The organism is Pseudomonas rossensis (assembly GCF_039888995.1).
Taxonomy (GTDB): domain Bacteria; phylum Pseudomonadota; class Gammaproteobacteria; order Pseudomonadales; family Pseudomonadaceae; genus Aquipseudomonas; species Aquipseudomonas rossensis.
In genome coordinates, this window is sequence record NZ_JBBWCB010000033.1 from 1 (window position 1) to 51,090 (window position 51,090).

The window sequence follows — 51,090 nt, forward strand, 5'->3', positions numbered from 1 at the left end:
CACCAGTACCGTGTCTTTATCCAGGGTATCGATGAAGTGCTGCAAACCCTGCAGCAGGATTTCATCGCGGCATTCGCTATTGGCGCACAGTACCGGGTCTTTCAGGTTACTGACGTCGTCGAGGGTGACCCGATCGCAAGTGCCTTTGCAGCCCGATTGGTTATCGCGCCAGATCACGTCGAGCCCCGCGCGCTTGAGCACATCCAGCAGGCCTTCCTGGTTTTTTGCCTTGCTGGCGTTATAGTTCTTGCGGCCCATGTCGGAGAACATGCACGGCACCGACACCGCTGTTTCCGTCCCGCAGGAATGCACGTCGGTGAACGCGATCAGGCCAGCCTCTTTATCCAGTTTGGGGGTGGTGTCGCGGTTATACCCCAGGATGCCGAAGTTCTCGGCCCGGGCACTTTCGCCCACCACCAGCACGGTCAGGGATTTGCGGCCATGGGTTTGCCAGGCGGGATTTCGCTGGGCATCTTCACCCAGCGTGACGAAGGGTTGCCGCGCAGACGCGACCTGCTCACGCAGATAGCCGGCCGAGGCGCCAATGTAGTTGCTCGGCACCACCATCAGGCGCAATTCATGGTGATTGCGAAACAATGAAGACAAGCCTTGATAGTTAACCAGTGCAACGCCTCCGATCACGGCAACCGACGCGACACTCACGAGAACTTTACTTAATAGCTCACGGTGCCAGCGACGGTAACTAACCGGAATCCTCCACAACAACAACGACGGCAAGACACCCAGCAGAAGGATATAAACAAGCAACTTCAACGACAGCAAGTCACGCACTTCCGTCGCATTCGTTTGCGCAAAGTTACGCAACATGCCGGTGTCAATCAGCACGCCATATTGACTCATGAAGTACGCCACGCCGGCACTGACCATGAAGATCAGGATCAAGACCGGTTTGAGCACAGGCCGGAACGCCAGCAGGGTCAGCACAATATTGAAGGCGGCCAGGATCATCATCCCGAATGCCACGCGCATGACGATGCCCTTACCGTCAGATGCCGTGATTTCAAACAGGTGTTGCCAGAGAACAAGATTGAAGCCCGTTAAGAGAAAGGCGCTGGCAATCAGTGTCACCCACTCGGGGCGCACGGCTTTAATCTTCAACATGATGATCGGCTGTTCCTGAAAAGAAGTGCCTTCGGTAAATGTGAAAATTTCATTTACCGCGACAGCACTAACTTTAGGCAGCCAATCATCAATTTTTTGTGAAAAAGAAGCCAACGATTAGTTGGCTCATGGCACTAGGCCAAAACTTTTAACTTATTTGAGAATGGTTCAGGTTCTGTTCAGGCTTGATTCAAATACCAACGCCAGTCCTGCTCGCCCACTTCGCCCATGAACTGTCGATACTCGGCACGTTTAACCGCCAGGTACACGCCGAGGAACTCACCGCCGAACGATTCCCGTGCCCAGCTTGAACCTTCCAGCGCTCGCAACGTGGTCAGCCAGTCAGTCGGCAACAGTTCCGTGGCCTGGGCGTACCCATTGCCCTCCACCGGCGCGCCAGGATCGAGTTGTTCACGTATACCGCGATGGATCCCGGCCAGAATCGCCGCGGCCGCCAGATATGGGTTGGCGTCGGCACCACAGATGCGGTGTTCGATATGCCGGGAAAACGCCGGCCCGCCGGGCACGCGCAAACTCACGGTGCGATTGTCCACGCCCCACGTGGGTGCCAGCGGCGCATAGCTGTTGGTCTGAAAGCGACGGTAAGAGTTAGCGTTCGGACAAAACAGCAGCAATGAATCGAGCAACGTACTGAGCATCCCGCCGACCGCCTGTTTGAGCAACGGCGTACCTTCCGGGGCTTCGCTGGCGAACAGGTTGTTGCCCTCCTTGTCCGCCAGGCTGACGTGCATGTGCATGCCAGTGCCCGCCAGGTCATCGAACGGTTTGGCCATGAAGCAGGCCGTCATCCCGTGCTTGTGCGCCACGCCCTTGACCAGTCGTTTGTAGCGCACCGCTTCGTCCATCGCCTGCAACGCGTCGGTGCGGTGTTCGAGGGTGATTTCCACTTGCCCCGGCGCGTATTCGGAAATCGCCGTGCGCGCCGGAATGCCCTGGAGTTTGCAGGCGCTATAGAGATCGGCCAGAAACGGCTCGATCTGTTCCAGTTCACGCAACCCGTAGACCTGAGTCCCTCGCGGCCGCCCGCCATCGACATCCCGCGCCGGTTGCGGCCGACCATTGCTGTCGCGCTGCTGATCCAGCAGGTAGAACTCCAGCTCCGCCGCCATCACCGGGTAATAACCGTCGGCCTGCAAACCTTCGATGACTTTCGCCAGCAGATGCCGTGGATCGGCAATCGTCGCGGGCATGCCCTCCTTCGGGTGCATGCTGACCTGCACCGCCGCCGTAGGCATCAGCCGCCACGGCATGCGCGTCAAACTGCCGCTGATCGGGTACGCCCGGCAGTCGATATCCCCAACGTCCCAGACCAGGCCGGAGTTTTCCACGTCATCGCCGTTGATGGTCAGGCCAAGAATGGTGCTCGGCAATGGCCGCCCGCTTTCGTACACCGCCAGCAGTTCATCGCGATGCAACAACTTGCCCCGCGGTACACCGTTGTTATCGAGGATGAACAACTCGAACATCTCGATATCCGGGTTCTGTTCCAGAAAGGTCAGGGCTTCTTGCTTGGAGGCGAAAGATGTCGTGGCAACACTCATGGGAATTCTCTTATTTCCGCGTCAGGCAAACGCACAGGCGCCGCCGTTTTGATCCCGACGCATAGCGCGGGACCTGTAAGAACAATCAACGGGAAATGCGGGAATCCGGTGGGCGCGCGTGACGGCAGTGCCACAGCGCCCAAAAGGCTAATTCGGAGGGAAGTGCGACGGGACAACCGTCCATAGAAAAAACCAAAGGAAACAGATGAGCCGCAGCGTCACACGGGTAGATAAGTCGTTAAATCAGGATTTGAAGAACCTTGGTTGCGGGTTGGCTAAACATTCACACTGGGTCTCGCGTCGCAGCAGAACTATTTAATTTCTAAATACTGCTCCAGACTTTCTGATTTGCGGCCCGCAGGCCTCGCGCGCCTAATCGGCTCCTTGTCATTCAAGGTCCGATAGATGGAAAACGTTCGCGCAACCTCCCGCCCCGCCCTCTGGCTAATGTTCAGCATCATTCTTGTCGCCCTGAACCTGCGGCCTTCCATGGCCGCCGTTGGTCCTTTGCTGTCGGCGATTCGCGGCGACATTGCACTGAGTTTCAGCCTGGCCTCGCTGTTGACCATGCTGCCAGTGATGGCAATGGGGCTGGCGATGTTCTTTGGGCTGGGCGTCAGCCAACGAATCGGCGAACAACGCACCGTGGTGCTCTCGCTGCTGATCATCGGCGTGGCCACGGTGTCGCGGTTATTCCTCGATTCGGCGGCCGAACTGATCCTCAGCGCCGTGCTGGCGGGTATCGGTATCGCGCTGATCCAGGCATTGATGCCGGCGCTGATCAAATCTCGCTTTAGCGATAACGTTTCCGTGTGCATGGGGCTCTACGTCACGTCGATCATGGGTGGCGCAGCGATTGCGGCGTCGTTTGCGCCGCTGGTGATGATCCGCACTGGCAGCTGGCGCGTAGGCCTGGCGATCTGGGCGGCGCTGGCGCTGGTAGCGTTGCTGTTTTGGTGCGTGCAACGTGAAAGGATCTCGGCGCAGCCTACCCAGGCGCAGCGCAATGGCTCCTTCTTCGGCAATTCCCGCGCCTGGCTGCTCGCAATCTTCTTCGGCCTGGGCACGGCGTCCTACACCTGTGTGCTGGCCTGGCTGGCGCCGTACTACGTGGAAAAGGGTTGGAGCGAACAAAACGCCGGGTTGCTGCTGGGTTTCCTGACCGCCATGGAAGTGTTGTCCGGCCTGCTGACACCGGCCATCGCCAACCGCAGCCGTGACCGGCGCGTGGTGCTGGTGGTGTTGCTGGCGCTGACCATGGCCGGTTTCTGCGGGCTTATTCTCAGCCCGCAGTACCTGAGTCTGTTGTGGCCCTGTCTATTGGGGCTCGGCATCGGCGGACTGTTCCCGATGAGTCTCATCGTGTCCCTGGATCATCTGGACACTCCCCAGCGTGCCGGCGGCCTGACCGCGTTCGTGCAAGGCATCGGCTACCTGATCGCCGGTCTCTCGCCGCTGATTGCCGGGATGATCCGCGATCAGCTCGGCAGCTTCGAATGGGCCTGGTGGTCACTGACCGGCGTTATGGCACTGATGATTCTGATGGTCTTGCGCTTCGATCCGCGGCATTACGCCCAACACATTCACTGACCCAGGAACCCACATCATGAAACACACCGGTTTCGCCGCCGCTCACGTCGGCATGCTGCTCTGGGCACTGTTGATCGCTGCATCGTTTTCTGCGGCAGCACAGGTCAGCCAGGCCATCGACCCGATCCTGCTGACCGGTTTGCGCCTGCTGTTCTGCGCCCTGGTGTTTTTGCCGCTGCTGCTGATCAAGGGCGATACCGCCATGACCGCCCGCGGACTGTTCGGCCATGCAGTGCTCGGCTTACTGCTGGCAGTGTATTTCGGCTCGCTGTTCGAGGCACTGCGCTACACCTCGGCCGTCAATACCGGAACGATGTTCACCTTGGTGCCACTGCTGACATTGCTGTTCGAAGCCGTTTTGATGCCCGACAGCAACCTGAAACAGCGGGTGCTGCCGATGCTGATTGCCGCTGCCGGGGCCGTGTTGCTGGTTTTGAAAGGCGCAGGCCCTGGTGAGCTGCCTTCGCTGTATGCAGTGTCGGTGTATGGCATCGGTTGCCTGGCGATGGCGCTCTACTCGCCCCTGAGTCAACGGCTCAAGGCCAGCAGCCTAAAGGGGCGCGGCCCGGTGGGCATGACTTTCTGGAACATGCTGTTCGGCGCGCTGTTTCTGCTGGCATTCTGTGGGTTCAGCGGCGGCTGGCGATCGGCGTCATTGCTGACCGTGAGCGATTTCTGGTGGCTGATTTACCTGGCGGTGTTCGCCACGCTGGCGACCTTCTGGCTGCTGCATCGGGCCATCGGCGTTATCGCCCCTTCCTCGGTCATTTCCTACATTTACCTGAGCACGCTGTTCCTCACATTGTTTCACTGGTTCTGGTTACGTCAGTCGCCACTGCCGCTGGAAATCATCGGCGCGCTGCTGGTGGGAGTCGGTATGTGGGCACTGCTGATGTCCAGCCGCCGCGGGGTACCTGCAGCCGTTCAGGGCTGAAGTCCTCTGGAACTGCCCCACAACTTTCCATGAAAACTCCTACAAGGCATTCTCCTGGCACCATCGTTCCGTTAGGATCGCTCGCACAAGTTTGCGCACAGTCAGCGCAAGGAGCACAGCGAGACGAAACGGATGTTGAACAGTAACTTGCTTAGAAAGCTCGATATGCAGGACCTCATGGTATTTATCGCCGTGTATGAGCAAAGCAGCGTCAGCGGTGTATCCGAGGCGCTCTGCGTCAGCCAGTCCACCGTGAGTTACTGCCTGAAAAAGCTGCGCACCAGTTTCGAAGACGAACTGTTCATCAATACCCGCGCGGGCATGCGCCCTACCTACAAAGCCAGCACCATGTACGCCCACGTGCTGAAGATCCTGGAAAGCATCAACCTGTGTCACGCCGGTGCGCCAGCATTCGACCCCACCCTGCAACCAGTCACCTTCAATATCTGTGCACCGGAATACTTCGAGCAGTTGATCCTGCCACGTCTATTGAAAAGCTTCGATTTCGCTGACCTGCCGGTGATGGTCAACATGCACAAGTTCGAAACCGACATTCCGGCCGAAGAACTGCGCGACGGCAGCCTCGACCTGGTGATTTGCTTCGGCCCGAACTTTCATCGCAGTCACGGCGACTTCAAATCCCGGATGCTGCTGGAGGACGACCTGGTCTGTGTCTTCGATAAACGTGCCACACCGCCGGAGCCGCGTTTAAGCCTGCAAGCCTTTGTTGAACGCCGGCACGTGTTCCCGACACCCTGGACATCCACCACCAACATGGTCGACGGCTGGCTGGCGCAGCAGGCGCAAAAACGGCAGATCGTCGCGCGTTCCAACAGCTACAGCGCGGCACTGAAGATGATCACCGGCACCGACTTCATCCTGACTCTGCCTCGGCGTATCCAGCAATTGCTGGCCAACGAGGCGATCTTCAATCATTGCGAAGCGCCCAACGGCTTGCCGGGTTTCAGCCTCGACATGCAGTGGAGCCAGAATGTCGATCAGGACAGCGCCAACACCTGGTTGCGTGAGCAAGTGGTCAAGGCCTGCGCCGAGCAGAAAATGGCCTGAAACTCAGTGGCTGATGGCGACCTTGGTGTAGGACTCTCGATCAATGTCGAGGATTTCCACGGCCAGCTGGACTTCAATATCCGCTGGCCATTCACACAGATCCTGCACCACGGCCAGCAAACTTTCGGATAGCTGCTTCTTGATCTGCGGTGAGCGACCGCTCAACAGTGCCAGTTTCACATGCACGAAGGCCCGTTCACCTAACGCCGTGCCAACCTTGAACGTCTCAACCTTCACCGCTCGGCTCTTGATGTCGTATTCGGCAGCAAACTGACCGGAAGCCACCAACGCATTGTTGAGCCGGATCAACGCCACGTCGGCATTGAGCTCGGGCAGGTTGGCGGTGTATTCCATGTGCAGGTGAGGCATGACTGAGCTCCTGAAAGTGGGCAGAAAAGGTCGTACATATAACACAGCACTGTCCTCACTCGGGCAGCGGTAACTCCGCGCGTTCACTCATGAACGCCTCCAGCCTTGACCTCAACCAGCGCTCGGCGGGGTCGGAATCGACATGACTGAGCCAGACCATGGACAGATCCAGGGTCGGCGTCTTGAACGGGAACGGCTCCTTGAACAGCTGGCCGGACGCGGCCATCGCTTCGGCGGCGTAATCCGGCAGACTGGCGATCAGATCAGTCCCGGCGAGCAAGGCCGGCAACGAGCTGTATTGCGGCACGGAAAGGACGACGTGGCGCGTACGACCAATCTCCGCCAGCCACTCATCGGCGTAACCGCTGACGTTGGCGGTGTGGGAAACCAGCACGTGCGGTCGCGCGCAATACTCATCGAGCGTCAGCGGTGTGTCCGATGCGTCGGCGCGCAAAATGTTGGCCAGGATGTGTCGCAATAACTTGCGCTTGGCGTTGGCCGGCAGCCCGCGAGTCTGGCTGATACCAACGGTGATATCGCCGGACGCCAGCAAATCCGGAATCCGCCAGTAATCGACATGCTGCACCACGAACACCACCTTCGGGGCTTCCTGGCGCAAGGCTCGCAGCAACGGCGGCAGCAGGCCAAACTCGACATCGTCCGACAGCCCGATACGAAAGGTCATGGTGCTGCTGGCGGGGTCGAAATCATGGGTCAGGCTCAACGCCACCGACAACGAATCCAGCGCCGGCGACAGGTGCAGAATGATCTCCTCGGCCCGCGCCGTTGGCTCCATACGATGCCCGACACGTATGAACAGCGGGTCGTTGAACATCGTGCGCAAGCGATTGAGCGCCGAACTGATGGTCGGCTGGCCGAGAAACAATTTCTCCGCCACCCGGGTGACGTTGCGTTCGAGCATCAACGTTTCAAACACCACCATCAGGTTGATGTCGGCCTTGCGTAGTTCGTTACGATTCATCCACTGACCCCGCTCCCAAAACTGATGACCGTCTAGGTAGGTGTCGCAATCGGCGTCTAGGCGACTCAAGCACATTACGTTTAACGCAAATGCAGACACCTGACCAATCCTACATCCCGTTCCTGATTTCGTTGTTCGTATGGCGGGACTCGCTTGCGCCTCTAAGCTCAGCAACGTTTGGGGCAAAACGGCCCAGGCCATCGAAAACCAATTGAACTCAAAGGAGCCGACCAATGGCTAGAGATAAAGCAAAAGACGACAAACACTTCAACTGCACCCAGGACCATGAAGCCGACTACGTCGCCGGCCTTTACCCTCACGCCAAAGAAGAGGTTAAAACGTTCCTCAGGTCGGCCTGCAAGGATAAATCCCTGCACAACTCCACCCACAAGGATGTCTACGACCTGATCAAACGGAAACTGGGCCATTCACAACCATAAGGAAAGCCACCCGATTAAAACGAAGCTGCTCTGACTGAGCAGCTTCACCACCTGAAGCCTAGATTTCCTTGACCGGCGTCTGATCGTGGGTCCCTTTGATCAAACTGATGGCATGCACACAATCAGACTTGTTGACGTAAGCCTCCCCGCTGGCAATCGTTTCATGGTTTCCCGCCCTCAAACGCCACCGCCATTGACCTTTGCCGGTCTGTGCGATGCCACGGGTTTGCCTGTAAATCTCAAAATACATTGCTCGCTCCTTGCGATTGCTGATGACGGCAGATCAGTGACCTGCGAAACGAGAGTAGATGAGGATTTTTTGCAGCAGGGTCTTTCAGTGTCAGGGGATGTTTCGCAGATACAGCCTTGATTGGCGGGACGACCAACAGATTCGGGGGGCGGTAAATTGGGTGACTGCGCTGAGTAACTTTTCCCTAGAAGAGGCATATTTTTCTTACGCTGCGATGCTGTCTGGTCCGACGCAAAAACTCTGATTCGAGCCGCCTTACAGACTGTTCACTGTTTTTTCTGCTGAGTTGAATCGTCAGCTAACAGGGCCAAAGGCTGTTCTTCCATCAACACGGCATCTTCCTCAAGTTCTGTTTGAGGTTGAGCCGGGTCAGGATGGGGCAGTAAACCCCGCACAACCCTTTCAATCAGTGAAAGGATTCCATAGGTGATGAAGCCGAAGATCAGTCCAGCAACCAAAATGCTCAAAGGGTGAATTTGCACTGCATCGGGGCTTTCCAACATGTAGCTAAACGCCTGAACAGCAACGGTCAGGCATGCCGCAAATGCTGCCATCAGCTTCACAAACACCCAAATTCGTCGCCATCTGTTCATGCATTCCCCCGTCATCCGGTGATTTGCTCTGTATTGCATGATAGCTAATGACCAGGGTTACACCGGAAGCCAGAAAAAGCTGATGTGGGATCGCTGGCAGAAGGCGACTCTTTTCAGCAGATTGCGCAATCTGTTTGATCGAAATCACTCATCGATACAGCGTATCTTGGCGGCGGTAGCGGCAACGCGGCTGCAGGGGTGCGAGGCGCTATTAGCTGCCTATGCCAAACAGGCTTTCGAGGCTCATGATGAAAACCACTGACAAGTCAGGTGACACTTCGATTACTGCGCCAATCAAGAAGGCGTCAACCGGCAACGTCTGGCGCAGCATGCCTGGCGGCATCTGGGCGCTGGGCTTCGTCTCCATGCTGATGGACATCTCCTCAGAGATGATCCATGCATTGTTGCCGCTCTATATGGTCACCGTACTGGGTACCTCCGTTCTGGCCGTGGGTCTCATCGAAGGCATAGCCGAGGCTACGGCCTCGATCACCAAGGTATTCTCCGGGGCACTCAGTGATCGATTGGGCAAACGCAAACTGCTCGCAGCGCTGGGCTACGGGCTGGGGGCGCTGTCCAAACCGATCTTTCCTTTGGCGGGCTCGCTGGACTGGCTGACCGGGGCTCGCTTTATCGACCGCATTGGCAAAGGGATTCGCGGCGCCCCGCGCGATGCGTTGGTGGCCGACATCACGCCGCCCGCGATACGGGGGGCAGCTTTCGGCCTGCGGCAAACTCTGGATACCGTTGGTGCATTCCTGGGACCGTTGCTGGCGATCGGATTGATGTGGCTGACCGCGAACCACTTCCAGACGGTGTTCTGGGTGGCCGTCATCCCGGCCTTCCTTGCCGTCGCGGTGCTGCTGGTGTTCGTTCATGAGCCCAAACAAGTGGAAGGGACGCGCCGGGTGCGTGCGCCTTTGAGCCGACGGGAATTGGCTCGACTGGGCGCTGGCTACTGGTGGGTGGTGGGTGTCGCTGCGGTGTTCTCCCTGGCGCGTTTCAGCGAAGCCTTTCTGATTCTGCGCGGTCAGGCCGTCGGGTTGGCGCCGATGTGGGCGCCAGCGGTGCTTGTCCTGATGGGGGTGGCGTACTCACTGTCAGCCTATCCCGCCGGGGCCTTGTCTGATCGTGTCAGCCGCGTGGCGGTACTCGGCGCAGGTCTGATATTGCTGATTGCTGCCGACCTGACTCTGGCGTTCGCGCCGGGTATCGATGGCCTGGTCGTCGGCGTCGTTCTATGGGGGCTGCACATGGGGTTTACCCAAGGGATATTCGCCGCCCTGATCGCCGATTACGCGCCGGCTGAACTGCGCGGGACGGCATTTGGCATGTTCAATCTGTTGACTGGGTTGACCTTGCTGCTGGCCAGCGTCATCGCTGGGGCGTTGTGGGACACGGTAGGCTTCCAAGGCACTTTCTTGATGGGTGGGGGTTTTGCTGTTCTGACTTTGCTGGGATTGTGGGTGATCCGGGCGAGAGCTCAGGTTCGATAGCAAAGAGCGCTACCGCCTGTGTTTCGCGAGAAAGTCGTACCGTTCGCCGGGAAAACAGGCGGCCAATTTGCCCTGAAACGAAACGCCAGAAACGAAAAAGCCCCTGAAATCTTTAACAATTTCAGGGGCTTAGTCTTATTCAATAATGGCGGAGAGATAGGGATTCGAACCCTAGGTACCGGTGAAGGTACAACGGATTTCGAATCCGTCCCATTCGGCCACTCTGGCATCTCTCCAACGGCGCGCATCATAACAACACTTTTGCCGGAAGCGAACCCCCTAAGCGAAATTTTTCCGTGCTATCAGATGCTTGCGTCGATTAAAGCGGTACGCCCAGACGATTGGCGACTTCTTCGTAGGCTTCGATGACGTCACCGAGGCCCTGACGGAAGCGGTCCTTGTCCATTTTCTTGCCGGTGGCCTTGTCCCACAGACGGCAGCCGTCCGGGCTGAATTCGTCGCCCAGGACGATGGAGCCGTCGGAGAACACGCCGAATTCCAGTTTGAAGTCGACCAGCAGCAGACCGGCGTCGTCGAACAGTTTGCTCAGTACTTCGTTGACCTTGAGCGACAGTTCTTTCATGCGAACCAGTTGCTCGGCAGTGCCCCAACCGAAAGCCACGACGTGGGATTCGTTGATGAACGGGTCACCCTTGGCGTCGTCCTTCAGGAACAGTTCGAAGGTGTAAGGGTTGAGCTTCATGCCCTCTTCAACGCCCAGGCGCTTGACCAGGCTGCCGGCGGCGTAGTTACGCACGACGCACTCGACCGGGATCATGTCGAGCTTTTTCACCAGGCATTCATTGTCGCCCAGCAGTTTGTCGAATTGGGTCGGCACGCCGGCTGCTTCGAGTTTCTGCATGATGAAGGCGTTGAACTTGTTGTTCACCATGCCTTTGCGGTCGAGCTGCTCGATGCGCTTGCCGTCGAACGCCGAAGTGTCGTTGCGAAACAGCAGGATCAAGCGGTCAGCGTCGTCGGTCTTGAAAACCGATTTGGCTTTGCCGCGGTAGAGTTCTTCACGTTTTTCCATGATGGGCTCCGCTTGCTAAGTAGGTGGGCTAGGCGATGTGTCGCCAGTCGAGCCCTGAATCTTGATCGGCCAGTTGCAGCCAGTCCGGGTCGCACCCGAGGGTGTCGACAAAACATTGCCGGGCCAGCTGCGGCAGGTTGTTCTTGCTGCTCAGATGGGCCAGGACCAGGTGTTGCAGGCCTTGCCAGCCCAACTCGGACACCAGGAATGCCGCCTGATGGTTGTTCAAATGCCCCAGTTCACCGCCTACCCGTTGCTTGAGAAAGTACGGGTAGTGACCGCGAGCCAGCATGTCACGGCAATGATTGGACTCGATCATCAACGCATCGAGATCTCGATAGCCGTCCAGCACCTTGTTGCAATACGAGCCCAGGTCGGTCAACAGGCCGAAACGCCGCTCACCGTCACTGAAGACGTATTGCGTCGGCTCCTGTGCATCATGAGCCACGGCAATGACGCCGATGCTCAGTGCGCCGATCTGCAGTTGCTCGCCGCCGGCCAGAAGGCCAGCCGGTTCAATTGGTTTGCGCATCCCGCGCAGGGTGCCGCGACTGAGGTAGACAGGCAGATTGTAGCGCCGAGACAGTAAACCCACGCCATGCACGTGGTCGGCATGTTCGTGGGTCACGAGTATCGCGCTCAGCTGCGCAGGGCTCACACCCAGGCGCAGCAGGCGTTTTTCGGTTTCCCGCAGGGAGAAACCACAATCCACCAGCACATACGTGTCAGCGCTGGCTATCAGCGTGCCGTTCCCTTGGCTACCGCTGCCGAGAACGGCAAAACGCATGTGATCAGCCCAGGTTGTCCTGAATCACGCTCAACACTTTGCGCGCCACGTCTGCTGGCGCCACGGTGTTGATGTTTTTCTCGACGGTGACCTGGACGTTGTCGCCAACCTTGCTCAGGCGAACCTGATAACGCTCGGCACGGGCTTCAACTTCTTCCTTGTCCGGCTTGCTGCCGAACAGACCACTGAAGAAACCTGGCTTCTCGTCCTTCTTCTCGGCTTTTTCGGCCAGGTTGATGTAGTACAGACCCAGGCTGCGGTTGATGTCTTCAACGCGCCATTCGCCCTGTTCCAACGCACGACCGACGCTCGACCAGGCACGATCCAGGTCGGTGCCGACGTTCAGGACCGGGTTACCGCTGCCGTCTTCGCTCAGGCTGATACGACTTGGTGTATCGGAGTCACGCGAAGCCAGCATGGAGACCGAACCGCCCTTCTCCGAGGTGCGGCTCATGCTCGCGAGCATGTCGTCGACCAGTGCCGCGTCCAGGCCAGTGTTGACCGAACGGGTGGTGAAGGCCACGTCGGAGGTGCTACCGGCAGGGCGCTCGGCGCTGACCACGTAGACTTCACTGGTGTTGCGCTGCACGCCTGGCTCGATGCGGACCCGCACGCGGGTTTCGCTGTCAGCGCCGACACCGGCTGCGCTCAGACGCTTGGCCATCGCGGCGGACAGTTCGTCGGAATGCTGCCAGGTGGTGGTGAATTCACCGGTTTGCGGACGCTGTTCGTCCAGACGGAAACCGTTATCCTGGAAGAACTGCACTGCCACTGGCCAGACTTCGGCCGGCGGGTTCTGAGCGACGATCCAACGCGAATCACCGGTCTTTTGCAGGGAGTAGGCGCTGGCGTCGGCCCCTGCCGACAACGGCTGCGGGCGAGGAACGATGTACTCGCCCTTGACGGTGTCATCGGCCACGTTGCGCGGGATCGGCAACAGCGGATCCAGACGTTTGGCGGTGCTGACATCCGACGGCAATTGCATGGGTGCAGTCTGTTGCGCTTCCAGGTAATCGCTACCGCGGTCACGGAAATAACCTTCCGGGCCCCAGACCCATCCGCAGCCACTGGTGCTGGAGATGATCAAGGCAAGTGCGGAAAGTCCGGCCAATCGCTTCATGCGTAGTACTTCCTCAATTAAACCAGGACGCCGGACTGGCGCATGGCCTGCCGCAGCGGTTCGTGACAGGCAGCACTGAGCCAGGTGAGCGGCAGACGGATACCGTCCGGCATCAAGCCCATTTCATGCAGTGCCCATTTCACGGGGATAGGGTTGGATTCGATAAACAGGGTTTTATTGAGCGGCATCAGCTTTTCGTGAATCGCGCGGGCCGTCACGGCGTCGCCTTTCAGAGCAGCGTTGCACAGGTCGCTCATGTCGCGCGGGGCGACGTTGGCGGTGACCGAGATGTTGCCTTTGCCGCCGAGCAGGATCAGTTCGACTGCGGTGGCGTCGTCACCGGACAGCACCACGAAGTCTTTGCTGACGCCGTCGATGATGGCTTTGGCACGGGTCAGGTCGCCGGTGGCTTCCTTGATCCCGATGATATTTTTCACGGTCGACAGTCGGATCACGGTTTCGGTCAGCATGTCGCAGGCCGTACGGCCCGGCACGTTGTAAAGGATCTGCGGGATGTCGACGGCTTCGGCGATGGCCTTGAAGTGCTGGTACAAGCCTTCCTGGGTCGGCTTGTTGTAGTACGGCGTGACCAGCAGGCAAGCATCGGCGCCGGCGGTCTTCGCATTGGTGGTCAGTTCGATGGCTTCGCGCGTCGAGTTGGCGCCGGTACCGGCGATCACCGGAATGCGCCCTGCAACCTGCTTCACCACGTAACGAATCACTTCGATGTGCTCGTTCACGTCAAGGGTGGCCGATTCACCTGTGGTGCCGACCGCCACGATGGCGTGGGTGCCGTTTTGCAGGTGAAAGTCCACCAGTTTGCTCAGGCTGTCCCAGTCGAGACGACCTTGTGCATCCATGGGTGTGACCAGTGCCACCATACTGCCCGCAATCATGCAACCGCTCCTGCCGGAAAAAGAGAGCGGTAATGGTACTGGCGCCAAGATGCTTGTACAAGCGAAGTACTGCGCTGCTGCCATTCCCCTTGGCGCTGCTTTTCGCTACCCTTCAGACTTTGATCGGTACTGATAAGCTCGTACGCCGGGTTCCAGCCTCCATTTTCGGCATCACAAGCCCCGATCCAGCGTTGCCACCCCTCGCTCTTGCCACTCTGGAGCACGTTGCAACCTTGCGGCTCGGGTTTTTTGAATTCGCATCCGCAGGCTCGCTCCCGGTAAAAAAAGCCCGTAGAAGTATCGACCGCTCATCGCTTTAGGAATGCTGCATGTCCACCCCCACAGTTCGCGAACAATTCCTTGTCATCAGTGCCCTCGGCGCCAACCCCATGGAGCTGACTAACGTCCTGTGCCGCGCCAGCCATGAAAACCGCTGCGCCGTGGTCACCTCTCGCCTGACGCGTCATGGCGAGTGCAGCGCGTTGATCCTCGAGATCTCCGGCAGCTGGGATGCCCTTGCGCGCCTCGAAGGCAGCCTGTCGAGCCTCGCCAAGAAGCACGCCTTTACAGTCAATGTGGTGCGCAGCGCGGCGCTGGAGAATCGTCCTCAAGCCCTGCCATACGTCGCTTATGTCAGCTCGGCTTACCGCTCGGACATCATTAACGAGCTGTGTCAGTTCTTCATGGACCACAACGTCGAACTGGAAAACCTGACCTGCGACACCTATCAGGCCCCGCAAACCGGCGGCACCATGCTCAATGCCACGTTTACCGTGACCTTGCCGGCCGGTGTGCAGATCAGCTGGCTGCGCGATCAGTTCCTGGATTTCGCCGACGCGCTGAACCTGGATGCCCTGATCGAACCGTGGCGCCCACAAAACCCAATGTAAGGAAGCTTTCATGGCCGTTGCCATCGACCAACCGGTTGCCGACTTCGAAGCACCCGCCACCAGCGGGCAGACCGTCAACCTCGCGAGCCTCAAAGGCAAGCAGGTGGTGATTTACTTCTATCCGAAGGACAGCACACCGGGTTGCACCACCCAGGGTCAGGGCTTTCGTGATCAGCTTGATGCTTTTAAAGCCGCCGACACTGAAGTCTTCGGCGTGTCCCGCGACAGCCTCAAATCCCACGAAAACTTCAAGGCCAAGCAGGCGTTCACTTTCGAGCTGATCAGCGACAAGGAAGAAGCGCTCTGCCAGCAGTTCGACGTGATCAAGCTGAAAAAGCTCTATGGCAAAGAATATATGGGCGTTGATCGCAGCACGTTCCTGATCGACAAGGACGGTGTGCTGCGTCAGGAATGGCGCGGCGTGAAGGTGCCGGGCCATGTGGATGCGGTATTGGCTGCGGCTCAGGCGCTGAACAAGGCCTGATCGTTGACGTCTGTGGGAGCCAAGCTCCCACAGACGCTTCACAACAGCGGCGCCACCACCGGCTCTTTGCGCGGCCATGCGTCCAGTACGGCCTTGAACAGGGTTGCTAGCGGAATCGCAAAGAACACGCCCCAAAACCCCCACAGCCCGCCAAACAACAACACCGCGCAGATGATCGCCACCGGATGCAGATTGACCGCTTCCGAGAACAGCAGCGGCACCAACACGTTGCCATCCAGCGTCTGGATGATCCCGTAGACCGCCATCAAATAGATGAACTGATCGCTCCAGCCCCACTGGAACAGCGCAATCAGCATGACCGGCACGGTCACCACCACTGCGCCGACGTAAGGCACCACCACCGACACACCCACCAGCAATGCCAGCAGCGCCGCGTAGTTGAGGCCCAGAACAACGAAACCGATGTAGGTCACACCACCGCAAATGAAAATCTCGATGACCTTGCCGCGAATGTAGTTGGCGATCTGCCGGTTCATCTCGTGAGCGACGCGGGTGATCAGCGCCCGCTCACGGGGCAGGTAACCACGCACCCAGTGACCAATCATCTTCCGGTCCTTGAGAAAGAAAAACACCAGGATCGGCACCAGCACCAGGTAGATCATGATGTTCACCAGCAGCGGCAGACTCGACAGCGAAAACGTCAGCGCCCACTGACCGAACTTGCCAATCTCGCCCCGCGCCACTTCGATGGCCTGCAGCACCTGCTCGTCGGATACCAGATGCGGGTAGCGCTCGGGCAGCAGCAATAACAGCGACTGCCATTTGGCGAGCATGCCGGGTAACTCGTTGAACAGCGTAATCAACTGATGCCAGAGCAACGGCACCACAACCACGATGAACACCAGCAATAGCCCCATGAACAAGGCGAAGACCAGCCCCACCGCCACCCCGCCCGGCATGCGCAGGCGTTCGAGAGTGACGACCAACCCTTGCATCAGATACGCCAGCACCATCCCGGCCAGCACCGGTGCGAGCATGCCGCCCAGGGTGAGTACGGCGGTAAATGCCAGAAACAGCAGGACCGCCAGGACAACGGCCTCTTCATCGGAGAAGTAGCGCTGAATCCAGTCGCGTAACACTTTGAACATCAATAATCCTTAGAAATGAACGCAGCAGGTTTCAGGCTTTTTTTAACCAATAGCGGTAAACGCCCGCTTCATCTTCTTCACGAAGCAGCGTATGACCGGCCAATCGGGCAAAGGTGCGAAAATCGCGTTGTGAGCCCGCATCGGTAGCGATCACCTTGAGCACCGCGCCGCTGGCCAGTCGATTGAGTTCCATCTTGGCCTTGAGCAACGGCAAGGGGCAATTCAGGCCGCTGGCGTCGAGTTCGGCGTCATGGGCTACAGCGTCGGTCATTGCATCACTCCGGGGGCAGGTGGTCGAGCGGCTAGAATATCTGGTCCCAAGCGTAGTGTCCGGCTACAGTAAGGTCTTTGTCGACTAAGGCTTTGTGCATGACTTTTTTGCGCCCTACCCTGCTGACGCTCGCTTGCCTGCTCGCCTCACCGGGCTTCGCCGACGACCTGCCGTCACTCGGCGACGCCAGTTCTGCCATCGTCTCGCCGCAACAGGAACATCAGTTGGGCCGTGCCTGGCTGGCGCTGTTGCGCAGCCAGGTTTCGCAGCTCAACGATCCACAGCTCAAGGACTACGTCGAATCCAGCGTCTACAGGCTGGTAGAGACCAGCCAGGTCAATGACCGGCGCCTGGAATTCATCCTGATCAACAGCCCGCAACTCAACGCCTTCGCCGCACCGGGCGGCATTGTCGGGGTCAACGGCGGTTTGTTCCTCAATGCCCAGACCGAAGGCGAATACGCCTCCGTACTCGCTCACGAATTGGCTCACTTGTCGCAGCGCCACTTCGCCCGTGGCGTCGAAGCTCAACAGCGCATGCAGGTGCCGATGATGGCCGCGCTGCTGGCCGGGATCGTGATTGCCGCAGCTGGCGCCGGCGATGCCGGGATCGCGGCCATTGCGGGCACGCAGGCGGCGGCCATTCAGGAACAGCGGCGTTTCTCTCGCCAGAACGAGCAGGAAGCTGACCGCATTGGCATCCTCAATCTGGAAAAGGCCGGTTACGATCCGCGCTCGATGCCGACCATGTTCGAGCGATTGGCGCGCCAATACCGCTTTGACGCCAAGCCACCGGAATTTCTGCTGACTCACCCGGTGACCGAGTCGCGGATCGCTGACACGCGCAACCGCGCCGAACAGGCAAAATCCGGCGGCATCGAAGACACGATGCGTTATCAGCTGATTCGTGCACGGGTCCAGTTGATCTACGAAGAAACCCCAGGCCTGGGCGCCAAACGCTTTCGCGCCCAGCTTGATGAAAACCCGAAAAATGATGTCGCTCGCTATGGACTGGCCATCGCCCAGATCAAGGGCGGCCAGCTGAATGAAGCACGGGAAAACCTCAAGCTGCTTCTGGCCAAGTCGCCGAACGAGATCATCTACAACCTGGCGCAGGTCGATCTGGACATCACCAACAATCGTCTGCCGGACGCCCAGTCCCGGGTTGACCGGATGTTGACGCAGTATCCCGGCAACTATCCGCTGAATTCGGTGCGTGTTGACCTGCTGCTCAAGCAGAACCGTGCGCCCGACGCGGAAAAAGCACTGGAGAATCTGCTCAAGAGCCGTCCTGACGATCCGGACGTCTGGTACATGGTGGCCGAGACTCGCGGCCTGTCAGGCAACATTATCGGCCTGCATCAGGCCCGCGCCGAGTATTTCGCCCTGGTCGGGGATTACCGTCAGGCCATTCAGCAACTGGACTTCGCCAAGCGTAAGGCAGGCACCAACTTCCCGCTGTCATCGCGAATCGACGCACGGCAACGTGAGCTGATGGAACAGGAGCGCATGATCAAGGACATGATGGGCTGACTCTTTTCAGCAGACACAAAAAAACCGCCTCTTTCGAGGCGGTTTTTTTATTCAGCCAACAACCGGTTTATTCAGCCAGTTTGAAGGTGATGAAGCTGGCGCGACCTTGACGCAGAACCCGCATCGACACCGAGCGGTTCTTCGGCAGCGCCTTGGCGATATCCGTGAACTCATTGGTGGAACCGATTGCCTGATTATTCAGGTGAGTGATCACATCGCCTGGCTGCAGGCCAATCAGAGAAGCAGGACCGTCCTGCACTTCCTTGATCACGACGCCGCCTTTGAGGTCGTAGGTTTTCTTCTGTTCATCCGTCAGCTCGACCACGGAAACACCCAGCCGGTTGCTGCTGCGCTCGGTGCTGGATTTCGGCAGCGCATCCAGCTCTTTGCCTTCTTCCGGGATAGCGCCGACAGTCAACTCGACATTCTTGCGCTTACCTTCACGAATCACTTCCAGATCAGCTTTCGAGCCAGCCTTTAGCGCGCCCACCAGGTGCGGCAGATCGGCGGACATGACGATCGGTTGGCCGTTCATGCTCAGGATCACGTCCCCTACTTGCAGGCCACCCTTGGCAGCCGGGCCGTCATCCTGGATCTGAGCCACCAGCGCGCCGGCTGGTTTATCCAGACCGAACGACTCGGCCAGGTCCTTGTTTACTTCCTGAATCACCACACCCAACCAGCCACGGCTGACTTTGCCACCGCTTTTGAGCTGATTGGAAACGTCCATCGCGACATCGATAGGGATCGCGAACGACACGCCCATGAAGCCGCCGGAACGGGTGTAGATCTGCGAGTTGATGCCAACCACTTCACCGGCCAGGTTGAACAGCGGACCACCGGAGTTACCCGGATTGATCGGCACGTCGGTCTGGATGAACGGCACATAGTTTTCGTTCGGCAGGCTGCGACCAATGGCGCTGACGATACCTTGGGTCACGGTATGGTCGAAACCGAATGGCGAGCCAATCGCCACGACCCACTGGCCGGCTTTCAGATCCTGGGATTTGCCAAGTTTCAGGACCGGCAGATCCTTGCCTTCGATTTTCAACAGCGCTACGTCGGAACGTGGATCGGTGCCAACCAGCTTGGCTTTCAACTCGCTGCGATCAGCGAGGCGGACGAGAATTTCGTCGGCATCGGCAATCACATGGTTGTTGGTCAGGATGTAGCCATCAGACGAGATGATGAAACCCGAACCCAGGGATTGGGCTTCACGCTGACGATCACCGCGAGGCGTACGCGGCTGTGGCATGCCACGCTCGAAGAACTCGCGCAGCATCGGCGGCAAGCCTTCAAGGTCAGGCATCTGCTCGCTCGAGACTTTGCGGTCCGGCAGTTTCTGCGTGGTACTGATGTTCACCACCGCAGGCGAAGCCTGCTCGACCAGCTGCGTGAAGTCTGGCAATTCGACCGCTTGAGCGGTGACCGCCTGACCGAGAACCAGCACGGTGGCAAAAATGGAGAGATAAGATTTCAAGCGTGGTATCGACATACGGCTCCCGTTACGACGAGCATGGTTAAGCGATATGGAGCAAGGAACACCGGGAACGATACGCCGGTATTTTTGTTCCGGGAACAACAAACAAGGCCAGAGCCGAGAGGCTCTGACCTATAGAAAAAATCGGGGATATTTGCAAGTTGAAATGCTCACCAAACATTTCGATTTCAGCTCACTACTTGGTTGCAGTGGCGTCGCTGCGCATGGATAGCGCAATCCGTTCAGCGGTGCCAATCGGAATCTCACCGACCACGGTCACCATCATCTCGCCTTGCGGGGTAGTCAAGCGTCGGGAAACTGCAACGGTCGGCCCCAACTGGGTGCGAGTGTCAGTAATTGTTGCGCCATTCAACGGTTCAAGGAAAACCGAGAAACGGGCCAGACCATCGTCATACATCAGACTGTTGACTTGGGTTTTGGTCTCTGGATCCTTGCGGGAGGTACTGCTGGTCAGCTCGAAACCAGGCGGTAACCAGTCCGAACGCCATACTTGCGCTGCCTTGATTGCAGAAGCCTTGTCACTGTCGAGGGCAACAGTTTTGCAATCGGCGCCAGGCTGCAAGTCGCTGTCGGACGGAACATCGGCGGTATCCAGTTGCGTGAACTGGAATCGCTCCAGCAACTGCCCTCGTTCATTCAGAAGCAATGATTTGAGAGGCAGGCCGGTTTCTTTATCCAGATGCAATTCAAAACCGTAGCGGTGTTGATCGCGAGGTGTCAGTGAAACGATTACTGCCGCACGCCCAGCCACACGCGACTTGCCAATGACGGCAAGGTCGTACCAATTCTTTAGCTTTTGTGGATCGAGTGCACGAGCAGCGGAGCTGGAGGAATCTCCAAGCCCTGCTATCAGAATGCCGCTGACGCATTGAGTACGCCCATCAATGCGCACGACTTCCTGTGCCGAGCCGTCGAGCTGGAGTAAACGCTCGCGGACCTTGCCATCCTGGACGCGGTGCCAGATCTTGTGGGTAGAGAAACTACCGTTACGCTCGTAGACGAATGTACCGTGAAAGCTTTGCTGTTGCTCGGCTTGGCCCAGACGGATCAACCAGTCCTGGGCTTCATCGGCATGGGCTGGAACAACAAACCAGCCACAGAGCAGAAGCGTAAGTAGAGGGATGGCGCGCATGATCCTCCTTAACGGTTTTCCAGACTTGCTGCACGAGCGTAAGGCAGAGCGCTCTCAGTACCTTTCAGTGCAGCCTGTTGAGCATGTTGGCGCAAGTAGCCTGGCAGACGCTGATCGTGCCAGCCTGGCTGACCTTGCAATACGCCGTTGGCCATAGGGCCAGTGGCTTCCGAACTCTCATTGTAGCCTGCTAATACAGCTGGACCCTTGACCTGAGGAACGGCCAGACCTGGCTGACTGGATTGTTGAGCCAGTTCGACCCCAGCGATCTCGTCCTGGTTATACAGACGAACACCGGCCAGTACGGCGAGGGTTACCGAAGCAGCGACCGCCAGACGACCCAGGCTGCGCCATGGACCACGGGAGGCTTTTGCAGGTACAGCTTCGTCAGCCAGCGCAGCAGAGACTGCCGCAGCGATATCCAGACGTGGAAGCAGCAAATCCTTGTGCATAACTGCCCGAGCGATCTGATAACGAGCCCAGGTATCACGGGTTTCAACATCGTCAAAGGCATTCAATACCCGACGCAATTCCAATTCGTCCGCTTCGTTATCCATCACTGCGGACAGCGATTCCTGCAGGGCTTCACGACTCATGGCGTTCCTCTCTTGGCTGTCGCCGCTGCCTCAGTTTTCCTGCAACAACGGCTGCAGGGCTTTATCGATGGCTTCCCGAGCGCGGAAAATCCGGGAGCGCACGGTACCCACCGGACATTGCATGACGGCTGCAATGTCCTCGTAACTCAGACCATCGAATTCACGTAAAGTTAAAGCCGTACGCAAATCTTCTGGCAGTTGCTGAATGGTTCGATGGACGGTGCCTTCGATCTCATCCCGCAGCAATGCACGCTCTGGCGACTCGAGATCCTTCAGGCCATGATCGCCATCGTAGAACTCTGCATCCTCAGAACTGACATCGCTATCCGGCGGCCGACGGCCGCGTGAAACCAGATAGTTTTTCGCCGTGTTGATGGCGATGCGGTAAAGCCACGTATAAAACGCGCTGTCTCCGCGAAAATTTCCAAGTGCACGGTAGGCCTTGATAAAGGCTTCCTGCGCCACATCCTGGGCTTCATGGGTGTCGTGCACGAAACGCACGATCAACCCGAGAATTTTGTGCTGGTATTTCAGCACTAGCAGATCGAAAGCTCGCTTGTCGCCGCGCTGAACGCGTTCGACCAGCTGCTGATCCTCTTCCTGGGTTAGCATGAACACTCCTCGATAAGCTCGGAGGAGGCTTGCATAACTAAACAACCAGACTTGCAAACATAGACTCGGGCTTTTCGCAAAAGTTCTCCCCCTCCAAGCAAGTTTCCTGCGGGCTCTGATTTGGCACGCACGAAAAGCGCAGCGCGGGTCAACCCGGCTGCGCGAATAATCTTGTCATCGGATTCGCCGGCAAGGATCAAATCACAGATCCCGCGTTGAAGCCGACACTGTTCCTTGAATCAGGCAACGGTCTATTGATCTTGGGCCTTTGGCAAAAGTTCCATACATTTATAGCTGCGCAAGACCGACATTGTGCAACCGTGAATAGAAAAAGACTGTTAAATCGTTGATACAGTCGTCTTGTCGCCGAACCGGCCGAAAAACCATCCGACGAAGCGTCAGGTATTTTCCGTCACAGTAGTTTCACAATGCCATGCGTGCTCGCTATTGTGCCGCTCCCCCCCTCTATATACTAGTGGGCTGTGTGGCTGTCTTGACTCGCCGATCCAGGTGTCTTGCGCCAACCCCGACCCGGGTCGCTTTGAGCGGAATCCTGAAATGAGCCAACAGTTTCAACACGATGTTCTGGTAATTGGCAGCGGTGCTGCCGGCTTGAGCCTTGCGCTGACCTTGCCCGGTCATTTGCGCATCGCCGTACTGAGCAAAGGCGACCTCGCCAATGGCTCGACTTTCTGGGCCCAGGGTGGCGTCGCTGCCGTCCTGGATGACACCGACACCGTTGAATCACATGTCGATGACACCCTCAATGCTGGCGGCGGCCTGTGCCACGAAGACGCTGTGCGCTTTACCGTCGAGCACAGTAAAGAGGCGATTCAATGGCTGATCGACCAAGGCGTGCCCTTCACCCGCGATGAACAGTCCGGCACCGAAGATGGCGGATTCGAGTTCCACCTGACCCGCGAAGGCGGTCACAGCCATCGGCGCATCATCCATGCCGCCGATGCCACGGGCGCAGCGATTTTCAGAACCTTGCTCGACAAGGCCAGGCAACGACCGAACATCGAACTGCTGGAGCAGCGGGTCGCGGTCGACCTGATCACCGAAAAGCGCCTGGGCCTTGAAGGTGATCGTTGCCTCGGCGCCTACGTCCTCAATCGCGGGACCGGTGAAGTCGACACCTACGGCGCTCGCTTCGTGATCCTCGCATCGGGTGGCGCAGCAAAGGTCTATCTCTATACCAGCAACCCCGACGGCGCCTGCGGTGATGGCATTGCCATGGCCTGGCGTTCGGGCTGCCGGGTGGCGAATCTGGAATTCAACCAGTTCCACCCCACTTGCCTGTATCACCCGCAAGCCAAGAGTTTCCTGATCACCGAAGCCCTGCGCGGCGAAGGCGCACACCTGAAGCTGCCCAACGGCGAACGCTTCATGCAACGCTTCGACCCTCGCGCCGAGCTAGCCCCGCGCGACATCGTCGCCCGGGCCATCGACCATGAAATGAAGCGCCTGGGCGTCGATTGTGTCTATCTGGACATCAGCCACAAGCCGGAAGCGTTCATCAAGACTCACTTCCCGACGGTGTACGAACGCTGCCTCGAATTCTCCATCGACATCACCAAGCAACCGATTCCAGTGGTTCCGGCAGCGCACTACACCTGCGGCGGCGTGATGGTCGATCAGCAGGGTCGCACCGACGTGCCGGGACTATATGCCATTGGCGAAACCAGCTTCACCGGCCTGCACGGCGCCAACCGCATGGCCAGCAACTCGTTACTCGAATGTTTCGTTTACGCGCGTTCCGCGGCGGCGGACATTCTTGAGCAGCTGCCGCAGGTTTCGATTCCGATCGCCCTGCCCGTCTGGGATGCGAGCCAGGTCACCGACTCCGATGAGGACGTGATCATTGCGCACAACTGGGACGAACTGCGGCGATTCATGTGGGACTACGTCGGCATTGTGCGCACCAACAAGCGCTTGCAACGGGCACAGCACCGCGTGCGTCTGTTGCTGGATGAAATCGACGAGTTCTACAGCAACTACAAGGTCAGTCGGGATTTGATCGAACTGCGCAACCTGGCCCAAGTGGCCGAGCTGATGATCCAGTCAGCCATGGAACGCAAGGAGAGTCGCGGCCTGCATTACACCCTCGACTATCCGAACATGCTGCCGGTTGCCCTGGACACTATTCTGGTGCCGCCCACCTACGTCGACTGAACGTGAGCCGAACCCGCAGGCGCCGGTGCAGATCCGCCGCCTGCGAGTCACGGGGCACACAAATCGCCCTGACCCGTCGTTCGCCCCGCAGACGAAAACGCAGCACCACGAGCAAAGGTAGCGCCAGGCTGTCCGGTCGTAGCTGCACCGATTGCCAACCCTCCTCCTGATTCCACAACTGCCAGCCATCGGCATTGCGACGCAAGCCGCGAAATGCCCCTGGGTGTGTCAGCAGAATCTGTCGCGGCAACGCCCAAGCGCCGTGAGCCAGACAGCAAAAAGCGCCGAGCAGACAGGCCCAGACCGGAATAGTGAGAAGGCACAGCGAACCCAGCGCAAACAGCTGGGCCAGAAGATACGCCGCCAGCAACTGCCGTGAGGCATGCCAGCGGCATTCGAACGCATTACTTGGGCTGGACACGATCCAGAATCATGCGAACCATGCGCTGAAGCTCCGGATCTTCCGATTCGGCGCGTTCCATGAACCAGCCGAACATGTCCTGATCTTCGCATTCGAGCAGCTTGCGGTAGCAATCGCGGTCGACATCATTGAGGTGCGGATAGACCTCTTTCACGAACGGCACCAGCAACACGTCAAGCTCAAGCATGCCGCGGCGGCTGTGCCAGTAGAGGCGATTCAGTTCAACATCTTCGACCATGGAGCGCTCCTCAAATAGGCGGCAAGTATACAGCCCCAGGCGGAGTCGAACACTCGGCTTTGGTCGGCCGCCAACGATCCTTTGTGAACTACCCATTTCGAGAGCGCCCCCTTATGATGTCCCCCAGACTCTTTACCCTGCGATGACCCATGGCCGATTCTGCTTTTTTCTGCACCCTGTCTCACGAAGGCGTTCTCGCAGTACGCGGCGCGGATGCCGGCAAATTCCTGCAAGGCCAATTGACCTGCAACCTCAATTACCTGAGTGACACCCAGGCCAGCCTCGGCGCCCGCTGCACGCAGAAGGGCCGGATGCAGTCGAGTTTCCGCATCCTGCTGGAAGGTGACGGCGTTCTGATGGCCATGGCCACCGAGTTGCTGGAACCGCAACTGGCGGACCTGAAAAAGTACGCAGTGTTTTCCAAATCCAAACTGACCGATGAAAGCGCTGCCTGGGTCCGCTTCGGCATCGACCATGGCGATGCGGCACTGATCAGCCTCGGTCTTGAGCTGCCAGCTGACACCGACAGCGTCGTGGGCAATGACGGCTTGATCGCTATTCGCGTCTCGCCGGACCGCGCCGAACTCTGGGTCGCCGCTGACAAGGCCGACCTCATCAAGGGCAAGCTGTCCGCCGTATTGGCCGAAGGCGATCTGAATCAATGGCTGTTGGGCCAGATCCGCGCAGGGATCGGTCAGGTCATGCCGAGCACTCGCGAATTGTTCATCCCGCAGATGCTCAATCTGCAAGCCGTGGGTGGCGTGAGCTTCAAGAAAGGTTGCTACACCGGCCAGGAAATCGTCGCGCGCATGCAGTACCTGGGCAAACTCAAGCGCCGCATGTATCGCCTGAAACTGGATGCCAACGAGTTGCCTGAACCTGGCACACAATTGTTTTCCCCTACCCACGGCAGCTCTATCGGCGAAGTGGTGCTGGCCGCCAACGCCGGGCAAAACATTGAACTTCTGGCCGTGCTGCAAGCCGAAGCAGCGCAAGGGGGTAATATCCATCTGGGCGCGCTCGAAGGGCCTGCCCTGCACTTGCTCGACCTGCCTTACGAACTGGATCGCGATCGCGAAATCCAGCGTTAACAGCAGCATTTGTCGCAATACCTAGAGAAACGAAATGAGTGAGCTGGCGGAAAAGGTCCAACAGGATTTGGTTGAGGCCATCGATAACGATGACCTGGTTCTGCCAACGTTACCGGAAGTGGCCCTGCAGATTCGCAAGGCCGCTGAAGACCCGGAAATCAGTGTCAGCACCCTGAGCAAAGTGATCGGCCGCGATACCGCGCTGTCCGCGCGTCTGATCAAAGTGGTCAATAGCCCGCTGTTGCGCGCGACCCAGGAAGTCACTGACCTGCACACGGCAATCACTCGATTGGGCATCAATTACAGCAGCAACCTGGCCATCGGTCTGGTCATGGAACAGATTTTCCATGCCCGCTCCGAGGTGGTAGAACAGAAAATGCGCGATGTCTGGCGCAAAAGCCTGGAAATCGCCGGGATCAGCTATGCATTGTGCCGCAGATACACGCAACTCAAGCCCGATCAGGCAGCCCTTGGCGGACTGGTGCATCAGATCGGTGTGTTGCCGATCCTGACCTACGCCGAAGATCACTATGAACTGCTGTCTGACCCGGTCAGCCTCAACCATGTGATTGATCACATTCATCCACTGCTCGGCGACAAACTGCTCAGGGTCTGGGAGTTTCCGGAAATGCTGGTACAGGTGCCGGGGCTTTATCTGGACTTCAATCGACAGTCCGAGCGGGTCGATTATGTCGATCTGGTGCAGGTGGCCAGCCTGTATTGCCACAAGGACACCGACCATCCCCTCGCGCGCATCGACGCATTCAGTGTGCCGGCATTCAAAAAGCTGGGGATTGATCCGGAGAACGAGGCGATGTGCCGCGATCTGGAAGAGTCGCGGTCGATGTTCTATTAGTCGAGAGACCGTGTCGCACCCATCGCGAGCAAGCTCGCTCCCACAGGGAATCTTCGCTGCTGCATAGATCCAGTGTGGGAGCGAGCTTGCTCCGGGCGGCGTTCCGACGATGAGGCCATAACAAACACCATCACTCTCCCGCAATAAAACTCACCCGCACCTTCAACCCGGCCTGTTCGCCATCGTGCAGGCTGATTTGAGCCAGGTGTGCGCGGCAGATCTCACCGACAATCGCCAGCCCCAACCCCGAACCGGCCACCTGCTGGTTGCGCCGGTAAAAGCGCTCGAACACCCGATCGCGCTCTTCAAGAGGAATGCCGGGGCCGTCGTCCTCGACCTCCAACACGGCCGGTGCCGTGACCCGAAGAATGACGTTGCCACCCGACGGTGTATGGGCCAGCGCGTTATCCACCAGATTGCTCAACAGTTCGTTCAACAGCGTTGGCTCGCCGCGCAACCACACCGGTTCGTCCGCTTCCAGAGCCAGCGCCACACCGCGTGCGTGGGCGAGCGGTGCCATGGCCATGCCGAGTTCGCGAGCCAGCTGACTGAGGTCAAGCAACTGCGCACCGCCCTCGGCGATGGCCCGGGCACCATTTTCGACCCGTGCCAGCGAGAGCAATTGATTGGCAAGGTGGGTCAAACGATCCGTGCCTTGGGCGACGGTTTCCAACGTACTGCGCCAGGTTTCGGGTTCAGTCGAGCGCAAGCCCAGCTCCAGTCGTGCCTTGAGCGCCGCCAATGGAGTACGCAGCTCATGGGCGGCATCGGCGATGAACTGCGCCTGACGCTCGAACTGCCCGCGCAAGCGCTCGGTAAAGTGATTGAGCGCGCGCACCAGTGGCCATAATTCGTGCTGCACTTCCACCAACGGTAATGGCCGCAGATCGTCCGACTGACGTTCTTCCACCGCGGTGCGCAAGCGCTCCAGCGGACGCAACGCGGCGCTGACCGCAAACCACACCAGCAACAACGCACCCACCGCCAGCATGCCCAGACGCAACAAGGTGTCCGCCGCCAGGCTGCGGGCCATGCTGACCCGCGCCTCATCGGTTTCCGCCACGCGGATTTCCGCCATGCCGTTCATGTTCGGCTCGCTCACGGGTTTGAGCAGGCTCACCACGCGCACGTTCTGCCCCTGGTACTTGGCGTTATAGAAACGCGCCAGTGCCGGATAGTCATCGGTGCGCGGCGTTCCCGGCGGCGGTGGCGGAAGGTTTTCGTAACCGGAGATCAGCTTCTGATTGATGTCGTTGACCAGGTAAAAAATCCGACCTGCGCTGTCGTAGGCGAAGGTGTCGAGGGCAACGTACGGTACGTCGGCGCTCAGCGTGCCGTCACGCTGGGAGACGCCCGCAGCGATGGTCCTCGCAGAGGCCAGCAAGGTCCGGTCATAGGCGGTGTCGGCAGCTTCGCGACCGTTCCAGTAAGCGCTCAAACCACTGGCCAACATCAACACCACCAGCAACAACGCCAGATTCCACAGCAACCGCCAGCGCAGGCTGCTGGGCTTATGCATCGCGGCTTTCCAGCAAGTAGCCGAGACCGCGGAAGGTCACGATGACCACCGGTTGGCCGTCTAGCTTTTTGCGTAGGCGATGGACATAGATCTCGATGGCGTCGGGGCTCGCCTCTTCGTCCAGTCCGAATACTTGCGAGGCCAGTTGCTCCTTGCTCATCACCCGGCCAGGACGGGCGATCAGCGCTTCAAGAACAGCCTGTTCGCGGGAGGTCAGGGTCAGCAACTCTTCGCCGAGGGTGAAGCGTCGAGTGTCCAGGTCATAGGCCAGCACACCGCAGCGCTGCAGGCGTTCACCACCGAGCACACTGCGGCGCAGCAAGGCTTTGACCCGGGCTTCGAGTTCGGTCAGTTCGAAAGGTTTGGCCAGGTAATCGTCAGCGCCGAGGTTCAGGCCGTGGACCCGATCCTTGACGTCGCTGCGGGCGGTCAACATCAACACCGGCAGGTTCTTGCCCCGCGCCCGCAGGCGCGCCAGCACTTCGAAGCCATCCATGCGCGGCAGGCCGACGTCGAGAATCGCCATGGCGTATTCCTCGCTGCTCAACGCCAGGTCCGCCGCTACGCCGTCGTGCAGCACATCCACGGTCAACCCGGTGCTCTTGAGCGCCTGGGCGACACTTTCGGCGAGCTGCAGATGGTCTTCGACGAGCAGAACACGCATGGATCTTTACCTCATTCAGGGATGGTCGACGCCATTCTTTGGCGCGGAGTTTACAGCCGCAACCGCCGCTGTGAAGCCCGAGAACCGTGAAAGTCTTCTGAAAGGTTAGCGAAAGGTTGGCCCGTTAGAGTCCAGCCACGGACAGTTTCGACTGCCCGTCGCTACCGCACATAGCGTACGAAAAACGCCTCGAAGCGTTTTCGCCAATAAGAACAATAAACGGAGTACTTCAAGATGCTGTCCATGCAGCTACAGGCTTGCCCGCCTGCTCGCTTTTCCCGCCTCAGCCACACCGCCCTTGCCAGTGCCGCCGCCCTCGCCGGCTTTTCGCCGTTGAGCCAGGCTGCCTTCTTCGAAGACAGTACGGCAACCCTCGAAACCCGCAACATGTATTTCAACCGCGACTTTCGCGACGGTACCAGCGCCCAGCAATCCAAGCGGGACGAATGGGCCCAGGGCTTCATGCTCAATCTGCAATCGGGCTACACCGACGGCGCCGTGGGGTTCGGTGTCGATGCGCTGGGCATGCTGGGGGTCAAACTCGATTCGAGTCCCGACCGCACCGGCACCGGCCTGCTGCCAACCCATGACGACGGCCGCGCGGCCGATGAGTACTCCAAGCTTGGCCTGACCGGCAAAGTGAAAATCTCCGCCACGGAACTTAAAATCGGCAGCCTGATTCCGGAACTGCCGATCCTCAAGCCCAACGACGGGCGCATCCTGCCGCAGACCTTCGAAGGCGGCCTGCTGACCTCCAAAGAGATCAAGAACCTGACCTTCACCGGCGGGCGTCTGGAGAAAGCCAAGGACCGCGACAGCACCGACTTCGAGGACATCGCCCTCAACAACAAGAACAGCCGCTTCGCTGGCACCGCAACCGGCAAGCATTTCGACTTTGGCGGCGTGGACTACAAGTTCACCGACAAAATCACCGGCAGCTACCACTTCGCGCAACTTGATGAAGTCTACAACCAGCACTTCCTCGGTGTTGTCGCTTCGCAACCGTTCGGCCCCGGCACTTTCGGCACCGATCTGCGCCTGGCCATCAGTGATGACCAGGGCGCGGCCCGTGGCGGCAAGATCGACAACAAATCCCTCAACGGCTTGGTGAGCTACGCCTTGAGCGGGCATAAATTCAGCGCCGGCTATCAGCACATGTCCGGGGACAGCGCGTTCCCTTATGTCGATGGCAGTGACCCGTACCTGGTCAACTTCGTTCAGATCAACGACTTTGCCGGTGCCGAAGAACGTTCCTGGCAGGCACGTTACGACTTTGACTTCGCCAGGCTTGGGGTTCCCGGCCTGAGTTTCATGAGCCGTTACCTGAGCGGTGACAACATCAAGCTCAAGAACGGTGACGAAGGCAAAGAGTGGGAACGCAACACCGAAATCAAATACGTCGTACAAAGTGGCGCGCTCAAGGATGTAGCCGTGCGCCTGCGTAATGCCACTTACCGTTCCAACTACTCCGCTCGCGATGCCGATGAAGTGCGTCTGCTGGTGAGCTATAGCGTTGCCCTTTGGTAATTGATTGAACCGCCGAAGCCAAAAAGATCGCAGCCTTCGGCAGCTCCTACATATCCATACAACAAAAAAATCTGTGGAGAACCCAATGAATTTGTCACTGCGTAAGTTTGCTCTCACCGCTAGCGCCCTGCTGTTCGCCGGCCAATTGCTCGCCGAACCCAAACGCCCGGAATGCATCGCCCCGGCCTCGCCCGGCGGCGGTTTCGACCTGACCTGCAAACTGGCGCAAAGCGCGCTGGTGAACCAGAAACTGCTGACCAAACCGATGCGCGTGACCTACATGCCCGGCGGTGTCGGCGCGGTGGCGTACAACGCGGTGGTCGCTCAGCGTCCAGCCGACGCTGGCACGTTGGTAGCGTGGTCCAGCGGTTCGCTGTTGAACCTGGCCCAAGGCAAGTTCGGCCGTTTTGATGAAAACGCCGTGCGCTGGCTGGCGGCGGTTGGAACAAGCTATGGCGCCATCGCGGTGAAAAGCGATTCGCCTTACAAGACCCTGGACGATCTGGTTCAGGCGTTGAAGAAAGATCCGAGCAAAGTGGTAATCGGCTCCGGCGGCACCGTCGGCAGCCAGGACTGGATGCAAACCGCGCTGATCGCCAAGGCTGCCGGGATCAACCCGCGCGACCTGCGTTACGTCGCCCTCGAAGGCGGCGGTGAAATCGCCACCGCCCTGCTCGGCGGCCACATCCAGGTCGGCAGCACCGACATCTCCGACTCCATGCCGCACATCCAGAGCGGCGACATGCGCCTGCTGGCCGTGTTCTCCGAGAAGCGACTGGACGAGCCGGAAATGAAAGACATTCCGACCGCCAAAGAGCAAGGCTACGACATCGTCTGGCCGGTGGTTCGCGGCTTCTACCTCGGGCCAAAGGTTAGCGACGAAGACTACGCCTGGTGGAAAGACGCCTTCGACAAGCTGCTGGCGTCCGAGGAGTTCGCCAAGCTGCGCGATCAACGTGAGCTCTTCCCGTTCGCCATGACCGGCCCGGAGCTGGACACCTACGTGAAGAAGCAGGTGGCGGACTACAAAGTGCTGGCCAAAGAGTTCGGCCTGATTCAGTGATCGCCTCTGTCTAGCGGCTGCGGCCCCCGTTCTGCGGGGCCGCGGCACAGGAGTTTCCCATGCTCTTACAACGCATTTTTGCTTCGATGCTGTTGGTGGCCTGTCTCAGCCTGGTGCTGATGGCCTGGCCCTACCAGGCACCTTTTTCCTACGAACCGATCGGACCACGGGCCTTCCCCCTGTTGATGCTGGGGCTGATGGGTTTGGGGTTGGTTTACATGGTGTATCGCCCCTCGCCGATCAAACACACCGATGATGATCCGCCGATGGATCGCGAAACCCTGAACAAAATCGGCCTTTGCGTGTTGTTGTTGCTGATCTTTGCCGGGCTGTTCGAACCACTGGGTTTCATCCTCAGCAGCATGCTGATTGGCATTCCGATGGCGCGCCTGTACGGCGGACGCTGGTTGCCGAGCGCGGTGATCATCAGCCTGATGAGTATCGGTCTGTACCTGCTGTTCGACAAAGTCATGGACGTGCCACTGCCTCTGGGCCTGCTCGACGTTCTGGAGAACTGATATGGATACGCTTGGTTATTTGAGTCACGGCTTCGGCGTCGCATTGACCCCTTACAACCTGGTGACCGCACTCAGCGGCACGCTGATCGGCACCGTCGTCGGCCTGCTCCCCGGCCTGGGTCCGATCAACGGCGTGGCGTTGCTGATCCCGATCGCCTTCGCCCTCGGCCTGCCACCGGAGTCGGCGTTGATCCTGCTGGCCGCGGTTTATCTGGGTTGCGAGTACGGCGGCCGGATCAGTTCGATTCTGCTGAACATTCCGGGCGAAGCCTCCACCGTGATGACCACCCTCGACGGCTACCCGATGGCCCGTCAAGGGATGGCTGGGGTTGCGTTATCGCTATCGGCGTGGAGTTCGTTCATCGGCGCTTTCATTGCGACTTGCGGGATGGTGGTGTTCGCGCCGATTCTGGCGAAATGGGCGATTGCCTTCGGTCCGGCGGAATATTTCGTACTGATGGTGTTCGCGATTGTCTGCCTCGGCGGCATGGCGGGTGATCGACCGCTCAAGACGTTTATTGCGGCGCTGATCGGTCTGTTCCTGTCGACGGTCGGCATTGATGCCAACAGTGGTGTCTACCGCTTCACCGGTGACAACATCCACCTCACCGATGGCATTCAGTTCGTGGTGCTGGTGCTGGGTCTGTTCTCGATCAGTGAAATCCTCTTGCTGCTGGAAAAAACCCACCGTGGCCAGGAAGCGTTCCAGGCCACCGGTCGCATGATGTTCAACTTCAAGGAGGCCGCGTCGGTGTTCTGGGTGAACATGCGTTGCGGGGTGCTCGGGTTCATCATGGGCGTATTGCCCGGTGCCGGCGCGACACTGGCCAGCGCCGTGGCTTACATGACCGAGAAACGTATCGCGGGTCCAAGCGGAAAATTCGGACAAGGCGATAAGCGTGGTCTGGCCGCTCCGGAAACCGCCATCGGCGCTGAAGCCTGCGGCGCTCTGGTGCCAATGCTGACGCTGGGTGTTCCGGGTTCGGGCACGACGGCGGTGATGATCGGCGCACTGTCGCTGTACAACATCACCCCCGGTCCACTGCTTTTTCAACAGCAACCGGACATCGTCTGGGGCCTGATCGCTTCGTTGTTTGTCGCCAACATCATGCTGGTGATCCTCAACATTCCAATGATCCGCATCTTCACCCGCATCCTCGCCGTGCCGAACTGGGCGCTGGTGCCGATGATCGCGATCATTACCGCCATCGGCGTTTTCGCGGTGCATGCCACCACCTTCGACCTGTTCCTGATGATCGGCATCGGCATCTTCGGCTACATTTTGCGTAAGCTGGATTTTCCGTTGTCGCCAGTGTTACTGGGCTTCATCCTCGGAGGCTTGATGGAACAGAACCTGCGCCGAGCCTTGTCGATCTCCAACGGCTCACTGGAGATTCTCTGGTCGAGCGGGATCACCATGGGTGTCTGGGCGTTGATCGTCGTGATGCTGCTGGTGCCGATCCTGCGGATCTGGCGCAAACGTTCGGTCGCCCGGCGCGTTATCGCCGATGTCTGATCGAACACCCTTCAAAGCCTGGTGGGGAACTCCGCTGGTCGGTCTGCTGGGCGGTTACCTGGCCAGCCAGATCGGCTGGCCACTGCCGTGGATGGTCGGCTCGTTGCTGGCGATCATCCTGGTGCGTTGCCTGACCCCCTGGCAATTGGCGGAAATCCCTGGCGGCCGCAAGTGCGGCCAGTGGATTGTCGGTATCGGGATCGGCCTGCACTTCACCCCGGTGGTGATGGAGCAGGTCCTGAGCCACTTCGGTTTGATCTTCTTCGGTGCGTTGGTCACCAGCCTGTCGGCCGTGGTCGGGGTCTGGTTGATGCGGCGCACCGGTGAAGATCGCGCCACCGCGTTCTTTTCCAGCATGCCCGGCGGCTCCGGGGAGATGGTCAACCTCGGCGCGCGTAACGGCGCTGTGCTCAGTCGTGTTGCGGCGGGGCAAAGTCTGCGGGTGTTGGTGGTGGTGCTGTGTGTGCCGGCGGCGTTCAAGTATTTGTTGGGTGACGGCGCGCCGTTGTCCCATGCCACTTCCGTTGACTGGCGCTGGCTGGCGATTCTGTTCCCGGCGGGCGCCCTGCTTGCTTGGGGTTGGCAGCGGTTGCGTCAACCCAATCCGTGGCTGTTCGGGCCGTTGCTGGTGAGTGCGGCGGTGAGCATTGGCTGGGATCTGCACATCAGTTTGCCCAACGGCGGCAGCCAGATCGGCCAATGGATGATTGGCAGCGGGTTGGGGTGTCACTTCAATCGGCAGTTTTTCCGGCGTGCGCCTTCTTTTATGGGACGGACCTTGATCGGCACGGTGCTGACCATGTTGATCGCCACGTTGGCGGCATTGGGGTTGAGTGCGCTGACGCATTTGGATTTGCGTTCGCTGACGTTAGGCATGATGCCCGGCGGGATTGCGGAGATGAGCCTGACGGCGGAGACATTGCAATTGTCCGTACCGCTGGTGACGGCAATGCAGGTGATGCGGCTGTTGTTTGTGTTGTTTCTGGCGGAGCCGTTGTTCAAGTATTGGAATCGGCAGCCGGATTCTGTCTGAAAGACTGAGTCGCCCCCTTCGCGAGCAGGCTCGCTCCCACAGGGTTCGCGTGATCCTTGTGGGAGCGAGCCTGCTCGCGAAGGGGCCAACTCGGTCAACGCATCAAACTGGCGGCAACCGCCACTCAATCGGCGTCTCGCCATTCTGCTCAAGAAACTTATTGGTTCGACTGAAGTGCCCGCACCCGAGAAAGCCACGATAAGCGGACAGCGGCGACGGATGCACCGAGGTCAGCACCAGATGCTTGGTGGCATCGATCAGTTTCTGCTTGCTCTGGGCATGCGCGCCCCAAAGCAGGAACACCAGATGTGACTGGTGTTCGCTGACCACTTCGATAATCCGATCGGTAAAGTGTTGCCAGCCTTTGCCCGCATGGGCGGTGGCGGTGGCGCGTTCCACGGTCATGGTGGTGTTGATCATCAGCACGCCCTGGTCAGCCCAGCTTTGCAGGCAGCCGTGGGTCGGGATGTCGATGTTCAGATCGCGTTTCAACTCTTTATAGATGTTCACCAGCGACGGCGGCGCCGGTACGCCCGGTTGCACCGAAAAGCACAAGCCGTGGGCCTGTCCCGGACCGTGGTACGGGTCCTGGCCGAGGATGACGACTTTGACTTTATCCAGCGGCGTCGAATTGAGCGCGTTGAAAATCATCGGTCCTGGAGGGTAAATTTCCTTGCCGGCCGCGCGCTCCTCTTGCAGGAAGTTACGCAACTCTGCCATGTAGGGCTGGTCGAATTCGGCACGCAGTGCCTCCTTCCAGCTCGGTTCGAGTTTGATACGGTCGTCAGCAGTCATGGTTACATCCGGCAAAAACAATGGGGCGAACCCTAGGAAAGCCCATCACGCTTGTCAATTGCTCTGACGCAGATCCGGCACTTTCCTGTACAGCGATCATACTGAACGCTCAAATTCCCGATCGAGGTCACGATGAATCTGCACTTCGAAGAACTCACTGGCACCGACGGCGCACGCATCGGAGTCGCCAGCCTGGATGCCGAAAAGTCCCTCAATGCCCTGTCCTTGCCGATGATCAACGCCTTGCGCGATCAACTGGACGTCTGGGCCAAAGAACCGCAAATCGTCTGCGTCGTGTTGCGCGGCAACGGTGCCAAAGCCTTTTGCGCCGGTGGCGAAGTACGCAGCTTGGTGGAAGCCTGTCGCGCCCATCCCGGCGAAGTGCCGCCGCTGGCCGCGCATTTCTTTGCGGCGGAATATCGCCTGGACTTCAATCTGCATACTTACCCCAAACCGCTGATCTGCTGGGGGCATGGCTATGTGCTCGGCGGCGGCATGGGACTGCTGCAAGGGGCGAGCATCCGGATTGTCACGCCGAGCAGCCGCCTGGCGATGCCGGAGATCAGTATCGGTTTGTACCCGGATGTCGGGGCCAGTTGGTTTCTGTCCCGCCTGCCCGGCAAGCTCGGATTGTTTCTCGGCCTGACCGGCGCCCATATGAACGGTCGCGATGCGATCGATCTGGACCTGGCCGACCGTTTCCTGCTCGATGAACAGCAGGAAGAGCTGATGGAAGGCCTGCTGCAGTTGAACTGGCAGGAACAGACGCCGATGCAGCTCAACAGCCTGCTCAAGGCGTTGCAGCAGGAAGCGATCGCGCAAATGCCTGAAGCCCAGTGGCTACCGAGACGGCAGCAGATCGATGAGCTGCTGGATGTCAGTGACGTGCGCTGCGCCTGGAAGGCCATCAGCCAGTTGCGCGACAACACGGATCTGCTGCTCAGCCGTGCCGCGAAAACCATGAGCGAAGGCTCGCCCCTGACCGCTCATCTGGTGTGGGAACAGATTGCCCGCGCCCGGCACATGTCGCTGGCGCAAGTCTTTCAGATGGAATACACCATGAGCCTCAACTGCTGCCGTCATCCTGAGTTCAGCGAAGGCGTGCGTGCACGGTTGATCGACAAGGATCAAAAACCGCATTGGCACTGGCCAGACATCAATAATCTGCCGGATGCAGTGGTAGACGCGCATTTCCACAAGGCCTGGGAAGGCCGGCATCCTCTGGCCGATCTGTAGGAATACTGAAATCCGGGCATAAAAAAAGCGGCGCTTCATGCGCCGCTTTTTCATGAGTGTTTAACGGTGGCCGCCTCGGCCATCGTGATCGCCGCGACCGTTGTGGTCGCCCCTTCCGCCACGGTTGTCGCGTCCACCATGGCCGCCGCGATAGTCGTTGTTTCTACCGCGGTTACGGCCGTCCCAACTGCCACGGTTATGGCCATCCCAGCCGCGATTCTGATGAGCCCGGTAATCGGCTCGTGGCGACGACTGGTAATAGCGTGGTGCCGGTTGATAAACCCGCGGCTGATGGTAATACCGCGGCGTTGGCTGGTAATACCGCGCTGGCGGGGCGTAGTACCGGCGTGGTTGCGTGTAATAACCGCCGCCACCTGAGTAGTAAGGCCCGCCACCGGAATAATAGGCTGGCGAGGTATAGACCTCGGAACTGTAGTAGCTGGCTCCTCCATCGGAATAAGGCACGCATGCACCAAGTGACAATCCCAATACAGCAATCAGAAGAATTCGCAGATACATGGCGGCCTCCTGGACCGCGAGTGAGCCACACCAGCGACGCTGGTAGGCGACAGTCAATTATTCGGTGACTGTCGAAAGATCAGACATCGTTTTCCAAATCTGGTGCGTTCCCGAAACAGATTGAAACAAGTCACCGATGAAAGGTTTTTCATCCATTCACCCGCTGATTAGTGGTGACCACCACGATATCCACCTCCGTAATAACGTGGCGAATGTCCGCTCCAACAGTAGTAACGATAGCCGCCTGCGTGACTGGGTGGTAAACGGCGAGCAAGATCCCGAAAAAATGACCCGCTACCTCAACGAGGTCATGACCCACTACGGCGCCTACACCGCATTTTTCGTCTCCAACACCAGCCTCACCTACTACCACGCCAAGGGCGTACTCAAACAGGTCAAAGTCACTGAACCCCGCGATGCGTGGTATTTCCGCGTACGAGACATGGCCGATCCCTACGAGATCAATGTCGACCCGGACCTTGCCAACAAGGACAACCTGACCTTCTTCATCAACTACAAGGTCTACGACTACAACAACCGTTTCATCGGCGCGGCCGGCGTCGGTCTGACGGTGGATGCGGTGATCAAGCTGATCGACAAGTATCAGCAGCGCTATCAACGCAGCGTGTTTTTTGTCGACAACTTCGGGCGCCTGGTACTGACGGGCGCCGAGGGTGGCCCAGAAGGCGCGCGGATCGGGCGGACCCTCGGCGAGCTCGACAGCATGAAGGACCTGGTCAGCCAACTGCCCAAACCTCACAGCGGTAGCTACGAATATTCCGTCCGGGGCCAGGGACATTTCCTCAATGTGCGTTTCATTCCGGAGCTGAACTGGTACTTGTTCGTCGACAAACGCGAAGACGGCGCCCTCAGTGAAATCCGCCAATCGCTGTACCTCAACCTCTTGATCTGCCTGATCGTCATGCTGATCGTGCTGATCCTGCTCAACCGGGTGATCAAGCGCTACCAGGGCAAGATCCAGGCCCAGGCGATCCTCGCCAGCCTGACCCAGTTGCCGAACCGCCGCGGTTTCGACCTGTTGGCGGCGCAAGCCATGCACGAAGCCCAGCGCGAGCCCAAACCGCTGACCGCGTTGCTGCTGGATCTGGACCATTTCAAGGTCTTGAACGACACCTACGGTCACCTTGCCGGCGATCAGGTGCTGATCGGCTTTGCACGGGGTCTGCAGAGTTGCCTGCGGCACTCCGACATTGTCTGCCGCTGGGGCGGTGAAGAATTCATCGTGCTACTCAAGGACACTGACGGTGAGACCGGTCTGATGATCGCCGAGAAAATTCGTCAGCATGTCGAGCAACAGCGTTATGCCTACGACGATAAGGCCTTGCAGCTGACCGTCAGCATCGGCCTGACCACCCTGCAGACCGATGACACCTTGCACACGCTGCTCTCGAGGGCTGATCATGCGATGTACCGGGCCAAGCAAGCCGGCCGTAACCGCACCTGCGTGGAAATGCTTCACTCCAGTTATGAATAACCCGACATGATCAAGCCTTACCTCTGCCCGGCGTGCGGCGCCGCCAATGACTGTAGCCTGGCCGACCCGCGAACCGCCGATCGGGCCTGCTGGTGCTACGGCGTCAGCATCGACCCGGCCGTGCTCGAAGCGCTGCCGGCCGGACTGCGCGACATATCCTGTTTGTGCCCCGGCTGCGCTCAGGTCGAGGCGCAGTTGCAAGCATCCGCCCTGCCGATCACGTAAGATGCGCGGCCCGTTTCCCACCGACCTCTAGCCATGCGCATTGACCGTTTCCTCAGCAACCTGCCGCGCTTCAACCGTAAGCAGGTGCGTCTGTTGCTGGTGGAAAAGCGCGTCAGGATCGACGGAAAAGTCGTCAGCGACCCTCACGCCGAAGTCCTGGAATTCAGCCGCGTGGAAGTCGACGATGAGCTGCTGCAAGTCGGCAAGCCTGCACGCTACTTCATGCTGCACAAACCGTCTGGCTGCGTCAGTGCCACCCGCGATCCGCAACACCCGACCGTGCTCGACCTGATCCATGAGCCGGACAAGGATGAGCTGCACATCGCCGGCCGGCTGGATTTCAATACCACCGGTCTGATGCTAATCACCAACGACGGCAGCTGGTCGCGACGCTTGACCCAGCCGCAAACCAAACTGCCCAAAGTTTATTACGTCGAGACCGAACGGGACATCGGCCCGGAGTATGCAATCGCATTCATCGAGGGGCTGTACTTCGCCTTTGAGGATCTCACCACCCAACCCGCCGAGTTGGAGCTACTCGGGGCAAAGTCGGCGCGGCTGAGCATTGTCGAAGGTCGGTATCACCAGGTGAAGCGGATGTTCGGCCATTTCGACAACAAGGTGCTGCGCCTGCACCGCGAAAGCATGGGCCCGCTGGTGCTCGACAGCGCCCTGAAACCGGGCGAGTACCGCGCATTACGCACCGAAGAGATTCAATTGATCTAAGCAGGCGACCGCTCAGCAGAAGTTGTCGAACAATTTACGAAAGATACTTGCGCGATGACGTGACCCCTGCTTGAATCAGGACGTCGGCCGAAATGTGACCGGCGAGTCACAATATACTTCCAAGAAACTTTTTGCCGGTAGAGAACCCTCAGGTTCCGCCTCCCCCGGCAGACTGCCCGCCAATAACAATACCCGTCGACCGGACTGCAATGGATCGACATGGGCCTCTCAAATTCCAGGCGTATGCCTACCTGTCACAAAGCTCGTGCAATCTGATTTGCACGCATACCCGCTTGCCAGGAGTCTTATGACATGAGGCCAGAAATCGCTGTGCTGGATATACAGGGTCAGTATCGGGTTTACACGGAGTTCTATCGCGCAGACGCCGCAGAGAAGACCATTATTCTGGTCAACGGCTCGATGGCCACGACTGCGTCGTTTGCACAAACCGTGAAAAACCTTCACCCGCAGTTCAATGTGGTTTGCTACGACCAGCCCTACGCGGGCAAGTCGAAAGCCCACAACCTGCATGAGAAATTGCTGACCAAGGAAATCGAAGGGCAGATCCTCCTGGAGCTGATCGACCACTTCGCCGCCGAACACGTGCTGTCGTTTTCCTGGGGTGGCGCCGCGACCCTGGTCGCCCTGGCCCACCAGCCACGACGCATCGAGAAAGCCGTGATCAGCTCGTTCTCCCCGGAGATCAACGCGCACATGCTCGACTACCTCGAGCGCGGCATCGATTACCTCGGCAGCCGGGACGGTGACCGGGTCGGCAACCTGGTGAACAGCACCATCGGCAAACACCTTCCGACACTGTTCAAGCGCTTCAATTATCGGCACGTCAGTTCCCTGGCTGAGCATGAATACGGGCAGATGCACTTCCACATCAGCGATCTGTTGCACAGTGATCGCCAGTGCTTCTTCAAAGCCGCGGAGAAAATCAACGTGCCGGTGCTGTTCATGAACGGCGAATGGGACGAGTACACCGCTGCCGACGGCGCTCAACTGTTCGCCAACCATGTGCAACACGCTACTTTCACCACCCTGCAGGCCACCGGCCATTTTCTCGACATGGAACACAAAGCTGCTTGCCGAGATAGCCGCAACGCATTGCTGGGCTTTCTGAAACCTTCGCAACACGAAAGTCGACCGCGTTATCACTACGTCCAGGACCAACATGCATTGGCCATCTGAAACAGCGTCATCGCGAGCAAGCTTCGCCCTACAGTGTTGAATGCATTTCCTGTAGGAGCAAGGCTTGCCCGCGATAGACCGCCACCTGGCTGTGTTTTGTTTCACCTGCGCTAAAGTCGTCCCACGCAAAGAAAAACTTCATTTCCACGCGCACATCTGGTACAAAGTCAGCCGCTCTGAGCGGGTGTCGTATAATGGCATTACTCCAGCTTCCCAAGCTGATAACGAGGGTTCGATTCCCTTCACCCGCTCCAATCGAATTTGGTCTCACGTCAGGAGGTTTTGACGGGAGACGCAGGAACACAAAAACCGGTCCGTTGTGACCGGTTTTTTTGTGCCCAGAATTTGGGGTGCCGGGGAACCTGCCAGGAGCATCAGACCGCATGCTTCCCGTCCCCATGCCTGAATGATATGCAGTGCTATACTTTTTTATGGTTTGAATGAAGCGTACAGCGTTCCCCACGGGTACTGATACCGACTGCAAGTCTCGACTGGCAGCTGCAAGACAAAAAAGGTCTACGGCAAGCACGAGATGGGAGGTGTGGCATGAATCGACACTATTACATCAGCAACAATCTCGACGATCTTGAAGCCGTTGAAAATGAACTGGAAGCGAGCGGCATCAATTCCGAACAAATTCATGTGCTCAGTGAACACGTTGCCGAAGTTGAACAACATCACCTTCACGAAATTAACTCGTTAATGGAACAGGATGTTGTCCACTCTGGCGAAATTGGTGCAGTGATCGGTGTGCCACTCGCGGCGCTGGTTCTTGGCGGCGCCTATTGGCTGGGCTGGACCGAATCCGCCGCAGGCTGGATGCCTTTTATCTTTCTTGCCATTGTTGTATTTGGCTTCTGCATCTGGGAAGGCGGTTTTTTTGGTATCCAGGTGCCAAACACTCACTTCAGCAGTTTTAAACAGGTGGTATCAGAGGGAAAACATATTTTCTTCGTAGATGTCGAGCCGGATCAGGAGTCGTTATTGGACGGGGTTATCGGACATCACCCAACGCTGGAGATTGCCGGCACGGGAACTGCCGCCCCCCACTGGACAGTAGCCTGGCAGCACAAATGGCATCAGTTCAAGCGAGTGATCTCGGGTTAGACCCTGGAGACTGAAGGCCATCCGGAAGCTGCTTATTGGCCGAAGGAAATGACCCGACTGAGGAAAACATAGTCCGCCTCGGTGGCCATCAGTCCGACGAGTACCAGCAAACACAAAGGTGGCAACAGTATGGCGTAGACCAGGGCCAACCGTTCCCAGGCCATATGCATGAAGATGGAGACAATTAAACCTGCCTTCAACAACATGAAAGTGATAATCAGGGACCATCGAAGGTAACCCTGGAAGTGGAAATAGTCGACAAGGTACGACAGCGTGCTGAGGACGAATAACAGCCCCCAGATTTTAAGGTACAAGCTGATTGGATGTTGCTGACCCTGAGCATGTGCCATCACGCGTGCTCCTCTACCATAAATAGAAGAAAGCAAAAATAAACACCCACACCAAATCCACGAAGTGCCAGTAAAGCCCGGCTATCTCGACGTTCTGATAGTTTCCGGAGCGCTCATAATCTCCCCGCCATACTTTCAGCGCCACAATGCTGAGGTAGATGGCGCCGATTGACACATGCAGTCCGTGGAAACCGGTAATCATGAAAAAACTGGCTCCAAACTGCGCCGCCCCCATAGGGTTCCCCCAGGGACGCACCCCTTCTGCGATGAGCTTGCTCCATTCGAATGCCTGCATGCCGACGAAGGTCACACCCAAGGCAGCGGTCGCCAGCATCAGGGCAGCGGTTTTCGCACGATCACGGCGATAGGCGAAATTGACTGCCATGGCCATGGTGCCGCTGCTACTGATCAGCACAAAGGTCATGATAGCGATCAGAATAAGTGGGATCGCCTGACCGCCGATCGTCAATGCGAACACTTCACTGGGGTTCGGCCAGGCGGTGGTGATGGTCATGCGGACCGACATGTAGCCGGTTAAAAAACAGGTGAATATAAAAGTATCGCTGAGCAGGAATATCCACATCATCGCCTTGCCCCAGGAGACCTGCTTGAAAGCCTCTCTATCCGAGGACCAGTCGCTGGCGATGCCCTGCCATCCCGGTGCAGGCAGCGAGCTGGGTGGATTGGATGAACTGGACTCGCCTGGGGTGGTTGAATGCGATGCCATGGCTTTTCACCTCAGGCCGCAGAATCTGGCGATGGCTTCATAGGTTTCCGGTGTGCTGGTTAGCAGCGCGAATAGCACGAACCAAAGACCCAGTAAGTAATGCCAATAGATGGCACACAGTTCTACGCTGGTGCTGAGTTGCGGCAACGGCACGCGCTGCAGGAATTTAGCAACGATTATGCCCCAGGCTATGAGCCCGCCCAGCAGGTGGAGCGCATGCATGCCGGTCAACAGGTAGAAGAAGCTGTTGGCCGGATTGCTGGCGAGAAAGTACCCCCAGGCGACAAACTGCTGCCAGACCCAGAGCTGCCCCGCCAGAAAAGCAATGGCGAATACGCCCGCCAATGCAAAGCCAATCACAGTTGCACCCAGTCGAGCCTGTCGGGCCGCCATACGCGACCACTGCAGTGCGACGCAACTGAACACCAGAAAAGCCGAATTCAGCCATAACTGCCAGAGATTGGCTAACGGCGCCAAGGGCTCTGTCAGGGGTAGCCAGTCGTTCATTTGTGAACGGGCGATAAAGGCGAGCAAGAAGAGAAAGAATAGCGAGCTCACCACGACCAGAAATAAGCGCAGGCCTATTCTTGCGGTTTGGTTTCGATCGGCACCCTCGCCGGCCTGAATACCCTCCGGATCGCGATTCCAGCTGCCGCCGGGGTCAGCGCCGTCGGCGTTTCTCAATAGCAACTTGCTCATGTTTTAACGTCCGCTATCCTGATTCCGGCACTCAGTTGCCGCATGCGCTCCAGCTCCTCGGCGGAGACTGTTTGCGGAACGAAATCCTGTTCTATTCCCGGCACACTGTAGTCATAGGCCCAGCGATGCACGACCGGCAGCTTCGCGCCCCAGTTACCGTGTATCGGCGGGGTGTTCGGCGTTTGCCATTCCAGACTGGCCGCGCCCCAGGGATTACTGCCTGCGGGCTTGCCCTTAAACACACTCCAGGCCAGGTTGAACAGGAACAGCAGCTGGGAAACGCCAACGGCCAATGCGACCACCGTAATGAAGGCATTCAAATCTTGCGCCGACTGCGGGATGAACGCGTAGTTTTCATAGGCGTAGTAACGGCGTGGCATGCCCTGGAATCCCAGGTAGTGCATGGGGAAGAAGATGGCGTAGGTTCCCAGGAAGGTAATCCAGAAATGCAGCTTGCCCAGGGTGTCGTTCAACATGCGCCCGGTGACTTTCGGGAACCAATGATAAATGCCGCCGAACACCACCAGTACCGGTGCAACCCCCATCACCATATGAAAATGGGCTACGACGAAATAGGTGTCCGAGAGCGGAATATCCACGATCACATTGCCCAGAAACAAGCCGGTCAGACCGCCGACAAGGAAAGTGACGATAAAGGCCAGGGCAAACAGCATCGGCACGGTCAGATGTATGTCGCCCTGCCACAGGGTCAGCACCCAGTTGTAGACTTTCAGTGCGGTCGGCACCGCGATGATCAAGGTGGTGACGGCGAAGAAAAAGCCAAAGTAAGGGTTCATTCCGCTGACATACATATGGTGTGCCCAGACCACAAAGCTGAGTACGCCAATCGCCATAATGGCCCACACCATCATTCGGTAGCCGAAGATATTTTTACGCGCATGCGTGCTGATCAAGTCGGAGACCAGACCAAACGCAGGGAGAGCAACGATGTAGACCTCCGGGTGGCCGAAGAACCAGAACAGGTGTTGGAATAAGATCGGGCTGCCACCCTGGTGATCGAGCTGCTGCCCCAGCGAGATCATCGCCGGCATAAAGAAGCTGGTGCCCAACACCTTGTCAAACAGCATCATGACCGCACTGACGAACAACGCCGGGAAGGCCAACAAGGCCATGATCGAGGCCATGAAGATTCCCCATACGGAGAGTGGCATGCGAAACAATGTCATGCCGTGCGCGCGCGCCTGCAACACCGTGGTGACGTAGTTCAACCCGCCCATGGTGGTTGCGACAATAAAAATCGCCAGTGAGACGAGCATCAGGACGATGCCCCACTCGGTCCCCGGTGTCCCCTGAGTAATGGCCTGTGGCGGATAGAGCGTCCAACCCGCACCGGTGGGGCCGCCAGGGACAAAGAAACCGGCGAGCAACACTATTACCGCTAGCAAGTAGAACCAGTAACTCAGCATGTTGACATAGGGGAAGACCATGTCCCGGGCGCCCACCATCAGCGGGATCAGATAGTTACCGAAGCCACCCAGAAACAAGGCCGTCAGCAAGTAAATGACCATGATCATGCCGTGCATGGTCATCGCCTGATAGTAAGCACTGGCGTCCATGAACTCCAAAGTGCCGGGGAAGCCAATCTGTATGCGCATCAAGCCGGACAACACCACGGCGATAACGCCCACGAATATAGCCGTCAAGGAATATTGAACGGCTATGACCTTGTGGTCCTGACTCCAAATATATTTGGTCAGGAAACTCTTGGGTTCGTGCAGTGCTTCTGTTTCGGCTTGCTCCGCATAGGCCATCACGTCATCCTCCTGTCGAAGTTTCAGTGCATTCCTGGCTGCTTTACGACTACTTCCCTGGCTCCGCCTTGCTCGCATCAGCGTCGGCATTCGCTTTGGATTTGATAAAAGCGATCAGTGCGTTCAACTCCTGATCACTCGGGGTAAAGGCCGGCATGACGGCTGCGTAGCCCTTGACGATTTTGGCACCGGGATTAACAACCGAATCTTTTATATAGCCCTCATCGGCCTTTATCGTCGAACCGTCGGCAAGGGTTACGGTCTCGCCATACAGGCCCTGCCAGCTGGGGCCGATACCCTTGCTACCATCGACACTGTGGCAGGCCAGACAGCCGAGCGACTGAGCCAACCTCTGTCCCTGTGCCGCCAAGTCGTCACCTGGGCTCGACGCTTCGCCGGAAGTAGGTTCGTCGTCTTGCTGCCCGGCACCGAGTGATTTGATCAGGGCGACGAGAGCACCCAGTTCATCGTCATTGAGAGTATAGGCCACCATGACCGGCGGGTAGCCCTGTACCAGTCGGGCCTTCGGATCGAGGATCGACTCTTTCAGGTAGGCGTCATCGACCAGCACACTGGTGCCATCGGCAAGCTGTTCAGTGCGACCGTACAGCCCCTTCCATCCCGGGCCGAGGCTGGCACTGCCATCCTCGCTATGGCAGGCACTGCAACCGTGGTTTTCGACCAACAGGCGACCTTTTTCCAGCACGCTGTCCCGACTGGGCTTGGCAGCGGTCGTTAATGTCTGCGCAAAAGTCGGTTGGCTGTTCAGCCATTGATCGAAGGCGCCCTGTTCTTCCACGATCATATGGCCGCGCATGTTGTAATGGCCTACGCCACAATATTCAGCGCACAGGACTTCATATTTTCCGGTCTTGGTTGGCGTAAACCAAAAGTGCGACACCATTCCTGGCACCATGTCCATCTTGCTGCGAATTTGCGGCACATAGAAATTGTGCAGCACATCTTTGGAACGCAGTAAAACTTTTACCGGCTGATTGAGCGGAAGGCGAACTTCATTGTTTCTTATAAGTACATCGTCCTGCCCAGCGGGATCCTTGGGATCAAGGCCGAGGGGATTGACGGAATCAACAAACTTAATTTCCGACTTTCCCAATGTCCCGTCTTTGCCGGGAAAACGGAAGGTCCACTGCCACTGCTGGGCGACCACTTCAAGTTCATAAGCATTTTTCGGCACCCGGATGAAATCACTGTAATCAACCAGACCTGGCGCCAACATCGCGGCAATACCTACCGAGGTCACGATAATTAACCAGAATTCCAACTTTTTACTTTCTGGCTGGTAGGCCGCCTTGGCACCCTCCTTGTGGCGAAAACGCATCACGGCTACCGCCATAAATACCGTGATGGCAATGAAAAATATTCCGCTAATGATCAGGGTGATGAACAGGGTGGTGTCTATTGACCCCCAGTTGGAAGCTACCGGCGTCGCATGCCAGGGCGCTAATAGATGGAACAGCACTGATGCAATAACGATTAGTACAAGAATAATTGCCATTGCCATTTTGCTTTCATCCTATTCCTGTTACTCATCGGTATGCATAAGCATCGCCACAGAACAACATCGTCAAATCAATATTAATTTGACGCCAAAACAGGCTAGACAAATACCACCTATCTTCGTGGCAAAGTCCGCAGGAAGTATAGTTCATGGCCGGAACAAGCGCTTTCCCTGAAAAGCCTTGTTGCCTGGATATTCCAACTTCAGCGTCAACTTGATCACTTGAAACCTATTCGCTATATATAACTGTAACTATTCAGCAACACATCTCGCCTGAACGACACATCGAGTAAGCGAGGTCCGGTTGCCAGCTATAATCAGGTCAGATTACGGAAGGCAAAGATCGGCTAAAAGCGCCCACAAAGATCCTCGCCTATGCATAGCGGTCAGACAAGTGACGGCCAAGAGCTATAGAGTCCAGCCGTCCACAACGGAGATTTCGTCATGAGTGCCTTGACGATCGAAGGCTGGTGCAAAGTCAACGGAGAACAAAAGTCGACTCCGATGGGTGAAATCCATTTGTACGTCGATGGCCCCCTCCATCTGGGTCTGGAGCAAGCTGAAGAACGCCTGCAGAAGACCCATGAGCGTGAAGCCATGGTCGATGTCGACATGAGCACACTGGAATTGATCTTGCCAGAGGGATACGGCCCTTTGTCCGACTGCCAAATGCGCGTCTATATACACAACGAGCGCGGTCAGTTCCATTTGGTCGGGCATCGAGCGAGTGATGGAAGCTTGATCTATAGCAACGCGGTTTTGATTGATCAGCTGATTGACGCCTAGCTACGACGGAATTCTTGGCCATTGGTACGCGAAAGGGACAGACGAAAAGAGCGGGATCTGTCCCTTTTTCATTAACGCATCAGCGCGTCGCAACGATAAACAACCGTGGGAACGGCAGCAGCACTGAACCATCGGCCAACGGCGGATAGGCCAGTTCGATTGCCGCTTGATACTGCTTGAGATACTGCGCCCGCTCCGCCTCATCCAACGGATCAAGAAACGGCCGCAATCCGCTGCCCTTGAACCACTCGACCACACCAGACGCGCCGCCAGCAAGTGGATGATGGTAAGTCGTGCGCCACACATCGACACGGGAACAGTGGGCTCGCAGCATCGAGTAATAACCACTGGCATCTGCCATCTCCGTCCGCTGCCCGGCGGCGCCCGCCAGTTTGCCAACCCATGGACCATCGGCTGCAACTTCGCGCATCAAGCGATGCGAAGGTTCGTTGAGATTGTCCGGCATCTGGATCGCCAGGCTGCCACCAGACGCCAGCTTGCTCGCCAGTGCAGGCAGCAACTTCGCGTGATCAGGTAGCCACTGCAACACCGCGTTAGCGAAAATCACATCGAACGGGCCGTTTTCGTTCCAGGTATCAATATCAGCCGTATCGAATTGCGCCTGCGGCAAGCGCTTGCGGGCGGCGTCGATCATATCGGTCGAACTGTCCAAACCACGCACCGCGGCATTGGCGAAGCGATCAACCAGCAACTCGGTCGAATTACCTGGGCCGCAACCTATGTCGATTGCAGAGCGCGCTTCCACAGCGGGGATCGCGGCCAGCAGGTCACGGGCGGGACGTGTGCGTTCATCTTCAAAAGCGACGTATTGTTTGGCGGACCAACTCATTGCGTTCTCCTGTAGGTGCGTTGTTGTAGCAAGAGGCGGAAAACCGGTTCGCTACGATACCTCGACCGGTGCGCTCTGCCCTATCCGACCTATGGCGAAAGCGGTCAATTAACCCGCCAACACCCACGGGACCAAACGTACAAAGAAGATTTGAATGAGCATTTTTTTATCGCAAAATCTTCTGAAGTCATAACCAAACCGACCGTTCGTCGAACTAAAAGCCAAGCAATTTTGACAGCCTAAAATTCACATCTATAGTCCAATCGCGGCCCGTCGGAAGGAACCCGAACCCGTTAGTTTGCACGCAAGGAGCAAGGCCAGCTCATGCCCGTGACAGGTGGGTTCCGCCCGTAGTGTTTTCGCAACGGCCGTAAGGCAAGCAAGCGTTGTTGTGCCTGAAAAGTAACCAGGCATTCACTATGAACAAGGAGCTTTACTATGTCTCGAGTCACGGATGTACTTGTTTCAATCGACACTGAAACCATTCTGAAAAACTACCCGAACATCAGCAAAAACCCTGCCTCGCCGACATTAATCGACGTCAATCATGTGTACATGGTGACCAATCAGAACAACGTGGTCAGCGGCCAGGCCGGTGGCGAACTTAACTTGAGAGCCCAGGTAGGCGACTTGATTCGCTGGCGTGAAACCAGTCTGTCGCAGAGCTTCGAGACTGCAGTGATTTTCTACAAGTTCGTTGGCAATGTCGGCAACGAGTTGATCTCCACACCCACGCCCCGCAAGGCTACAGCGTGCGTTGCCGTCCCCAACACCAGCAACCCGTCGGTGCCGAGCTGCCAGAAAGTCGATAACCATTACTGGTCTTCGGAAACACTTTCGTGCGGTAGCGTGACCTACCACTTCCATTTCCTGATCGTTGATCGCGACTGCAAGATCGTAGGCTGCTGCTCGTGGGATCCGTTCATTACCATCCGTAACTGACGATGACCAGGCCCCTTGGCGACGAGGGGCCTACCGAGTTCGTTGCCGCTTCGGCCGGGACGGGATGTCTTGCTTGAACCGATGCGGCTGCCGTCTTGAATCAACATCATGAAAGGAATCCATGATGACTTCCGAACCGATTACCTCCCCCTCGACGAGTATCGCGCCAGCCAATAATGTGCTGCTGATCGTCGATGCCGAATCACTGCTTTCACGCTATCCGCAACCCAGTCTTGAGCCGCAAAACCCGACCGAAGTTGAAGAAGGTTTCATCTTCGCCATCATCGGTACAAAAACAACACAAATCACAATAAATGACAGCTTTATGACGCTTGCCGCCAGTAACGGAAAGAACTTCCATATCCGTGGCAGGACCGTCAGCTTGCTCGCCGAACACAGCGTGGTGTTCTACGAGATGTCTGTAGGTGATGCCGGGGTACTTTCACCGCCCGAACTGGTCGTCCACGCAAACCTGACAGTCCCCGCACCCGATCCCGAAAACCCGACCCAACCGGGCAGCCACACGGCCGATGATCATTATTGGCACTGCACGCAATTGGCGGCCGGGGTGGCAGCGTGCGAACTGAAATTCATGCTGATCAATAAAAGCTGCGAGGCATTGGGGTACTTCAGTTGGACGGTGGACGTGAAGTTGTCGGAGTGAATGGACTCCTAAAAACCGGCCTCAAGGGCTAATGCCAATCAGTTAAGGAACGATACAATCCGTAGCAGCTGGCGAAGCCTGCGTTTGGCTGCGCAGCAGTCGTAAAACCTGAGTTTGCGGTCTTCCTGAAATACCGCATCGTCTGATTTCACGACTGCTTCGCAGCCAAACGCAGGCTTCGCCAGCTGCTACGGATCGCGTTTTGGCTTAACTGATCGGCATTAGCCGCCACTGCCCCGGTATTTACCCATGCGAAATGAGTTTTACCGCCTGCACCTGGGCGCTCCTCGGGTTTATCAACAGCGTCTCGGCTGATCGTTCCGGGAACATCCCCAAATACCTGGCCGAGCTTCATGCTTCAGCCATGCATTACGTCCAGCCTCATCGACGGGAGGACCGCGTTTATCCTCGCGCTATCAGACTTAAATCACCGAAGTATCCGATCAGGAAGAAAAATGCCAGTCAGCTTAACTGACTGGCATTAGCCGTGA

At 57.9% G+C, this 51,090-nt stretch carries 52 protein-coding genes, 2 tRNA genes and 1 pseudogene; 26 read left to right on the forward strand and 29 right to left on the reverse strand.

The window, feature by feature from the left end:
• Positions 1-1,122: phosphoethanolamine transferase (locus tag WLY71_RS11445; RefSeq protein ID WP_347803628.1), on the reverse strand; the 1,122-nt coding region annotated here is incomplete at its 3' end.
• Between the two features lie 179 nt (positions 1,123-1,301).
• Positions 1,302-2,684 (reverse strand): glutamine synthetase family protein, encoded by a 1,383-nt coding sequence (locus tag WLY71_RS11450; RefSeq protein ID WP_347803629.1) that lies wholly within the window; start codon positions 2,682-2,684, stop codon positions 1,302-1,304.
• 405 nt (positions 2,685-3,089) lie between these two features.
• Between WLY71_RS11450 and WLY71_RS11455 the strand changes: the two genes are divergently transcribed.
• The 3 genes from WLY71_RS11455 to WLY71_RS11465 all read left to right on the forward strand — a co-directional run bounded on the left by WLY71_RS11455 (position 3,090) and on the right by WLY71_RS11465 (position 6,276).
• The gene (locus WLY71_RS11455; protein WP_347803630.1) at positions 3,090-4,274 is read left to right on the forward strand and encodes a cyanate transporter; all 1,185 of its coding nucleotides are present in this window, start codon (positions 3,090-3,092) and stop codon (positions 4,272-4,274) included.
• A gap of 16 nt (positions 4,275-4,290) precedes the next feature.
• A complete protein-coding gene (locus tag WLY71_RS11460; protein ID WP_347803631.1) occupies positions 4,291-5,208 on the forward strand; it encodes a DMT family transporter in 918 nt (305 codons plus the stop codon).
• Positions 5,209-5,340: 132 nt separating this feature from the next.
• Positions 5,341-6,276, forward strand: coding sequence for a LysR family transcriptional regulator (locus WLY71_RS11465; RefSeq protein ID WP_347803632.1), 936 nt, complete (start codon positions 5,341-5,343; stop codon positions 6,274-6,276).
• 3 nt (positions 6,277-6,279) lie between these two features.
• On the opposite strand, the gene WLY71_RS11470 is transcribed toward WLY71_RS11465, so the two are convergent.
• Together WLY71_RS11470 and WLY71_RS11475 are read right to left on the reverse strand one after the other, a co-directional pair.
• Positions 6,280-6,645, reverse strand: coding sequence for a 5-carboxymethyl-2-hydroxymuconate Delta-isomerase (locus tag WLY71_RS11470; protein WP_347803633.1), 366 nt, complete (start codon positions 6,643-6,645; stop codon positions 6,280-6,282).
• A gap of 55 nt (positions 6,646-6,700) precedes the next feature.
• The gene (locus WLY71_RS11475; protein ID WP_347803634.1) at positions 6,701-7,627 is read right to left on the reverse strand and encodes a LysR substrate-binding domain-containing protein; all 927 of its coding nucleotides are present in this window, start codon (positions 7,625-7,627) and stop codon (positions 6,701-6,703) included.
• A gap of 233 nt (positions 7,628-7,860) precedes the next feature.
• Between WLY71_RS11475 and WLY71_RS11480 the strand changes: the two genes are divergently transcribed.
• Positions 7,861-8,067: a hypothetical protein gene (locus WLY71_RS11480; protein WP_347803635.1), complete on the forward strand. Its 207-nt coding sequence runs from the start codon at positions 7,861-7,863 to the stop codon at positions 8,065-8,067.
• A gap of 58 nt (positions 8,068-8,125) precedes the next feature.
• Here WLY71_RS11480 and WLY71_RS11485 read toward each other — a convergent pair whose 3' ends face one another.
• Both WLY71_RS11485 and WLY71_RS11490 read right to left on the reverse strand, forming a co-directional pair.
• Entirely contained in the window at positions 8,126-8,317 is a 192-nt protein-coding gene (locus WLY71_RS11485) for a YegP family protein (protein WP_008074435.1), read from the reverse strand.
• 266 nt (positions 8,318-8,583) lie between these two features.
• A complete protein-coding gene (locus tag WLY71_RS11490) occupies positions 8,584-8,910 on the reverse strand; it encodes a hypothetical protein (RefSeq protein ID WP_347803636.1) in 327 nt (108 codons plus the stop codon).
• Positions 8,911-9,158: 248 nt separating this feature from the next.
• Here WLY71_RS11490 and WLY71_RS11495 point away from each other — a divergent pair, with 248 nt between their 5' ends.
• Positions 9,159-10,406 carry an MFS transporter gene (locus WLY71_RS11495; RefSeq protein WP_425589920.1) on the forward strand — a complete coding sequence of 416 codons (1,248 nt, stop codon included), beginning with the start codon at positions 9,159-9,161 and terminating at the stop codon, positions 10,404-10,406.
• Between the two features lie 146 nt (positions 10,407-10,552).
• Here the strand turns inward: WLY71_RS11495 and WLY71_RS11500 are convergent.
• The 5 genes from WLY71_RS11500 to dapA form a co-directional block, all read right to left on the reverse strand.
• Positions 10,553-10,642 (reverse strand) — tRNA-Ser (locus tag WLY71_RS11500).
• An 83-nt stretch (positions 10,643-10,725) separates the two neighbouring features.
• Positions 10,726-11,439 (reverse strand): phosphoribosylaminoimidazolesuccinocarboxamide synthase, encoded by a 714-nt coding sequence (gene purC, locus WLY71_RS11505; protein ID WP_008034929.1) that lies wholly within the window; start codon positions 11,437-11,439, stop codon positions 10,726-10,728.
• A 28-nt stretch (positions 11,440-11,467) separates the two neighbouring features.
• Complete coding sequence (locus tag WLY71_RS11510; RefSeq protein WP_282377197.1) at positions 11,468-12,226, reverse strand: MBL fold metallo-hydrolase; 759 nt, start codon at positions 12,224-12,226, stop codon at positions 11,468-11,470.
• Positions 12,227-12,230: 4 nt separating this feature from the next.
• Positions 12,231-13,346, reverse strand: a complete 1,116-nt coding sequence (bamC, locus tag WLY71_RS11515) for an NlpB/DapX family lipoprotein (protein ID WP_347803637.1) — start codon at positions 13,344-13,346, stop codon at positions 12,231-12,233.
• A 17-nt stretch (positions 13,347-13,363) separates the two neighbouring features.
• Positions 13,364-14,242 carry a 4-hydroxy-tetrahydrodipicolinate synthase gene (dapA, locus tag WLY71_RS11520; RefSeq protein WP_131060374.1) on the reverse strand — a complete coding sequence of 293 codons (879 nt, stop codon included), beginning with the start codon at positions 14,240-14,242 and terminating at the stop codon, positions 13,364-13,366.
• Between the two features lie 329 nt (positions 14,243-14,571).
• On the opposite strand from dapA, the gene WLY71_RS11525 reads away from it, so the two are divergent.
• Both WLY71_RS11525 and WLY71_RS11530 read left to right on the forward strand, forming a co-directional pair.
• Positions 14,572-15,132 carry a glycine cleavage system transcriptional repressor gene (locus WLY71_RS11525; RefSeq protein ID WP_046055714.1) on the forward strand — a complete coding sequence of 187 codons (561 nt, stop codon included), beginning with the start codon at positions 14,572-14,574 and terminating at the stop codon, positions 15,130-15,132.
• 10 nt (positions 15,133-15,142) lie between these two features.
• Complete coding sequence (locus WLY71_RS11530; protein ID WP_347803638.1) at positions 15,143-15,616, forward strand: peroxiredoxin; 474 nt, start codon at positions 15,143-15,145, stop codon at positions 15,614-15,616.
• Positions 15,617-15,654: 38 nt separating this feature from the next.
• On the opposite strand, the gene WLY71_RS11535 is transcribed toward WLY71_RS11530, so the two are convergent.
• Together WLY71_RS11535 and WLY71_RS11540 are read right to left on the reverse strand one after the other, a co-directional pair.
• Positions 15,655-16,725: an AI-2E family transporter gene (locus WLY71_RS11535; protein WP_347803639.1), complete on the reverse strand. Its 1,071-nt coding sequence runs from the start codon at positions 16,723-16,725 to the stop codon at positions 15,655-15,657.
• Between the two features lie 31 nt (positions 16,726-16,756).
• Positions 16,757-16,996, reverse strand: a complete 240-nt coding sequence (locus WLY71_RS11540; protein WP_007930235.1) for a sulfurtransferase TusA family protein — start codon at positions 16,994-16,996, stop codon at positions 16,757-16,759.
• A gap of 98 nt (positions 16,997-17,094) precedes the next feature.
• Here WLY71_RS11540 and WLY71_RS11545 point away from each other — a divergent pair, with 98 nt between their 5' ends.
• Positions 17,095-18,528, forward strand: a complete 1,434-nt coding sequence (locus WLY71_RS11545; protein WP_347803640.1) for a M48 family metalloprotease — start codon at positions 17,095-17,097, stop codon at positions 18,526-18,528.
• 67 nt (positions 18,529-18,595) lie between these two features.
• Here WLY71_RS11545 and WLY71_RS11550 read toward each other — a convergent pair whose 3' ends face one another.
• The 4 genes from WLY71_RS11550 to rpoE all read right to left on the reverse strand — a co-directional run bounded on the left by WLY71_RS11550 (position 18,596) and on the right by rpoE (position 22,369).
• Positions 18,596-20,023, reverse strand: a complete 1,428-nt coding sequence (locus tag WLY71_RS11550) for a DegQ family serine endoprotease (protein WP_347803641.1) — start codon at positions 20,021-20,023, stop codon at positions 18,596-18,598.
• Between the two features lie 181 nt (positions 20,024-20,204).
• The gene (locus WLY71_RS11555; protein WP_347803642.1) at positions 20,205-21,161 is read right to left on the reverse strand and encodes a MucB/RseB C-terminal domain-containing protein; all 957 of its coding nucleotides are present in this window, start codon (positions 21,159-21,161) and stop codon (positions 20,205-20,207) included.
• Positions 21,162-21,169: 8 nt separating this feature from the next.
• The gene (locus WLY71_RS11560; RefSeq protein WP_033054066.1) at positions 21,170-21,757 is read right to left on the reverse strand and encodes a sigma-E factor negative regulatory protein; all 588 of its coding nucleotides are present in this window, start codon (positions 21,755-21,757) and stop codon (positions 21,170-21,172) included.
• 30 nt (positions 21,758-21,787) lie between these two features.
• A complete protein-coding gene (gene rpoE, locus WLY71_RS11565) occupies positions 21,788-22,369 on the reverse strand; it encodes an RNA polymerase sigma factor RpoE/AlgU (RefSeq protein WP_007944079.1) in 582 nt (193 codons plus the stop codon).
• A 558-nt stretch (positions 22,370-22,927) separates the two neighbouring features.
• Here rpoE and nadB point away from each other — a divergent pair.
• Positions 22,928-24,544 carry an L-aspartate oxidase gene (nadB, locus tag WLY71_RS11570; RefSeq protein ID WP_283190144.1) on the forward strand — a complete coding sequence of 539 codons (1,617 nt, stop codon included), beginning with the start codon at positions 22,928-22,930 and terminating at the stop codon, positions 24,542-24,544.
• On the opposite strand, the gene WLY71_RS11575 is transcribed toward nadB, so the two are convergent.
• Positions 24,513-24,965 (reverse strand): protein YgfX, encoded by a 453-nt coding sequence (locus tag WLY71_RS11575; protein WP_347803643.1) that lies wholly within the window; start codon positions 24,963-24,965, stop codon positions 24,513-24,515. The genes nadB and WLY71_RS11575 overlap by 32 nt on opposite strands.
• A complete protein-coding gene (locus WLY71_RS11580) occupies positions 24,949-25,203 on the reverse strand; it encodes an FAD assembly factor SdhE (protein WP_007944081.1) in 255 nt (84 codons plus the stop codon). Before WLY71_RS11580 ends, WLY71_RS11575 begins: the two co-directional genes overlap by 17 nt.
• A gap of 149 nt (positions 25,204-25,352) precedes the next feature.
• Between WLY71_RS11580 and ygfZ the strand changes: the two genes are divergently transcribed.
• Both ygfZ and WLY71_RS11590 read left to right on the forward strand, forming a co-directional pair.
• The gene (gene ygfZ / locus WLY71_RS11585; RefSeq protein WP_347803644.1) at positions 25,353-26,294 is read left to right on the forward strand and encodes a CAF17-like 4Fe-4S cluster assembly/insertion protein YgfZ; all 942 of its coding nucleotides are present in this window, start codon (positions 25,353-25,355) and stop codon (positions 26,292-26,294) included.
• A 34-nt stretch (positions 26,295-26,328) separates the two neighbouring features.
• Positions 26,329-27,150: an HDOD domain-containing protein gene (locus WLY71_RS11590; RefSeq protein WP_347803645.1), complete on the forward strand. Its 822-nt coding sequence runs from the start codon at positions 26,329-26,331 to the stop codon at positions 27,148-27,150.
• 130 nt (positions 27,151-27,280) lie between these two features.
• Here WLY71_RS11590 and WLY71_RS11595 read toward each other — a convergent pair whose 3' ends face one another.
• Together WLY71_RS11595 and WLY71_RS11600 are read right to left on the reverse strand one after the other, a co-directional pair.
• Positions 27,281-28,669: a sensor histidine kinase gene (locus WLY71_RS11595; RefSeq protein ID WP_347803646.1), complete on the reverse strand. Its 1,389-nt coding sequence runs from the start codon at positions 28,667-28,669 to the stop codon at positions 27,281-27,283.
• A complete protein-coding gene (locus tag WLY71_RS11600) occupies positions 28,662-29,333 on the reverse strand; it encodes a response regulator (protein WP_008153060.1) in 672 nt (223 codons plus the stop codon). Before WLY71_RS11600 ends, WLY71_RS11595 begins: the two co-directional genes overlap by 8 nt.
• 234 nt (positions 29,334-29,567) lie before the next feature.
• On the opposite strand from WLY71_RS11600, the gene WLY71_RS11605 reads away from it, so the two are divergent.
• From WLY71_RS11605 to WLY71_RS11625, 5 genes are all read left to right on the forward strand, one after another.
• Entirely contained in the window at positions 29,568-30,860 is a 1,293-nt protein-coding gene (locus WLY71_RS11605; RefSeq protein WP_347803647.1) for an OprD family porin, read from the forward strand.
• A gap of 85 nt (positions 30,861-30,945) precedes the next feature.
• Positions 30,946-31,923, forward strand: coding sequence for a Bug family tripartite tricarboxylate transporter substrate binding protein (locus tag WLY71_RS11610; RefSeq protein ID WP_347803648.1), 978 nt, complete (start codon positions 30,946-30,948; stop codon positions 31,921-31,923).
• 59 nt (positions 31,924-31,982) lie between these two features.
• A complete protein-coding gene (locus WLY71_RS11615; protein WP_347803649.1) occupies positions 31,983-32,441 on the forward strand; it encodes a tripartite tricarboxylate transporter TctB family protein in 459 nt (152 codons plus the stop codon).
• Between the two features lies 1 nt (position 32,442).
• Positions 32,443-33,957, forward strand: a complete 1,515-nt coding sequence (locus WLY71_RS11620) for a tripartite tricarboxylate transporter permease (RefSeq protein WP_347803650.1) — start codon at positions 32,443-32,445, stop codon at positions 33,955-33,957.
• Positions 33,950-34,990, forward strand: coding sequence for an AbrB family transcriptional regulator (locus WLY71_RS11625; protein ID WP_347803651.1), 1,041 nt, complete (start codon positions 33,950-33,952; stop codon positions 34,988-34,990). Before WLY71_RS11620 ends, WLY71_RS11625 begins: the two co-directional genes overlap by 8 nt.
• Positions 34,991-35,092: 102 nt before the next feature.
• On the opposite strand, the gene ung is transcribed toward WLY71_RS11625, so the two are convergent.
• Positions 35,093-35,785 (reverse strand): uracil-DNA glycosylase, encoded by a 693-nt coding sequence (ung, locus tag WLY71_RS11630; protein ID WP_347803652.1) that lies wholly within the window; start codon positions 35,783-35,785, stop codon positions 35,093-35,095.
• 132 nt (positions 35,786-35,917) lie between these two features.
• Here ung and WLY71_RS11635 point away from each other — a divergent pair, with 132 nt between their 5' ends.
• Complete coding sequence (locus tag WLY71_RS11635) at positions 35,918-37,021, forward strand: enoyl-CoA hydratase/isomerase family protein (protein WP_347803653.1); 1,104 nt, start codon at positions 35,918-35,920, stop codon at positions 37,019-37,021.
• A 60-nt stretch (positions 37,022-37,081) separates the two neighbouring features.
• Here the strand turns inward: WLY71_RS11635 and WLY71_RS11640 are convergent, their stop codons facing one another.
• Complete coding sequence (locus tag WLY71_RS11640; RefSeq protein WP_347803654.1) at positions 37,082-37,540, reverse strand: hypothetical protein; 459 nt, start codon at positions 37,538-37,540, stop codon at positions 37,082-37,084.
• Positions 37,541-37,775: 235 nt separating this feature from the next.
• Between WLY71_RS11640 and WLY71_RS11645 the strand changes: the two are divergent.
• The 6 genes and pseudogenes from WLY71_RS11645 to WLY71_RS11670 form a co-directional block, all read left to right on the forward strand.
• Positions 37,776-39,035, forward strand: a pseudogene (locus WLY71_RS11645) (sensor domain-containing diguanylate cyclase); the annotation flags it as partial.
• A 6-nt stretch (positions 39,036-39,041) separates the two neighbouring features.
• Entirely contained in the window at positions 39,042-39,260 is a 219-nt protein-coding gene (locus WLY71_RS11650) for a cysteine-rich CWC family protein (RefSeq protein WP_347803655.1), read from the forward strand.
• 33 nt (positions 39,261-39,293) lie between these two features.
• On the forward strand, positions 39,294-39,986 hold the full coding sequence (locus WLY71_RS11655) for a pseudouridine synthase (protein ID WP_347803656.1): 693 nt from the start codon (positions 39,294-39,296) through the stop codon (positions 39,984-39,986).
• A 312-nt stretch (positions 39,987-40,298) separates the two neighbouring features.
• Positions 40,299-41,183 (forward strand): alpha/beta fold hydrolase, encoded by an 885-nt coding sequence (locus WLY71_RS11660; RefSeq protein WP_129441896.1) that lies wholly within the window; start codon positions 40,299-40,301, stop codon positions 41,181-41,183.
• A 180-nt stretch (positions 41,184-41,363) separates the two neighbouring features.
• Positions 41,364-41,437 (forward strand) — tRNA-Gly (locus WLY71_RS11665).
• A 292-nt stretch (positions 41,438-41,729) separates the two neighbouring features.
• The gene (locus tag WLY71_RS11670; protein ID WP_347803657.1) at positions 41,730-42,290 is read left to right on the forward strand and encodes a magnesium transporter; all 561 of its coding nucleotides are present in this window, start codon (positions 41,730-41,732) and stop codon (positions 42,288-42,290) included.
• 32 nt (positions 42,291-42,322) lie between these two features.
• Here WLY71_RS11670 and WLY71_RS11675 read toward each other — a convergent pair whose 3' ends face one another.
• From WLY71_RS11675 to WLY71_RS11695, 5 genes are read right to left on the reverse strand one after another with little or no spacing between them, the layout of a single operon-like run.
• Positions 42,323-42,640 (reverse strand): cytochrome C oxidase subunit IV family protein, encoded by a 318-nt coding sequence (locus tag WLY71_RS11675; protein WP_347803658.1) that lies wholly within the window; start codon positions 42,638-42,640, stop codon positions 42,323-42,325.
• A 13-nt stretch (positions 42,641-42,653) separates the two neighbouring features.
• Entirely contained in the window at positions 42,654-43,367 is a 714-nt protein-coding gene (locus WLY71_RS11680; RefSeq protein ID WP_347803659.1) for a heme-copper oxidase subunit III family protein, read from the reverse strand.
• Positions 43,368-43,373: 6 nt separating this feature from the next.
• Positions 43,374-44,066 carry a cytochrome c oxidase subunit 3 gene (locus WLY71_RS11685; protein ID WP_347803660.1) on the reverse strand — a complete coding sequence of 231 codons (693 nt, stop codon included), beginning with the start codon at positions 44,064-44,066 and terminating at the stop codon, positions 43,374-43,376.
• Positions 44,063-45,838 carry a cytochrome c oxidase subunit I gene (gene ctaD / locus WLY71_RS11690; RefSeq protein WP_347803667.1) on the reverse strand — a complete coding sequence of 592 codons (1,776 nt, stop codon included), beginning with the start codon at positions 45,836-45,838 and terminating at the stop codon, positions 44,063-44,065. The genes WLY71_RS11685 and ctaD overlap by 4 nt, the downstream gene beginning before the upstream one ends.
• A 49-nt stretch (positions 45,839-45,887) precedes the next feature.
• Positions 45,888-47,360 (reverse strand): c-type cytochrome, encoded by a 1,473-nt coding sequence (locus WLY71_RS11695; RefSeq protein ID WP_347803661.1) that lies wholly within the window; start codon positions 47,358-47,360, stop codon positions 45,888-45,890.
• A 441-nt stretch (positions 47,361-47,801) separates the two neighbouring features.
• On the opposite strand from WLY71_RS11695, the gene WLY71_RS11700 reads away from it, so the two are divergent.
• Positions 47,802-48,143 (forward strand): hypothetical protein, encoded by a 342-nt coding sequence (locus WLY71_RS11700; protein WP_347803662.1) that lies wholly within the window; start codon positions 47,802-47,804, stop codon positions 48,141-48,143.
• Between the two features lie 79 nt (positions 48,144-48,222).
• Here WLY71_RS11700 and tam read toward each other — a convergent pair whose 3' ends face one another.
• A complete protein-coding gene (gene tam / locus WLY71_RS11705) occupies positions 48,223-48,993 on the reverse strand; it encodes a trans-aconitate 2-methyltransferase (RefSeq protein WP_347803663.1) in 771 nt (256 codons plus the stop codon).
• Between the two features lie 438 nt (positions 48,994-49,431).
• Between tam and WLY71_RS11710 the strand changes: the two genes are divergently transcribed.
• Positions 49,432-49,935, forward strand: a complete 504-nt coding sequence (locus WLY71_RS11710; RefSeq protein WP_347803664.1) for an inclusion body family protein — start codon at positions 49,432-49,434, stop codon at positions 49,933-49,935.
• A gap of 124 nt (positions 49,936-50,059) precedes the next feature.
• Entirely contained in the window at positions 50,060-50,599 is a 540-nt protein-coding gene (locus tag WLY71_RS11715; RefSeq protein WP_347803665.1) for an AidA/PixA family protein, read from the forward strand.
• The last annotated feature ends 491 nt before the right edge of the window (positions 50,600-51,090 follow it).

Excerpts from the sequence above, each read along its gene's own strand:
- WLY71_RS11535 (WP_347803639.1), bottom strand. The coding sequence starts at position 16,725 with ATGTTCAAAGTGTTACGCGACTGGATTCAGCGCTACTTCTCCGATGAA.
- WLY71_RS11490 (WP_347803636.1), bottom strand. The coding sequence starts at position 8,910 with ATGAACAGATGGCGACGAATTTGGGTGTTTGTGAAGCTGATGGCAGCA.
- ung (WP_347803652.1), bottom strand. The coding sequence starts at position 35,785 with ATGACTGCTGACGACCGTATCAAACTCGAACCGAGCTGGAAGGAGGCA.
- WLY71_RS11620 (WP_347803650.1), top strand. The coding sequence starts at position 32,443 with ATGGATACGCTTGGTTATTTGAGTCACGGCTTCGGCGTCGCATTGACC.
- WLY71_RS11485 (WP_008074435.1), bottom strand. The coding sequence starts at position 8,317 with ATGTATTTTGAGATTTACAGGCAAACCCGTGGCATCGCACAGACCGGC.
- WLY71_RS11450 (WP_347803629.1), bottom strand. The coding sequence starts at position 2,684 with ATGAGTGTTGCCACGACATCTTTCGCCTCCAAGCAAGAAGCCCTGACC.
- WLY71_RS11670 (WP_347803657.1), top strand. The coding sequence starts at position 41,730 with ATGAATCGACACTATTACATCAGCAACAATCTCGACGATCTTGAAGCC.
- WLY71_RS11480 (WP_347803635.1), top strand. The coding sequence starts at position 7,861 with ATGGCTAGAGATAAAGCAAAAGACGACAAACACTTCAACTGCACCCAG.
- WLY71_RS11540 (WP_007930235.1), bottom strand. The coding sequence starts at position 16,996 with ATGACCGACGCTGTAGCCCATGACGCCGAACTCGACGCCAGCGGCCTG.
- WLY71_RS11700 (WP_347803662.1), top strand. The coding sequence starts at position 47,802 with ATGAGTGCCTTGACGATCGAAGGCTGGTGCAAAGTCAACGGAGAACAA.
- dapA (WP_131060374.1), bottom strand. The coding sequence starts at position 14,242 with ATGATTGCGGGCAGTATGGTGGCACTGGTCACACCCATGGATGCACAA.
- WLY71_RS11530 (WP_347803638.1), top strand. The coding sequence starts at position 15,143 with ATGGCCGTTGCCATCGACCAACCGGTTGCCGACTTCGAAGCACCCGCC.
- WLY71_RS11455 (WP_347803630.1), top strand. The coding sequence starts at position 3,090 with ATGGAAAACGTTCGCGCAACCTCCCGCCCCGCCCTCTGGCTAATGTTC.
- purC (WP_008034929.1), bottom strand. The coding sequence starts at position 11,439 with ATGGAAAAACGTGAAGAACTCTACCGCGGCAAAGCCAAATCGGTTTTC.
- WLY71_RS11595 (WP_347803646.1), bottom strand. The coding sequence starts at position 28,669 with ATGCATAAGCCCAGCAGCCTGCGCTGGCGGTTGCTGTGGAATCTGGCG.
- WLY71_RS11660 (WP_129441896.1), top strand. The coding sequence starts at position 40,299 with ATGAGGCCAGAAATCGCTGTGCTGGATATACAGGGTCAGTATCGGGTT.
- WLY71_RS11680 (WP_347803659.1), bottom strand. The coding sequence starts at position 43,367 with ATGGCATCGCATTCAACCACCCCAGGCGAGTCCAGTTCATCCAATCCA.
- WLY71_RS11650 (WP_347803655.1), top strand. The coding sequence starts at position 39,042 with ATGATCAAGCCTTACCTCTGCCCGGCGTGCGGCGCCGCCAATGACTGT.
- WLY71_RS11635 (WP_347803653.1), top strand. The coding sequence starts at position 35,918 with ATGAATCTGCACTTCGAAGAACTCACTGGCACCGACGGCGCACGCATC.
- WLY71_RS11510 (WP_282377197.1), bottom strand. The coding sequence starts at position 12,226 with ATGCGTTTTGCCGTTCTCGGCAGCGGTAGCCAAGGGAACGGCACGCTG.
- WLY71_RS11470 (WP_347803633.1), bottom strand. The coding sequence starts at position 6,645 with ATGCCTCACCTGCACATGGAATACACCGCCAACCTGCCCGAGCTCAAT.
- WLY71_RS11605 (WP_347803647.1), top strand. The coding sequence starts at position 29,568 with ATGCTGTCCATGCAGCTACAGGCTTGCCCGCCTGCTCGCTTTTCCCGC.
- bamC (WP_347803637.1), bottom strand. The coding sequence starts at position 13,346 with ATGAAGCGATTGGCCGGACTTTCCGCACTTGCCTTGATCATCTCCAGC.
- WLY71_RS11615 (WP_347803649.1), top strand. The coding sequence starts at position 31,983 with ATGCTCTTACAACGCATTTTTGCTTCGATGCTGTTGGTGGCCTGTCTC.
- WLY71_RS11640 (WP_347803654.1), bottom strand. The coding sequence starts at position 37,540 with ATGTATCTGCGAATTCTTCTGATTGCTGTATTGGGATTGTCACTTGGT.
- WLY71_RS11685 (WP_347803660.1), bottom strand. The coding sequence starts at position 44,066 with ATGAGCAAGTTGCTATTGAGAAACGCCGACGGCGCTGACCCCGGCGGC.
- WLY71_RS11590 (WP_347803645.1), top strand. The coding sequence starts at position 26,329 with ATGAGTGAGCTGGCGGAAAAGGTCCAACAGGATTTGGTTGAGGCCATC.
- WLY71_RS11495 (WP_425589920.1), top strand. The coding sequence starts at position 9,159 with ATGAAAACCACTGACAAGTCAGGTGACACTTCGATTACTGCGCCAATC.
- WLY71_RS11525 (WP_046055714.1), top strand. The coding sequence starts at position 14,572 with ATGTCCACCCCCACAGTTCGCGAACAATTCCTTGTCATCAGTGCCCTC.
- WLY71_RS11710 (WP_347803664.1), top strand. The coding sequence starts at position 49,432 with ATGTCTCGAGTCACGGATGTACTTGTTTCAATCGACACTGAAACCATT.
- WLY71_RS11475 (WP_347803634.1), bottom strand. The coding sequence starts at position 7,627 with ATGAATCGTAACGAACTACGCAAGGCCGACATCAACCTGATGGTGGTG.
- WLY71_RS11555 (WP_347803642.1), bottom strand. The coding sequence starts at position 21,161 with ATGCGCGCCATCCCTCTACTTACGCTTCTGCTCTGTGGCTGGTTTGTT.
- WLY71_RS11610 (WP_347803648.1), top strand. The coding sequence starts at position 30,946 with ATGAATTTGTCACTGCGTAAGTTTGCTCTCACCGCTAGCGCCCTGCTG.
- WLY71_RS11550 (WP_347803641.1), bottom strand. The coding sequence starts at position 20,023 with ATGTCGATACCACGCTTGAAATCTTATCTCTCCATTTTTGCCACCGTG.
- WLY71_RS11560 (WP_033054066.1), bottom strand. The coding sequence starts at position 21,757 with ATGAGTCGTGAAGCCCTGCAGGAATCGCTGTCCGCAGTGATGGATAAC.
- rpoE (WP_007944079.1), bottom strand. The coding sequence starts at position 22,369 with ATGCTAACCCAGGAAGAGGATCAGCAGCTGGTCGAACGCGTTCAGCGC.
- nadB (WP_283190144.1), top strand. The coding sequence starts at position 22,928 with ATGAGCCAACAGTTTCAACACGATGTTCTGGTAATTGGCAGCGGTGCT.
- WLY71_RS11600 (WP_008153060.1), bottom strand. The coding sequence starts at position 29,333 with ATGCGTGTTCTGCTCGTCGAAGACCATCTGCAGCTCGCCGAAAGTGTC.
- WLY71_RS11545 (WP_347803640.1), top strand. The coding sequence starts at position 17,095 with ATGACTTTTTTGCGCCCTACCCTGCTGACGCTCGCTTGCCTGCTCGCC.
- tam (WP_347803663.1), bottom strand. The coding sequence starts at position 48,993 with ATGAGTTGGTCCGCCAAACAATACGTCGCTTTTGAAGATGAACGCACA.
- WLY71_RS11460 (WP_347803631.1), top strand. The coding sequence starts at position 4,291 with ATGAAACACACCGGTTTCGCCGCCGCTCACGTCGGCATGCTGCTCTGG.
- WLY71_RS11695 (WP_347803661.1), bottom strand. The coding sequence starts at position 47,360 with ATGGCAATGGCAATTATTCTTGTACTAATCGTTATTGCATCAGTGCTG.
- WLY71_RS11465 (WP_347803632.1), top strand. The coding sequence starts at position 5,341 with ATGTTGAACAGTAACTTGCTTAGAAAGCTCGATATGCAGGACCTCATG.
- WLY71_RS11625 (WP_347803651.1), top strand. The coding sequence starts at position 33,950 with ATGTCTGATCGAACACCCTTCAAAGCCTGGTGGGGAACTCCGCTGGTC.
- ctaD (WP_347803667.1), bottom strand. The coding sequence starts at position 45,838 with ATGGCCTATGCGGAGCAAGCCGAAACAGAAGCACTGCACGAACCCAAG.
- WLY71_RS11655 (WP_347803656.1), top strand. The coding sequence starts at position 39,294 with ATGCGCATTGACCGTTTCCTCAGCAACCTGCCGCGCTTCAACCGTAAG.
- WLY71_RS11580 (WP_007944081.1), bottom strand. The coding sequence starts at position 25,203 with ATGGTCGAAGATGTTGAACTGAATCGCCTCTACTGGCACAGCCGCCGC.
- WLY71_RS11675 (WP_347803658.1), bottom strand. The coding sequence starts at position 42,640 with ATGGCACATGCTCAGGGTCAGCAACATCCAATCAGCTTGTACCTTAAA.
- ygfZ (WP_347803644.1), top strand. The coding sequence starts at position 25,353 with ATGGCCGATTCTGCTTTTTTCTGCACCCTGTCTCACGAAGGCGTTCTC.
- WLY71_RS11715 (WP_347803665.1), top strand. The coding sequence starts at position 50,060 with ATGACTTCCGAACCGATTACCTCCCCCTCGACGAGTATCGCGCCAGCC.